The sequence below is a fragment of the Azospirillum lipoferum 4B genome (genome assembly GCF_000283655.1).
GTDB lineage: Bacteria > Pseudomonadota > Alphaproteobacteria > Azospirillales > Azospirillaceae > Azospirillum > Azospirillum lipoferum_C.
Window position 1 is genome coordinate 2453900 of record NC_016622.1, and the last position, 55328, is coordinate 2509227.

The 55328-nt window shown below is 68.0% G+C and carries 56 protein-coding genes and 1 other RNA gene (2 of these 57 running past the window's edge); 33 read left to right on the forward strand and 24 right to left on the reverse strand.

Features of this window, described 5'->3' with window-relative positions:
- The 3 genes from AZOLI_RS11310 to AZOLI_RS11320 form a co-directional block, all read right to left on the reverse strand.
- Positions 1-533, reverse strand: the 5' portion of a protein-coding gene (locus AZOLI_RS11310; protein WP_014248773.1) for a phage capsid protein. Its footprint begins 286 nt before the window's first position; 533 of the gene's 819 nt are visible here — the first part of the coding sequence; it begins with the start codon at positions 531-533; its stop codon lies beyond the left edge, outside the window.
- A 289-nt stretch (positions 534-822) separates the two neighbouring features.
- A complete protein-coding gene (locus AZOLI_RS11315) occupies positions 823-1047 on the reverse strand; it encodes a hypothetical protein (protein WP_014248774.1) in 225 nt (74 codons plus the stop codon).
- Positions 1044-1466, reverse strand: coding sequence for a Fur family transcriptional regulator (locus AZOLI_RS11320; protein WP_044550067.1), 423 nt, complete (start codon positions 1464-1466; stop codon positions 1044-1046). Before AZOLI_RS11320 ends, AZOLI_RS11315 begins: the two co-directional genes overlap by 4 nt.
- A gap of 142 nt (positions 1467-1608) precedes the next feature.
- On the opposite strand from AZOLI_RS11320, the gene AZOLI_RS11325 reads away from it, so the two are divergent.
- Together AZOLI_RS11325 and AZOLI_RS11330 are read left to right on the forward strand one after the other, a co-directional pair.
- Positions 1609-2163 (forward strand): superoxide dismutase family protein, encoded by a 555-nt coding sequence (locus tag AZOLI_RS11325; protein ID WP_014248776.1) that lies wholly within the window; start codon positions 1609-1611, stop codon positions 2161-2163.
- Between the two features lie 297 nt (positions 2164-2460).
- Positions 2461-3981 carry a DEAD/DEAH box helicase gene (locus tag AZOLI_RS11330; protein ID WP_014248778.1) on the forward strand — a complete coding sequence of 507 codons (1521 nt, stop codon included), beginning with the start codon at positions 2461-2463 and terminating at the stop codon, positions 3979-3981.
- A 90-nt stretch (positions 3982-4071) separates the two neighbouring features.
- Here AZOLI_RS11330 and gstA read toward each other — a convergent pair whose 3' ends face one another.
- The 7 genes from gstA to AZOLI_RS11365 form a co-directional block, all read right to left on the reverse strand.
- Entirely contained in the window at positions 4072-4686 is a 615-nt protein-coding gene (gene gstA, locus AZOLI_RS11335) for a glutathione transferase GstA (RefSeq protein WP_014248779.1), read from the reverse strand.
- A 79-nt stretch (positions 4687-4765) separates the two neighbouring features.
- Positions 4766-5590 (reverse strand): acyl-ACP desaturase, encoded by an 825-nt coding sequence (locus AZOLI_RS11340; RefSeq protein ID WP_014248780.1) that lies wholly within the window; start codon positions 5588-5590, stop codon positions 4766-4768.
- Between the two features lie 259 nt (positions 5591-5849).
- Complete coding sequence (locus AZOLI_RS11345) at positions 5850-6266, reverse strand: F0F1 ATP synthase subunit epsilon (protein WP_014248781.1); 417 nt, start codon at positions 6264-6266, stop codon at positions 5850-5852.
- A 133-nt stretch (positions 6267-6399) separates the two neighbouring features.
- Positions 6400-7821, reverse strand: a complete 1422-nt coding sequence (gene atpD, locus AZOLI_RS11350; protein ID WP_014248782.1) for a F0F1 ATP synthase subunit beta — start codon at positions 7819-7821, stop codon at positions 6400-6402.
- Between the two features lie 86 nt (positions 7822-7907).
- Positions 7908-8795 (reverse strand): F0F1 ATP synthase subunit gamma, encoded by an 888-nt coding sequence (locus tag AZOLI_RS11355; protein WP_014248783.1) that lies wholly within the window; start codon positions 8793-8795, stop codon positions 7908-7910.
- Positions 8796-8882: 87 nt separating this feature from the next.
- Positions 8883-10412: a F0F1 ATP synthase subunit alpha gene (atpA, locus tag AZOLI_RS11360; RefSeq protein WP_014248784.1), complete on the reverse strand. Its 1530-nt coding sequence runs from the start codon at positions 10410-10412 to the stop codon at positions 8883-8885.
- Positions 10412-10981 carry a F0F1 ATP synthase subunit delta gene (locus AZOLI_RS11365; protein ID WP_014248785.1) on the reverse strand — a complete coding sequence of 190 codons (570 nt, stop codon included), beginning with the start codon at positions 10979-10981 and terminating at the stop codon, positions 10412-10414. Before AZOLI_RS11365 ends, atpA begins: the two co-directional genes overlap by 1 nt.
- A gap of 382 nt (positions 10982-11363) precedes the next feature.
- Between AZOLI_RS11365 and AZOLI_RS11370 the strand changes: the two genes are divergently transcribed.
- Positions 11364-11759, forward strand: coding sequence for a hypothetical protein (locus AZOLI_RS11370; protein ID WP_014248786.1), 396 nt, complete (start codon positions 11364-11366; stop codon positions 11757-11759).
- Positions 11760-11886: 127 nt separating this feature from the next.
- On the opposite strand, the gene AZOLI_RS30355 is transcribed toward AZOLI_RS11370, so the two are convergent.
- Entirely contained in the window at positions 11887-12402 is a 516-nt protein-coding gene (locus AZOLI_RS30355; protein ID WP_014248787.1) for a cache domain-containing protein, read from the reverse strand.
- 187 nt (positions 12403-12589) lie between these two features.
- Complete coding sequence (locus AZOLI_RS11380) at positions 12590-14806, reverse strand: primosomal protein N' (protein WP_014248788.1); 2217 nt, start codon at positions 14804-14806, stop codon at positions 12590-12592.
- A gap of 195 nt (positions 14807-15001) precedes the next feature.
- Between AZOLI_RS11380 and fsa the strand changes: the two genes are divergently transcribed.
- The 7 genes from fsa (at position 15002) to AZOLI_RS32485 (ending at position 21317) form a co-directional block, all read left to right on the forward strand.
- Positions 15002-15658 (forward strand): fructose-6-phosphate aldolase, encoded by a 657-nt coding sequence (gene fsa / locus AZOLI_RS11385; protein WP_014248789.1) that lies wholly within the window; start codon positions 15002-15004, stop codon positions 15656-15658.
- Positions 15659-15675: 17 nt separating this feature from the next.
- Entirely contained in the window at positions 15676-16398 is a 723-nt protein-coding gene (locus AZOLI_RS11390) for a DUF484 family protein (RefSeq protein ID WP_014248790.1), read from the forward strand.
- Positions 16395-17345: a tyrosine recombinase XerC gene (locus AZOLI_RS11395; RefSeq protein WP_014248791.1), complete on the forward strand. Its 951-nt coding sequence runs from the start codon at positions 16395-16397 to the stop codon at positions 17343-17345. The genes AZOLI_RS11390 and AZOLI_RS11395 overlap by 4 nt, the downstream gene beginning before the upstream one ends.
- A gap of 343 nt (positions 17346-17688) precedes the next feature.
- Positions 17689-19836: a methyl-accepting chemotaxis protein gene (locus AZOLI_RS11400; RefSeq protein WP_014248792.1), complete on the forward strand. Its 2148-nt coding sequence runs from the start codon at positions 17689-17691 to the stop codon at positions 19834-19836.
- 127 nt (positions 19837-19963) lie between these two features.
- On the forward strand, positions 19964-20371 hold the full coding sequence (locus tag AZOLI_RS33060) for a hypothetical protein (protein ID WP_014248793.1): 408 nt from the start codon (positions 19964-19966) through the stop codon (positions 20369-20371).
- On the forward strand, positions 20280-20480 hold the full coding sequence (locus AZOLI_RS33815; protein WP_014248794.1) for a nucleotidyl transferase AbiEii/AbiGii toxin family protein: 201 nt from the start codon (positions 20280-20282) through the stop codon (positions 20478-20480). Before AZOLI_RS33060 ends, AZOLI_RS33815 begins: the two co-directional genes overlap by 92 nt.
- An 84-nt stretch (positions 20481-20564) precedes the next feature.
- The gene (locus AZOLI_RS32485; protein ID WP_014248795.1) at positions 20565-21317 is read left to right on the forward strand and encodes a hypothetical protein; all 753 of its coding nucleotides are present in this window, start codon (positions 20565-20567) and stop codon (positions 21315-21317) included.
- Positions 21318-21407: 90 nt separating this feature from the next.
- Here the strand turns inward: AZOLI_RS32485 and lpdA are convergent, their stop codons facing one another.
- On the reverse strand, positions 21408-22805 hold the full coding sequence (lpdA, locus tag AZOLI_RS11410; RefSeq protein ID WP_014248796.1) for a dihydrolipoyl dehydrogenase: 1398 nt from the start codon (positions 22803-22805) through the stop codon (positions 21408-21410).
- A gap of 263 nt (positions 22806-23068) precedes the next feature.
- Between lpdA and AZOLI_RS11415 the strand changes: the two genes are divergently transcribed.
- Complete coding sequence (locus AZOLI_RS11415; RefSeq protein ID WP_014248797.1) at positions 23069-23227, forward strand: entericidin A/B family lipoprotein; 159 nt, start codon at positions 23069-23071, stop codon at positions 23225-23227.
- 174 nt (positions 23228-23401) lie between these two features.
- Here AZOLI_RS11415 and AZOLI_RS11420 read toward each other — a convergent pair whose 3' ends face one another.
- The 4 genes from AZOLI_RS11420 to AZOLI_RS11435 form a co-directional block, all read right to left on the reverse strand.
- Positions 23402-23770: a DUF6481 family protein gene (locus AZOLI_RS11420; RefSeq protein WP_014248798.1), complete on the reverse strand. Its 369-nt coding sequence runs from the start codon at positions 23768-23770 to the stop codon at positions 23402-23404.
- A 230-nt stretch (positions 23771-24000) separates the two neighbouring features.
- Complete coding sequence (locus AZOLI_RS11425) at positions 24001-24210, reverse strand: cold-shock protein (protein ID WP_014248799.1); 210 nt, start codon at positions 24208-24210, stop codon at positions 24001-24003.
- A 197-nt stretch (positions 24211-24407) separates the two neighbouring features.
- Entirely contained in the window at positions 24408-25853 is a 1446-nt protein-coding gene (gene rfaE1, locus AZOLI_RS11430; RefSeq protein WP_014248800.1) for a D-glycero-beta-D-manno-heptose-7-phosphate kinase, read from the reverse strand.
- A gap of 86 nt (positions 25854-25939) precedes the next feature.
- A complete protein-coding gene (locus AZOLI_RS11435; RefSeq protein ID WP_014248801.1) occupies positions 25940-26254 on the reverse strand; it encodes a hypothetical protein in 315 nt (104 codons plus the stop codon).
- Positions 26255-26413: 159 nt separating this feature from the next.
- Here AZOLI_RS11435 and AZOLI_RS11440 point away from each other — a divergent pair, with 159 nt between their 5' ends.
- From AZOLI_RS11440 to AZOLI_RS11450, 3 genes are all read left to right on the forward strand, one after another.
- A complete protein-coding gene (locus AZOLI_RS11440; RefSeq protein WP_014248802.1) occupies positions 26414-27883 on the forward strand; it encodes a sensor histidine kinase in 1470 nt (489 codons plus the stop codon).
- A 119-nt stretch (positions 27884-28002) separates the two neighbouring features.
- A complete protein-coding gene (locus AZOLI_RS11445) occupies positions 28003-28191 on the forward strand; it encodes a hypothetical protein (protein ID WP_014248803.1) in 189 nt (62 codons plus the stop codon).
- 92 nt (positions 28192-28283) lie between these two features.
- Positions 28284-29066, forward strand: coding sequence for a methyltransferase domain-containing protein (locus tag AZOLI_RS11450; protein ID WP_014248804.1), 783 nt, complete (start codon positions 28284-28286; stop codon positions 29064-29066).
- Between the two features lie 28 nt (positions 29067-29094).
- Here AZOLI_RS11450 and AZOLI_RS11455 read toward each other — a convergent pair whose 3' ends face one another.
- Together AZOLI_RS11455 and AZOLI_RS11460 are read right to left on the reverse strand one after the other, a co-directional pair.
- Positions 29095-29718 (reverse strand): ParA family protein, encoded by a 624-nt coding sequence (locus AZOLI_RS11455; protein ID WP_014248805.1) that lies wholly within the window; start codon positions 29716-29718, stop codon positions 29095-29097.
- Positions 29719-29729: 11 nt separating this feature from the next.
- On the reverse strand, positions 29730-31334 hold the full coding sequence (locus tag AZOLI_RS11460; RefSeq protein ID WP_014248806.1) for a CYTH and CHAD domain-containing protein: 1605 nt from the start codon (positions 31332-31334) through the stop codon (positions 29730-29732).
- A gap of 293 nt (positions 31335-31627) precedes the next feature.
- On the opposite strand from AZOLI_RS11460, the gene AZOLI_RS11465 reads away from it, so the two are divergent.
- The 7 genes from AZOLI_RS11465 to AZOLI_RS11490 all read left to right on the forward strand — a co-directional run bounded on the left by AZOLI_RS11465 (position 31628) and on the right by AZOLI_RS11490 (position 39316).
- The gene (locus AZOLI_RS11465; RefSeq protein ID WP_014248807.1) at positions 31628-32821 is read left to right on the forward strand and encodes a phosphoglycerate kinase; all 1194 of its coding nucleotides are present in this window, start codon (positions 31628-31630) and stop codon (positions 32819-32821) included.
- A 200-nt stretch (positions 32822-33021) separates the two neighbouring features.
- Positions 33022-33408, forward strand: a complete 387-nt coding sequence (locus AZOLI_RS11470; protein ID WP_014248808.1) for a hypothetical protein — start codon at positions 33022-33024, stop codon at positions 33406-33408.
- Positions 33409-33616: 208 nt separating this feature from the next.
- Positions 33617-33714, forward strand: an RNA gene (ffs, locus tag AZOLI_RS30815) — signal recognition particle sRNA small type.
- A 104-nt stretch (positions 33715-33818) separates the two neighbouring features.
- The gene (locus AZOLI_RS11475; protein ID WP_014248809.1) at positions 33819-35690 is read left to right on the forward strand and encodes a DNA polymerase III subunit gamma/tau; all 1872 of its coding nucleotides are present in this window, start codon (positions 33819-33821) and stop codon (positions 35688-35690) included.
- 3 nt (positions 35691-35693) lie between these two features.
- Positions 35694-36017, forward strand: coding sequence for a YbaB/EbfC family nucleoid-associated protein (locus AZOLI_RS11480; protein ID WP_014248810.1), 324 nt, complete (start codon positions 35694-35696; stop codon positions 36015-36017).
- Between the two features lie 182 nt (positions 36018-36199).
- Complete coding sequence (gene recR / locus AZOLI_RS11485) at positions 36200-36793, forward strand: recombination mediator RecR (protein WP_014248812.1); 594 nt, start codon at positions 36200-36202, stop codon at positions 36791-36793.
- A 363-nt stretch (positions 36794-37156) separates the two neighbouring features.
- Positions 37157-39316 (forward strand): phytoene desaturase family protein, encoded by a 2160-nt coding sequence (locus tag AZOLI_RS11490; protein ID WP_014248813.1) that lies wholly within the window; start codon positions 37157-37159, stop codon positions 39314-39316.
- Positions 39317-39319: 3 nt separating this feature from the next.
- On the opposite strand, the gene gluQRS is transcribed toward AZOLI_RS11490, so the two are convergent.
- Positions 39320-40180, reverse strand: a complete 861-nt coding sequence (gene gluQRS, locus AZOLI_RS11495) for a tRNA glutamyl-Q(34) synthetase GluQRS (protein ID WP_014248814.1) — start codon at positions 40178-40180, stop codon at positions 39320-39322.
- 60 nt (positions 40181-40240) lie between these two features.
- On the reverse strand, positions 40241-40408 hold the full coding sequence (locus tag AZOLI_RS32870) for a hypothetical protein (protein ID WP_014248815.1): 168 nt from the start codon (positions 40406-40408) through the stop codon (positions 40241-40243).
- A gap of 426 nt (positions 40409-40834) precedes the next feature.
- On the opposite strand from AZOLI_RS32870, the gene AZOLI_RS11500 reads away from it, so the two are divergent.
- Complete coding sequence (locus tag AZOLI_RS11500) at positions 40835-41398, forward strand: HNH endonuclease (protein ID WP_044550074.1); 564 nt, start codon at positions 40835-40837, stop codon at positions 41396-41398.
- Here AZOLI_RS11500 and AZOLI_RS11505 read toward each other — a convergent pair.
- Positions 41368-41571: a hypothetical protein gene (locus AZOLI_RS11505; protein WP_014248817.1), complete on the reverse strand. Its 204-nt coding sequence runs from the start codon at positions 41569-41571 to the stop codon at positions 41368-41370. The two genes, AZOLI_RS11500 and AZOLI_RS11505, sit on opposite strands and share 31 nt — an antisense overlap.
- A gap of 184 nt (positions 41572-41755) precedes the next feature.
- Here AZOLI_RS11505 and AZOLI_RS11510 point away from each other — a divergent pair, with 184 nt between their 5' ends.
- Positions 41756-42712, forward strand: coding sequence for an acetyl-CoA carboxylase carboxyltransferase subunit alpha (locus AZOLI_RS11510; RefSeq protein WP_014248818.1), 957 nt, complete (start codon positions 41756-41758; stop codon positions 42710-42712).
- A 154-nt stretch (positions 42713-42866) separates the two neighbouring features.
- Here AZOLI_RS11510 and AZOLI_RS11515 read toward each other — a convergent pair whose 3' ends face one another.
- Positions 42867-44390, reverse strand: a complete 1524-nt coding sequence (locus AZOLI_RS11515) for a Y-family DNA polymerase (protein WP_014248819.1) — start codon at positions 44388-44390, stop codon at positions 42867-42869.
- 263 nt (positions 44391-44653) lie between these two features.
- On the opposite strand from AZOLI_RS11515, the gene AZOLI_RS11520 reads away from it, so the two are divergent.
- The 7 genes from AZOLI_RS11520 (at position 44654) to htpG (ending at position 52423) form a co-directional block, all read left to right on the forward strand.
- Positions 44654-45223: a hypothetical protein gene (locus tag AZOLI_RS11520; RefSeq protein ID WP_014248820.1), complete on the forward strand. Its 570-nt coding sequence runs from the start codon at positions 44654-44656 to the stop codon at positions 45221-45223.
- Positions 45224-45331: 108 nt separating this feature from the next.
- Entirely contained in the window at positions 45332-45826 is a 495-nt protein-coding gene (locus AZOLI_RS11525; protein WP_014248821.1) for a HupE/UreJ family protein, read from the forward strand.
- A 95-nt stretch (positions 45827-45921) separates the two neighbouring features.
- The gene (locus tag AZOLI_RS11530) at positions 45922-47166 is read left to right on the forward strand and encodes a TAXI family TRAP transporter solute-binding subunit (RefSeq protein ID WP_014248822.1); all 1245 of its coding nucleotides are present in this window, start codon (positions 45922-45924) and stop codon (positions 47164-47166) included.
- Positions 47167-47284: 118 nt separating this feature from the next.
- Entirely contained in the window at positions 47285-47746 is a 462-nt protein-coding gene (locus tag AZOLI_RS11535) for a GNAT family N-acetyltransferase (protein ID WP_014248823.1), read from the forward strand.
- A 134-nt stretch (positions 47747-47880) separates the two neighbouring features.
- Positions 47881-48549, forward strand: a complete 669-nt coding sequence (locus AZOLI_RS11540) for a glutathione S-transferase family protein (RefSeq protein WP_014248824.1) — start codon at positions 47881-47883, stop codon at positions 48547-48549.
- Positions 48550-48644: 95 nt separating this feature from the next.
- Positions 48645-50276 carry a hypothetical protein gene (locus tag AZOLI_RS11545; protein WP_014248825.1) on the forward strand — a complete coding sequence of 544 codons (1632 nt, stop codon included), beginning with the start codon at positions 48645-48647 and terminating at the stop codon, positions 50274-50276.
- A gap of 266 nt (positions 50277-50542) precedes the next feature.
- Entirely contained in the window at positions 50543-52423 is a 1881-nt protein-coding gene (gene htpG / locus AZOLI_RS11550) for a molecular chaperone HtpG (protein ID WP_014248826.1), read from the forward strand.
- A gap of 69 nt (positions 52424-52492) precedes the next feature.
- Here the strand turns inward: htpG and AZOLI_RS11555 are convergent, their stop codons facing one another.
- Entirely contained in the window at positions 52493-53701 is a 1209-nt protein-coding gene (locus tag AZOLI_RS11555) for an ATP-binding protein (RefSeq protein ID WP_014248827.1), read from the reverse strand.
- Positions 53702-54079: 378 nt separating this feature from the next.
- Here AZOLI_RS11555 and AZOLI_RS11560 point away from each other — a divergent pair, with 378 nt between their 5' ends.
- From AZOLI_RS11560 to AZOLI_RS11570, 3 genes are all read left to right on the forward strand, one after another.
- Positions 54080-54511, forward strand: coding sequence for a Fur family transcriptional regulator (locus tag AZOLI_RS11560; RefSeq protein ID WP_044550826.1), 432 nt, complete (start codon positions 54080-54082; stop codon positions 54509-54511).
- Positions 54512-54706: 195 nt separating this feature from the next.
- Positions 54707-55120: a hypothetical protein gene (locus tag AZOLI_RS11565; RefSeq protein ID WP_014248829.1), complete on the forward strand. Its 414-nt coding sequence runs from the start codon at positions 54707-54709 to the stop codon at positions 55118-55120.
- Positions 55121-55212: 92 nt separating this feature from the next.
- Positions 55213-55328 carry the beginning of an HAD family hydrolase gene (locus AZOLI_RS11570; protein ID WP_014248830.1) on the forward strand. The gene runs 628 nt beyond the window's last position, so only the first 116 of its 744 coding nucleotides appear in the window; the start codon lies at positions 55213-55215; its stop codon lies off the right edge, out of view.

Consider the following 55328-nt stretch of genomic DNA (forward strand, 5'->3'; position numbering starts at 1 on the left):
CTGGCGAATTCCTCGATGCCCAGCAGCTGGCTCCACTGCTTCCAGCCGACGACGGCGAAGCGCTGGCCGTCGTCCGGCACATCGGCCTCGCCCATCATCTCGAAGGCGGCCAGGATCTTGGCCTTGGTCAGCCCATCGGTGGCGCTGCCGGCATAGTTGACGGATTTGTTCAGTTCGGCGATCAGCAGCTCGTCGGTCTTGCGCCCCAGCGCATAGGCGCCGGCATTGGCGATGATCTGCCGCTCGTCGATGTTGGTCTTCAGCTCGTCCAGCCGGTCGACCCAGTCGCCGGCATAGAAATCATACAGCGCGCATTCGACCGGGGTGTGGTCCAGGTTCATCACCGGGACCGCGCCATGGCGCGACTTGGTGGAGGCGGCGCCCTTGCCGACCTTCTGGAAGACGGTGGAGGCGCCCTGCACGTTGTTCTTGCTGCGCACCGTGTTGCGCAGCTTGGAACCCATGCGCTGGTAGGCCTCGTGGACCTCGCGTTCGAACTGCTTGACGAACGCCTGGGCGATGCTGGTCGACATACGGATTTTTCCTTTCGCGTTCCTGCGGATCCCGCGACGGCGTGGCGGGAGGAGTCGTTCCGCCACCCGGTTGTCGGGACCGCGCGCAAGGCGCAGCGCCGGCCGCGGGCGAAACGCGAAAACAAAAAGGGCCGGCCGGACTATCGAGTGTCCAACCGGCCCTTTTCGGACCGAAGCGAGGGGAGAGCTTTGGGTCTGTCGGGCATCGAGGTCCGGGGGCGGACCTGTCGCCTTGACGAGATTGGTTATAGGATTTTATTCAGTAATGATCAAGGACTATTTTCACATATCAATGCCGGACCGGCCCCGCCACCCAATGGCTGACGATGGTCTCCGCCTGTGCCGGCGGGATTTCCGGATGGTGGTAGCGGTAGACGGTGACCGCCGCCTCCAGCGCATAGCGTTCCGGCTGGCCGCAGCGGCACAGGCCGGAATAGCAGCGCTGCACCGCATCTCGGCAGGCGATGGCGCCGGTGATCGGCTGCTCCGCCTCGGGAAAACGGGGATCGGTCATGGACGCTCCTCCTCATCCAGGGGCACGCCGTAGATTTCCAGCCGGTGGCCGACGATCTTGTAGCCGAGTTCGCGGGCGATGCGTTCCTTCAGCGCCTCCAGCTCCGGGCTGGCGAACTCGATGATCCGCCCGGTGCGGGTGTCGATCAGGTGGTGGTGGTGGTCGGCCGTCGCCTCCTCGTACCGCGCACGGCCGTCGCCCAGGTCGACGCGCTCGATCACCTGCGCGTCTTCCAGCAGCCGCATGGTGCGGTACACCGTGGCGATGGAAATGCGCGGGTCGATCAACACGGCCCGGCGGTGCACCTCTTCCACATCGGGATGGTCGTCGGCATCCGACAACACCTGCGAGATGACGCGGCGCTGCCCGGTCATCTTCAGCCCCTTCTCCATACACAATGCTTCCAGACGCGACGTCATCACCCCAACCCTGGTCTTTGCTTCCCGAGACCCCCATCATACTGAAAACCGTTCGCAATCCCAGAGCGGTTTCGCAGCGACGGAAAGTCGCTGAACCCGCCGGCACCCCTCATGGACCGGCCAAGATGGAGGACTGACCCGCATGACCCGTGCCCACCCGCCCCGGATCGCGACGACGCAGGCCCTGCTGATCGCCGGCCTGTCGCTGTTCGCCGCCCCGGCCCTGGCCCAGCAGTCGGCCCCGGCTCCCGCTCCCGCCGCCCAGGCCGCCGTCGCCGATGCACAGGGCAAGCCGCTGGGGACCGTCACCTTCACCCGCTTCCCGCACGGCATCCTGGTCCACGGCCAGCTCGAAGGGCTGCCGCCGGGCTGGCATGGCATCCACATCCACGAGAACGGCGCCTGCACGCCCGACTTCAAGGCGGCCGGCGGCCATTTCGGCGCCCAGGGCTCCAAGCACGGGCTCGAGTCCGAAAAGATGCATTACGGCGAGCTGCCCAACATCTGGGCCAACGAGGCCGGCAAGGCCGGGTTCGAGGCGATCACCCACATGGTCACCCTGACCGACGGGCCGGACGGCCTGTTCAAGCAGGGCGGCACCTCCATCATCGTCCATGCCCAGCCCGACGACTATCTCAGCCAGCCCGCCGGCAACTCCGGCGACCGCATCGCCTGCGGCATCATCAAGAAGCCGTAAGCACCGCCTAAACGGTCCCGGGGCGCGACCATTTGCCGCGGCGTCGCGACGAGGATTCGCGCCCCTTTCCCGCAAGTCCTGACCCGCGCACCCCTGCCGCGCGCCGAGTTTGCTTGCCAAATCAAGCCACCGGCCCTATCTGTCCGGGGTCGGACGGCGCCCGGCGCCGCGCAAGCATGCGCAGGCACCTGATCGCCCGCCGCCCGACGGCTCCGCGCCAACCCGCCGCGGAGCGCGCAAGCCCGGCCGCTCCCTCCTGGCGCGGCCCCCATTCTGGTGACCAGGACCATCGCTTCCATGACCGAATTTTCCGGCCTCGGCCTGATCGAGCCTCTTCTGCGCGCCGTCGCGGAGGAGGGATACTCCACGGCCACGCCGATCCAGGCCGGCGCCATCCCGCTCCTGCTGGCCGGCCGCGACGTTCTGGGCCTCGCCCAGACCGGCACCGGCAAGACCGCGGCCTTCACGCTGCCCATCCTGCAGCGGCTGTTCCAGAACAAGAAGCGCGTGGCCGCCAAGTCGCCGCGCACGCTGATCCTGACCCCGACGCGGGAACTGGCTCTGCAGATCGGTGACAGCTTCACCACCTACGGCCGCCATCTGCCGATCCGCCGCACCGTCATCCATGGCGGCGTCGGCCAAAGCCCGCAGGTCGCCGCCATCGCCCGCGGGACGGAGGTGCTGATCGCCACTCCCGGCCGCCTGCTCGACCTGATGGCGCAGAACCATGTCCGCCTCGACCAGATCGAGGTGTTCGTGCTGGACGAAGCCGACCGCATGCTCGACATGGGCTTCATCCGCGATGTGCGGAAGGTGGTCGCGGTGCTGCCGAAGGAACGGCAGACCCTGCTGTTCTCCGCCACCATGCCGGACGCCGTGGTCGATCTGGCCAACAGCATCCTGACCGATGCCGAACGCATCGAAGTGACGCCGCAATCGACCACGGTGGAGCGCATCAACCAGCGCGTCCTGTTCGTGGAGCGCAGCGACAAGCGCCGCCTGCTGGCCGACCTGCTCGAGGATTCGGCGATGGCCCGCACCATCGTCTTCGCCCGCACCAAGCACGGCGCCGACCGCATCGCCGACCACCTGAAGAAGGCCGGCATCGCCGCCGACGCCATCCATGGCGACAAGTCGCAGTCGGCCCGCGTCCGCGCGCTGGAAAGCTTCCGCGCCGGCGAGTTGCGGGCGCTGGTGGCGACCGACATCGCCGCCCGTGGCATCGACATCGACGGCATCAGCCACGTCATCAACTTCGACCTGCCGAACGAGCCGGAAAGCTACGTCCACCGCATCGGCCGGACCGCCCGTGCCGGCACCGACGGCAGCGCGGTGTCCTTCTGCGACCATGAAGAGGTCGGCTATCTGAAGGACATCGAGAAGACGATCCGTCAGCCCATCCCGGCCGACACCGACCACCCCTACCACGCGGTCGACGTGGCGCAGATCCACGCCTCCAGCAAGCCGCCGCCCCGCCCCAAGGCGCCGGGCAGCAACCGCAATCAGAACAACCGCAACCAGCAGCAGGCCCGCCCCAGAAACGCTGGTACCAACCCCGCGCCGAAGCCGGCGGCCCCCGCCAAGGCTGCACAGCCGAAGCCTGTCGCGCCCGCCGCCAAGGCCCCGCAGAAGGCCGGCAAGCCGACCGGCGCGCCGCGGCCGGACGCCGCCCGCAACGACCAGAACCGGCATGACCGCCGCCCGGCTCCGCACGCCGTTTCGCACGGCAACACCCATGGGGCCAGCAAGCAGACTCCGCGTGCGGCCGGCACTCCCGGCGGCAACACGCCGATGCGCCGCAAGCCCAGCGCCGCCTGATCCGGACAGCGCCCATAAGGAAAAAGGCCCCGTCTCTCGCCGAGACGGGGCCTTTTCCGTTCAGAAACTCAGTTGTCAGCCCCGGAGTCGTCAGCCTTGGGCTTCCGCGGCATGCGCCGCCTGTACCGCCGGACGGGCGCCGACGCGCTCGCTGAAGGCGATCAGACCGGGGAAGGCCGACAGGTCGAAGCCGATGCGCGGCAGCCAACTCAGCACCGTATAGGCATAAGCGTCGGCGACGGTGAAGACGTCACCGGTCAGATAGGCCTTGCCCTCCAGTTGCTGGTTCAGCACCGACAGCTTGCCGCTCAGCACCTTGGCGGCGAAGTCGCGATGGGTGTCGGACACCACGTCCTTCAGCATCGGGAACAGCGGGACGACGCCCTTGTGCAGTTCCGACCCGATGAAGTTCAGCAGTTCCTGGACATGGTAGCGCTCGATCGTGCCGACCGCCGGGATCAGACCGCTGTCCGGCACCTTGTCGGCGATGTACTGCACGATCACGGCGCCTTCGGTCAGGATCCCGCCCTCGTCCAGCGCCAGGGCCGGGACCTGTCCTTTCGGGTTCACCGCACGGAAATCGCTGCCGTCGGGCAGGGTCTTGGCCACCAGATCGACCTTGACCAGATCGAAGGGCAAACCGGCCTCGCGGAGGACGATGTGCGGCGACAGCGAGCAGGCACCCGGCTTGTAATAGAGCTTCATGTCTCCGGAACCCCGTTTGGGTTGTTGGTGCCCTAATGGCTACTCCAAAGCGACCGGCGCCGCCACTTTTCCGGAGTGGTCAGACCGCCTGCGCCGCCAGCTTCCGAGCCTGTCGGTCGATGAACCACCACGCCCCGCGCGAGGCCACGCTGCACAGCCGCGAGTGCGGCTTCAGGCCACAAGCCTTGAACACCATGGCGATGGCACGGTCGACGTGCTTGCGACGATACCGGCCGAATGCGCGGCGCTTGTAGGCGGCATTGTAGAGCTTGTGCTCATACGCCGCGTCGGCCGGGGCGTTGGCGGCGTAATAGGCGTAGGCCAGCTCGTCATCCTCGGACTCGCCGATGCGCGACAGCGCCACCTTCAGGCGCTGGATCTTGTTCAAGCCTTCGCGGTCCAGATACTTCTTGGCATAGGTGTAGAAGATCTTGTAGTGGCGCAACTCGTCGGCGGCGATGTTGCGGCAGATCTCCTTCAGCACCGGCTCGTCGGTCGAATCGCCGATGGCGGCGTAGTAGGAGCTGGTGCCGGTCTCCACCATGCAGCGGGCGATCATCTCGCCGGTGCGCGACCCGCGCACCGAAGCATCCAGATCGATCGGCACGCGGTAGCCGGCGCGGAAACGCTCGACCGCCGCCCGGAAATCGAAGGTTGGGTCGACCAGTTCGGCCCAGCGGCCCAGCGCCTCGCCATGCTGGACTTCCTCGACCGCCCAGCCGCGGGCGACCTCCTGGAATTCCGGATCGTCATTGAAGACGTTGCACAGATAAGCCGTGTAGTCGTCGGCGTTGAATTCCACCAGCGCCGCCGCCTTGATCAGCGGGATCAGATCGGGATCGATCTTGGTGGCGTCGAAACGGTCCCAGGGAAGCTCTTCGATCCGCCAATGCGCACGCGCCATGATCCGCTCTGCCGCCTCGTCTTGGGCCGCCCTGACGGCGGCCGGGTCCAAAATCGTGCAAGGTCCGTTTCCCGCGTCCCCACCAGTGCCGTCGGGGTGCGGCGGGGTTTGCGGTTCCGGCCTTCGAATGTAATTCGTCTTTTCGGCGATGCAACAGAGTCGCAACGGAAACGGGCGGCCTGGAAGTCCAAGCCGCCCGTTCGACCGAAGAAATATATGCCGTCAGCCCTGGAAGCCCCCGGACCGGCGGCCTTTCCGCTCAGTGAGCGGAGGACTGGCTCAGCGCGTCCAGCTTGGCGCGCGCGACGGCCAGCTTGGTCTCCGCGACGGCACGCTCGGCGTCCGACTTGCTGTCGTCCAGATCCTCGGACAGGTCCTTGATCTGCTTCTCGACCGCGGCGCGGTCCAGGTCGGTCAGCGCCACCGCTTCCTCGGCCAGCACGGTGCAGCGGGCCTCGGTGACCTCGGCGAAGCCGCCGGCGACGAAGACGCGGTCGACCACGCGGTCGCCCTCATAGACGTCGATGACACCCGGACGCACGGTCGAGATCATCGGCGAATGGCCGGCGAGCACGCCGAAATCGCCTTCCGAACCCGGCACCACGACCATGTCCACGGGCTGCGACTTCAGCAGCTTTTCCGGCGAGACCAGCTCGAATTCGACTTTATCGGCCATGGGTTTCCTGGTGCCTCTTCATAGGAACCCCCTCCCCCGCTGACGGGGGGAGGGGGTGTGCTGATGTCGATTTCCGCCCGGCCTTCTCGAAACCGATGGGGCCGGGTCGGAATGCCGCGATCCCGGGTTGGGATCAGGCAGCGGCCAGCTTCTTGGCCTTGGCGATCGCCTCGTCGATGGTGCCGACCATGTAGAAGGCGGCCTCCGGCAGGTGATCGTAGTCGCCGTTCACGATGCCCTTGAAGCCCTTGATGGTGTCCTCGAGCGGGACCAGCACGCCCGGGGTGCCGGTGAAGACCTCGGCGACGTGGAACGGCTGCGACAGGAAGCGCTGGATCTTGCGGGCGCGGGCCACGACCAGCTTGTCCTCTTCCGACAGCTCGTCCATGCCCAGGATGGCGATGATGTCCTGCAGCGACTTGTAGGTCTGCAGCACCTTCTGGACCGAGCGGGCGACCGAGTAGTGCTCCTCACCGACGACGCGCGGGTCGAGGATGCGGCTGGTCGAGTCGAGCGGGTCCACGGCCGGGAAGATGGCCATTTCGGCGATCGAGCGCGACAGCACCGTGGTGGCGTCGAGGTGGGCGAAGGAGGCGGCCGGGGCCGGGTCGGTCAGATCGTCGGCGGGCACGTAAATGGCCTGCACCGAGGTGATCGAGCCCTTCTTCGTCGAGGTGATGCGCTCCTGCAGGGCGCCCATGTCGGTGCCCAGCGTCGGCTGGTAACCCACCGCCGACGGGATGCGGCCCAGCAGGGCCGACACTTCCGAACCGGCCTGGGTGAAGCGGAAGATGTTGTCCACGAAGAACAGCACGTCCTGGCCTTCCTCGTCGCGGAAATATTCCGCGAGCGTCAGGCCGCTCAGCGCGACGCGGGCGCGGGCGCCCGGCGGCTCGTTCATCTGGCCGTACACCAGGGCCACCTTGGAACCCGGGCCGTCGAGCTTGATGACGCCCGACTCGATCATCTCGTGGTAGAGGTCGTTGCCCTCGCGGGTACGCTCACCCACGCCGGCGAACACCGACACGCCGCCGTGCGCCTTGGCGACGTTGTTGATCAGCTCCATGATCGTCACGGTCTTGCCAACGCCGGCGCCGCCGAACAGGCCGATCTTGCCGCCCTTGGCGTAGGGAGCCAGCAGGTCGATGACCTTGATGCCGGTGATCAGGACTTCGGCGTCCGTCGACTGGTCGACGAAGTCCGGGGCCTGACGGTGGATCGGCAGCGAGCGGGGGGCGTTGACCGCGCCACGCTCGTCGATCGGCTCGCCGATGACGTTGATGATGCGGCCGAGCGTCTCCGGGCCGACCGGCACGGTGATCGGGTTGCCGGTGTCCGTCACTTCCGAGCCACGCACCAGACCGTCGGTGCTGTCCATGGCGATGGTGCGGACCGTGCTCTCACCCAGGTGCTGCGCCACTTCCAGAACGAGGGTCTTGCCGTCGTTCTGGGTGTGCAGCGCGTTCAGGATCGCCGGCAGGTCGCCGTCGAACTGCACGTCCACGACGGCGCCCGTGACCTGCGTGATCTTGCCGACAGAATTGGTGGTGGCCATGGAGTAAAGCTCCCTAGGAACTCGGTAAGTGTCGGTATGCCGTCGCCGGCGCAAATAGGCTGGGCCCTACGTGTCGGATGCGGCCGTTACAGGGCTTCGGCACCGGAGATGATCTCGATCAGCTCCTTGGTGATGTAGGCCTGGCGCGTCCGGTTGTAGGTGATCGTCAGCTTGTTGATCATGTCGCCGGCGTTGCGCGTCGCGTTGTCCATCGCGGTCATCCGGGCGCCCTGTTCGGACGCGGCGCTCTCCAGGAGGGCGCGGTAGATCTGGATGGACAGGTTGCGCGGCAGCAGTTCGGCGAGGATCTGCTCCTCGTCCGGCTCGAACTCGTACATCGCCTTGGCATCAGCACCGGCGGCCTCGGCGGCCTCGGTGGCGACGGCGAAGGGAATGAGCTGCTGAACCGTGACGATCTGGGAGATCGCCGACTTGAACTTGTTGAAGATGACCGAGCAGACGTCGAACTCGCCGGCATCGAACATCGCCAGCACCTTCGTCGCCACCATGTCGGCGTCGCTGAAGCCGAGCCGGCGGCGGCCGACATCCTCGTAGCTCTCGACGATGAGCGAGGCGAACTCGCGACGCAGCTGGTCGCGGCCCTTGCGGCCGACGGTCAGCAGCTTCACGGTCTTGCCCTCGCCCTGCAGCCGGACGATCTGGCGCTTGGCCTCGCGGACGATGGAGCCGTTGAAGGCGCCGCACAGACCGCGGTCGGAGCTGATCACGACCAGCAGGTGCACCTTGTCGGCGCCCGTCCCGGTCATCAGCTTCGGGCCGTTGCCGCTGTCCTGCACGTTGGCGGCCAGCGACGACAGCATGCGGCCCATACGCTCCGCGTAGGGACCGCTGGCTTCCGCCTGCTCCTGAGCGCGGCGCAGCTTGGAAGCCGCGACCATCTTCATGGCCGAGGTGATCTTGCGCGTCGACTGGACGCTCGAGATCCGGTTCTTTAGGTCCTTGAGGTTAGGCATGCCGGCCCTTCAATTCCGCTCGAGGTCGTTCCGTGCCCGTCTCTACAAGACGGTGGGGGGCGGTTTCCCGCCCCCACGCGCGGTCGGTCAGGCGAAGACCTTGGCGAAGCCGTCGAGGAACGCCTTCAGCTTCTCTTCGGTCGCCGAGGTGATCTGCTTGTCGGTGCGGATCGCCGCCAGGATATCGGCGCCCTTGGCGCGGATTTCCGACAGGAACTTGGCCTCGAAGCGGTTCACGTCCTCGACGCGGATGGCGTCCAGGTAGCCCTTCACGCCGGCGAAGATCGACACGACCTGCTCTTCCACCGGCAGCGGCTGGAACTGGCCCTGCTTCAGCAGCTCGGTCAGGCGGGCGCCGCGGGCCAGCAGGCGCTGGGTCGAGGCGTCGAGGTCCGAGGCGAACTGGGCGAAGGCGGCCATCTCGCGGTACTGCGCGAGTTCCATCTTGATGGTGCCGGCGACCTGCTTCATCGCCTTGATCTGGGCGGCGGAGCCGACGCGGCTCACCGACAGACCGACGTTGATGGCGGGGCGGATGCCCTTATAGAACAGGCCGGTTTCCAGGAAGATCTGACCGTCGGTGATCGAGATCACGTTGGTCGGGATGTAGGCGGACACGTCGCCGGCCTGGGTCTCGATGACCGGCAGGGCGGTCAGCGAGCCGTTGCCGTGGGCGTCGCCCATCTTGGCGGCGCGCTCCAGCAGGCGGCTGTGGAGGTAGAACACGTCGCCGGGGTAGGCTTCGCGGCCCGGCGGACGGCGGAGCAGCAGCGACATCTGGCGGTAGGCGACGGCCTGCTTGGACAGATCGTCGTACACGATCAGGGCGTGCATGCCGTTGTCGCGGAAATACTCGCCCATCGTGCAGCCGGTGTACGGCGCCAGGAACTGCAGCGGAGCCGGCTCCGACGCGGTGGCGGCGACGACGATGGAGTATTCCATGGCGCCGGCGTCTTCCAGGGTCTTGACGATCTGGGCGACGGTCGAACGCTTCTGGCCGACGGCGACGTAGATGCAGTAGAGCTTCTTGCTCTCGTCGTCGCCCTGGTTGATCGGCTTCTGGTTCAGGAAGGTGTCGATGACGACGGCGGTCTTGCCGGTCTGACGGTCACCGATGATCAGCTCGCGCTGGCCGCGCCCGATCGGAACCAGGCTGTCGACGGCCTTCAGGCCGGTCTGCATCGGCTCGTGCACCGACTTGCGCGGGATGATGCCGGGGGCCTTCACCTCGACGCGCTTGCGCTCGACGTTGACCAGCGGACCCTTGCCGTCGATCGGGTTGCCCAGGCCGTCGACCACGCGGCCCAGCAGGCCACGACCGACCGGAACGTCGACGATGGTGCCGGTGCGCTTGACGGTGTCGCCTTCCTTGATGCCGCGGTCGTCGCCGAAGATCACGATACCGACATTGTCGGTCTCGAGGTTCAGCGCCATGCCCTGCAGGCCACCCGGGAACTCGACCATTTCGCCGGCGCGGACGTTGTCCAGACCGTGCACGCGGGCGACGCCGTCACCCACCGACAGGACCTGACCAACCTCGGCGACATCCGCCTCGGTCCCGAAATTCGCGATCTGCTGCTTGAGGATCGCAGAGATTTCTGCGGCGCGGATATCCATCAGACTGATCCCCCTGAGGCCTTCATGGCGAGTTGCAATTTGTTCAGCTTCGTGCGCACCGAGGTATCGACCATGCGCGAGCCGAACTTAACGATCATGCCGCCGATCAGCTCCGGATCGACGGAGGTGTTCACCAGCACCTTGGAACCGATGGACGCCTTGAGCGCGTCGATCACAGCGTCGCGCTGGGCGTCGTTCAGCGGCTGGGCCGTCGTGACCTGTGCCGTGACCTCGCCGCGTCGCCGGGCCAGTTCGGCCAGGAAGCCTTCGATCATCCCGTCGATCGAGAACAGGCGGCGGTTGGCCGCCACCAGCCCGATGAAGCGCTTGGTCAGATCGGACACGCCGGCGCTGTCCAGGACAGCGGCCATGGCCTTGCCCTGGTCGGCGCGGCTGATGACGGGGCTGCGGACGAGGCGACGGAGGTCAGCGCTCTCGGCCAGGATCTGCTTCAGCGTGGTCAGGTCGCTCGCGACCGTGTCCAACGCCTGGTTTTCGTCCGCAAGCTCGAACAGCGCGGTGGAGTAACGCGCGGCGAGTTCGGATACGCCTGTTCCTTCGGATGCCACCTGATCCCTCGAATTGAGTTCGGTAGACGGTGAATTCGGCGGCCTTATAGGGTGTCAACCCGAGGCACAAACACCCCGGCCGCGAAAGCGAGCGGTCCAATATCACAGGAATCGCGCCTACGCAACGGGGTCTGGACAATTTGACTGCGGCGTTTTGAGCAACTGCGGAATCATTGGTCGCAACTGCGTTGGCCAATGACTCGAGTCGGCCTCGACTGGTCATACCGGCTGTGACTTCGATGTGGCCCCAATCTCGGCTTAATTCAAGGTTAACCAATCTGATCCACGGTCGGACCGAACCGCCCAGCCGGCCGATCCGCCACCGTTTCCGGTCGTTTCGCCACGCTCGAGGCCGGTCCGGAGAGACCAGGGGCCTTCCGCCATGACCATCCTGCCGACGTCCGATCCCAGTGCCGATCCCAGTGCCGATGCCGTTGCGGTCGCCGATGCCGGCACCGGATCCCGGCCGCCGAACGTCATCCAGTTCTGCCGCGCCCGCTTCACCCCGGAAGACCTGGAGGACTTCTCCGCGGTCGCCGAACCGAAGCTGAGCCACGGCCATTGGGCCGGCGTGCTGCGCGAGTCGGGCCGCGACCATGACCGCCTGCTGGTGCTTCTGCCCGAGGTCGACCGCCCGGTCTTCCGCTTCGAGCGCGACGCCAAGGGCCGCTACAGCCTGTCCTTCAACGACCGGTCCGGCTGGTACGGCATCGGGGCGGGCGACAGCGCCGCCGAATGCCTGTCGATCTGGCGCCCGCGCCGCCCGCGGAGGCCGTGACCGCCGGACGGCTTCTGCAGACCCGGAAGGTCGGTTCCTGTATTCCACCATGTAAAAAAGTGACGTGCGGCGGGATGCCGCATGGGTTCCATTGTCGAGCCGGACGTCCGGTCCGATCCGTCCCCGCCTACCGATAGACCCCGACAGCCAACATGTAGGGCTTGCCGTTCAGAACCAGACGGCGGGCATGCATCGTCTTGCGCGCGACCTGCCCGGTCAGCGGATCGATCCACTGATAGGTGACGTCGCTGCGCCCGTCGCGCGCCACCCCGGCCAGCGCCTCGCGGATGAAGGGCTTGCCGTCGACGTCGCGCAGATCCCGCAGGTCCGACCCGTTGAGCGTCGCGGTCCAGCCATGGGCGATCATCACGCCCTTGTCGTCCAACAGCATCGGGTAGAGGTCGCGGTCGATGAAAGCGCTATCATGGCCGGCAAAGGCTTCGGCCGCCGCATCCGGGCCGATCCGCTCCAGCAGATGCTGGGCGCGGTCGATCATGGTCAGCGCCTCCGCATCGGTGCCGCGGGTGTGGGCCGGCGCGCCGGCGGCGAAGGCGATGACCACCAGCAGCAGCAGAACCGGCAGCACGGTCAGCAGGGTTTGACGCTGTACGCGCAGACGAAGCTTGGAGATCATGCCGGCCATCAGCCTGAACCTGTCCCTGTGATTTCTGGGTCCGGGAGGGATGCTTCGGTTCGAAACCATCCCGGCTGTGGTAGTACCATGCCCGCTGCCGCGCAATGGACCAAACGTCACAGGTGCCATGTCTTACCGTCGCGGCGAAGGATTCGGGTCAATTCGCCGCAGCTTGGCCGAACGACGCTAAGGACGCCTAAAGGAAGCTGTAGGGGTCGACATCGATCTGCACCCGGATGGCCGGCGGGATTTCCACCCGGTCCAGCCATTCCGCGATCAGCGGCTGCACCTGGGTGCTGCGCGGCGCCTTCAGCAGCAGGCGGCGGCGATGACGTCCGCGCAGCAGGGCCAGCGGCGCCGGGGCGGGTCCGAGCACATGGACGTCGTCGCTGCGCGGGGCGGCGCGGCCCAGCGCCATCGCCACCCGCTCCACCAGCGTCGGGTCCTCGCCCGACACGATCAGCGCCGCCAGCCGGCCAAAGGGCGGCATGCCGGCCTCCAGCCGCATCTCCGCCTCCAGCCGATAGAAGCCGTCGCGGTCGCCGGCGGCCAGAGCCTGCATCACCGGATGTTCGGGCATGAAGGTCTGCAGCATCACCCGTCCCGGCCGCTCGCCGCGCCCGGCGCGCCCGGCCACCTGATGCAGAAGCTGGTAGGTGCGCTCCGCCGCCCGCAGGTCGCCGCCGTTGAGGCCCAGATCGGCATCGACCACCCCCACCAGGGTCAGCATCGGGAAATGGTGGCCCTTCGCCATCACCTGGGTGCCGATGATGATGTCCAGCTCGTGCCGGCCGATGCTTTCCACCATCTCCTGGATGGCGCGCGGGCCGTGCAGGGTGTCGGACGCCATGATGGCGGCGCGGGCCTCGGGGAACAGCTCCGCCACCTCCTCGGCGATGCGCTCCACGCCGGGGCCGCAGGCCGCCATCGTCCCCTCCTCCCCGCATTCCGGGCAGGCATGGGGCAAGGGCTGCTGCAGGCCGCAATGGTGGCATTGCAGCTTGCGGGCGAGCCGGTGCTCCACCAGCCACGCCGTGCAGTTCGGGCATTGCATGCGGTGGCCGCAGGCGCGGCACAGGGTCAGCGGGGCATAGCCGCGGCGGTTCAGGAACAGCATCGCCTGCTCGCCCCCCGCCAGCGTGTCGGTCAGCGCCTTGCGCAGGCTGGGCGCAAGCCAGTGCCGGGCGGGAGGACGGTCGCGCCGCAGGTCGACCAGTTCCACGTCGGGCAGAACGGCGCCGCCATGACGGGCCGGCAGGGCGATGCGGGCATAGCGGTGGCTGTCGGCGTTGACCTTGGTCTCCAGCGACGGCGTGGCGGAGACCAGCGCGATGGGCAAGCCCCCCAGATGGGCCCGCGCCACCGCCATGTCGCGGGCGTGGTAGATCGCCCCCTCCTCCTGCTTGTAGGCGGAGTCGTGCTCCTCGTCGACGATGATGACGCCCAGGTCGGGATAGGGCAGGAACAGGGCCGAGCGCGCGCCGACCACCACCGGCACCTCGCCCTTGGCCACCGCGCGCCAGGTGTCGCGGCGCTGCGCCCCGGTCAGTTCCGAATGCCATTCCGCCGGCGGCGCGCCGAAGCGCCGGGCGAAGCGGTCGAGCCACTGCGCCGACAGCGCGATTTCCGGCAGCAGCACCAGGGCCTGCTTGCCCTGCTCCAGCGCCGCCGAGATCGCCTCGTAATAGACCTCCGTCTTGCCCGACCCGGTGACGCCGTCGAGCAGCACGGTGGAGTAGCGCCCCGACGCGACCCGTTCGCGCAGGTCGTCGGCCGCCGCCCGCTGGTCGGCGGACAGGCTGGGCCCCGGCCGCTGCCAGTCCGGCCGGCCGAGCCGGGTCGGCTGCAGCATCACCGGCTCCAGCAGCCCGGCCTCCGCCAGCCCGCGCACCACGGTGACGCCGCAGCCGGCCTCCTCGGCCAGTTCCGCCGGGGTGCGGGGAGGCCCATCCTCCAGCAGCGCCAGGACACGCTTGCGCGGGTCGGTCATCTTGAAGCCGGGCGGCGGCTCGGCGTCCGGCTTGCGCAGATAGGCCAGCATCGGCTTGGGCGGCTCCAGCGCCGCCGGCACGCTGACCGCCATGCGCAGGACGAAGCCCGGCGGGGTCATGGTGTAGGCGGCGACCCAGTCGACGAAGCGGCGGCCGACCCCGGTCATCGGCGGCACGTCGAACCGGCGCACCACCGCCTTCAGCCGGCCGGACTCCAGCGTCCCGGCGCCCGGTCCCCAGACGACGCCGATCACCCGCCGCGGCCCCAGCGGCACCTCGACGTAATCGCCGGCGACAAGCTCCATCCCGTCCGGCACGCGATAGTCGTAGGCCTCGCGGAGCGGCAACGGCAGCAGAACGGCGACGCGGCGGTCCGGCCCGCGAAGCTGCGGCTTTGCCGGAACTTCGGCGGTTTCACGCACAAAATCGCCTTCGGGCTGCCCGGTTTCGGGCGTGTCCCCAAGAAGATCCCCCTGAATGCCCGGGGCGGAACTGGCGGAAGTCGAACGCATCGGCTAGAGTGGCCTCATGTCCCGGGCACCGGGCGGGACGGCGCGTCGGGCAGCTTTCCGGCGCGGCCGGTTCCGGTCAACATCAGCAAGCATGGACCCTTCGTCATGAAGTTCTTCGTCGACACCGCCGACATCGCCGAGATCCGCGATCTGGCCGATACCGGTCTGCTGGACGGTGTTACCACCAATCCCTCCCTGATCGCCAAGTCCGGCCGTCAATTCCTCGACCTCGTGGCCGAGATTTGCGACGTCGTCAACGGTCCGGTCAGCGCCGAGGTGGCGTCCACCGACTTCGAGACCATGCTCGCCGAGGCCCACAAGATCGCCAGGATCTCCCACCGCGTCGCGGTGAAGGTGCCGCTGACCCCGGCCGGCCTGAAGGTCTGCAAGATCATCTCGTCCGAAGGGACGATGGTCAACGTCACGCTGTGCTTCTCCCCCGCCCAGGCGATCCTGGCGGCCAAGGCCGGCGCCAGCTTCGTGTCGCCCTTCGTCGGCCGGCTGGACGACATCGGCCAGGACGGCATGGGCATCATCAAGGACATCTGCGAGATCTATAACAACTACGACGCCTTCAAGACCGAGGTGCTGGTCGCCTCGATCCGCAACCCGATGCACATCGTCAAGGCTGCCCGCCTGGGCGCCCATGTGGTGACCGCCCCGGCGTCGGTGCTGAAGCAGCTGTTCAACCACCCGCTGACCGACAAGGGTCTCTCCCAGTTCGTCGATGACTGGAAGAAGACCGGCCAGTCGATCCTGTAAGGCGGGCCGGAGCGATCATGGCCGACAGGGGCCGCGAACCGGGCCACAGCCCGCACCGGACGACCACGCTCTCTTCGGAGGAAGTGCGCGCCTATCTGCGGAGCCACCCGGACTTCCTGGCCCAGAACGCCGATCTGGTCCACCACCTGACCCCGCCGTCGGTCGACCGCGGGCGTGGGGTGGTGGACCTCCAGGCCTTCATGGTCGACCGGCTGCGCGCCGAGGTCCGCACCCTCAAGGACCAGCAGCGCGAGCTGATCGGCACCAGCCGGGCCAACCTGAACAGCCAGAACCGCATCCATGCCGCGGTGCTGTTCCTGCTCGACGCCCAGAGTTTCGAGCAGCTGATCCAGACCATCACCACCGACCTCGCGGTCCTTCTCGACCTCGATGTCGCCTGTCTGGTCATCGAATCCAACGGCACCGACATTCCCCATGTCCACCGCTCCGGCGTGCGGGTGGTGGAGCCGGGCGCCATCGCCGACCGGCTGGGCCGCGCCGACGTGGTGCTGAACACCGACATCCAGGGCGATCCCGAGATCTACGGTCCCGGCGCCGGCCTCGTCCGGTCGGAGGCGCTGATCCGCATCCAGGTCTCCAGCGAGACGCCCGACGGCCTGCTCGCCTTCGGCAGCCGCGAGCCAGACACCTTCCACAGCGGCCAGGGCACCGAACTGGTCGGCTTCCTCGCCCGCGTGATCGAGCGGGTGATCCGCGGCTGGCTGGAGCTGCCGGCGTGAGCGAACCTGTTTTGGGGTTTTCCGCCAGGTCGGACGTCCAGGACGTGCTGGCCCACTGGCGGCGCTGGATGGAAAGCGAGAAGGCGGTCTCCCCTCACACCCTGTCGGCCTACACCGCCGACGTTGCCGAGTTCCTGCGCTTCCTCACCGAATTCCACGGCGGCACCCCGCCCTCGCTGAACGACCTGGGCGACCTGAAGGCGGCGGATTTCCGCGCCTGGATGTCCCGGCTGGCGATGGACGGGCTGGTCGGGGCCAGCCGCGCCCGCAAGCTGGCGGCGGTGCGCAACCTGTTCCGCTGGCTGGACCGCAGCGGCTGCCTGCACAATCCCGCCGTCGCCACGCTCGCCACGCCGAAGGTCAAGCGCCCCGCCCCGCGCCCGCTGACCGAGATCGACGCCGACCGCCTGCTGGAGGAGGCCGAGCGCGACCGCGAGGAGCCCTGGATCGGCAAGCGCGACCGCGCGCTGTTCACCCTGCTCTACGGCTGCGGTCTGCGCATTTCGGAGGCGCTGGGACTGGCCCGAAAGGACGCGCCGCTGACCGACACGCTGCGCGTGACCGGCAAGGGCCGCAAGGACCGCATGATCCCCGTCCTGCCGGCCGTGACCGAGGCGGTGCGCGCCTATATCGAGTCCTGCCCCTTCACGCTGGCGCCCGACGGTCCGCTGTTCGTCGGCACCCGCGGCGGCCGGCTGAACGCCAGCGTTGCCCAGCACCAGATGCAGAAGCTGCGCGCTCTGATGGGCATGCCGGACAGCGCCACCCCGCACGCCCTGCGGCATAGTTTCGCGACCCACCTTTTGGCGGATGGCGGCGACCTGCGCGCCATCCAGGACCTGCTCGGCCACGCCTCGCTCTCCACAACCCAGCGTTATACGGACGTGGAGAACGAGCAGCTGATGAACGTATACCGCAACGCCCATCCCCGGGCGCGGAAGGGCTGAGCCCTCTCCTGCTCCCCAACCCCTTGTGCATACTGAGGTATTCAGTTCGCACCCACTCCAGCCGCAGTCCGCTCCCTTCCGGGGGAGCGATCCAAGGGCGCAACAAAGAACCTCTGCAGGGTTACTGTATTTCGATTGCAGATGCTTTCAATAGTTCGCAGATCACACAAAACAAAATTGCCGCTCATCACCGAACTAATACTTAAGCATTGTAGGGGTGGGCGTATCCCTCATTTCTTGTTAAACTTTCATTAACTTCAAAAATCGAGAGTCATATCCAGTCGCGCAGCGAAAGACTGGGGGGACTCCTATGCAAACAAAATCTATCCAAACGAAGATAGCCATGCTGTCGGGCATGTGTCTGGCGGGCACCGTCGCCGTGCTCGTCGGCTTCGGCATCCTGTCGACACGTTCGAGCAACGAGTTCGTAACCGGGAATGTCGAGCGGATCCTCGAAAGCAAGACGACCGAATCCCTGCAGAATCTCGCCGCCACCCAAGCTGGCCTGCTGCGGTCGGAGTTCGACACCGCGCTGAACGCCGCCCGCACCATGGCCGGCAGTTTCGCCAGCCTCGCCGACGACGCGGCGCCCGGACATGTCGAGCGGGAGCGGCGGCGCGACGCCTTCAACGGCGTGCTTCTGTCGGTCCTCAAGCAGAACCCGCTGTTCAACGGCACCTATTCGGCATGGGAGCCCAACGCTCTCGATGGCCGGGACGAGGAGTTCCGCAACCGCCGCGATACCGGAACCGACGCCACCGGCCGCTTCATTCCCTATTGGAACCGCGACCAGAAGGGCCACGTCGCCATGCAGCCCCTGGTCGAGTATGACAGCCGCGAGCGCCATCCCAACGGCGTCATGAAGGGCGGCTGGTACATCGGCCCGCAGGAGCATGGGCGCGAAAGCGTTCTCGATCCGCTGCCCTACATCGTGCAGGGCAAGCAGGTCTTCCTGGCGACCCTGTCTGTGCCGATCGTCATCAACGGCAAGTTCCGCGGCGTGGCCGGCGCCGACTTCAACCTCGATTTCGTCCAGCAACTGTCGACCAAGGTCAGCGCCGCCGTGTTCAACGGCCGCAGCCAGGTGGTCATCATCAGCAACATGGGCCTGATCGTCGCCCACAGCGCGCGGCCCGACCTGATCGGGCAGCCGATCTCCACCTTCGACACCTCCTGGCAGGCCGATCTGGCGAATGTCCAGTCCGGCAAGGCCCATGTCGACGTCGAAGCTTCCACCAACATGCTGCGCAGCTTCGCCCCCATCACCTTGGGCAACACCGAGAAGCCGTGGGCGGTGCTGGTCCAGGTGCCGAAGGACATCGTGCTGGCCGACGGCATGGCGCTGTCCTCCGCGCTCGGCGAGCGCGCCAACTCCAACATCCTGTGGCAGGTCGCCGTCGGCGCCCTGGTCGCGCTTGGCGCCGTCGCGGTGATGTGGATTGTCGCCGGCGGCGTCGCCCGGCCGATCCGCGCCAGCGTCGCCTTCGCCGAGGGCATCGCCGCCGGCCGCTTCGACCAGACGCTCGACATCCGCCAGTCCGACGAGGTCGGCGCCCTGGCCGACGCCCTGCGCAAGATGCTGGCCGACCTGAAGCGGATGATCGACCAGCGGGCGGAGGATCAGGCCAAGGCCGACGCCGAACGCCGTGCCGCCATGCTGCAACTGGCCGACACCCTGGAAGCCCAGGTGATGAATGTGGTGGACGGCGTCGACCGGGCGGCCCGGTCGATGAACGGCACCGCCCAGACCATGACCGCCACCGCGACCCAGACCAGCCAGCAGGCCGGCGTGGTCGCCAACGCCTCCCAGGATGCCAGCAGCAACGTCCAGACGGTCGCCAGCGCCACCGAAGAACTGTCGGCCTCGATCCAGGAGATCGGCGAACGCGTCAACCGCTCCGCCCAGATCGCCCGCGAGGCGGTGGAGGCGGCCCAGCAGGCCAACGGGCAGGTGTTGAGCCTGACCGAGGCGGCGGAGAAGATCGGCACGGTGGTGCAGCTGATCCAGGACATCGCCAGCCAGACCAACCTGCTGGCGCTGAACGCCACCATCGAGGCCGCCCGCGCGGGCGAGGCCGGCAAGGGCTTCGCCGTGGTGGCGCAGGAGGTGAAGAGCCTCGCCAGCCAGACCGCCCGCGCGACGGAGGACATCGCCGGCCATGTCAGCGGCATGCAGCGCGTCACCGACGAGACCGCCAGCGCCATCAAGGGGATCGGCGGCATCATCGCCCAGATCGACGAGATCTCCACCGCCATCGCCGCCGCGGTGGAGGAACAGGGCTCCGCCACCGCCGAGATCGCCCGCAACGTCCAGCAGGCCGCCAGCGGCACCCAGGAGGTGACCAGGACCATCGCCGACGTCCGCAGCGCCGCCGTCGAGGCCGGCCATTCCGCCGAGAACGTCCTGTCGGTCTCCGGCCAGCTCGCCGGCGACGCCGGGCGCCTGCGCAGCGTGGTGAACGGCTTCCTGTCGACCATCCGCGCCGCCTGACCGGGCTGAACCGCAGAAGGGCTCCCCTGCCGGCCGGCGGGGGAGCCCTTTGCCGTCCACGGCTTCTCCGGATGTTGACGCTCCTCCCCCGTCTCCCCACACTGGATGCCGGAAACCGGAGGCGGAAATGTCGGATCTGACGCTGTCGGAGCGGGCGATGCGGGCCATCGCCCTCGTGCTGGGCACGATCAACGCCCCCCGCCCGGTTGCCATGGATGAGGCGACGCTGCTCGACTGCCTCGGCGCCGACCGCCCCGATCCCCGCTGGCGCCCGCACATCGAAGCCCTGTTCGACGAGGTGTCCATCGAAGCGCTGCACGATCTGGTGCTGGCCGGGGTGGTGGATTTCGACCAGCTGGACCGGGCCGCGCGCATATGGGGCATGACCGATGGACGAAACCACCCCTGGATCGAAGAAATGGCCGCCCTCACGCTGGCCTGCATTGCTCGCGGACGCCCTCCGTCTGCTTCGGTCGCTCCCGGACAAACCGCGCTGGAGCTTCGGCGGCGGCACGGCGCTGGCCGCGCAGTATGACCAGCGCGTCAGCTACGACATCGACATCTTCGTCCGTGACTCGGAGGTGCTGCGTGACCTGACCCCGGCACGCAATGCGGCGACCCGCGCGCTGCTGGCGGGACAGTAATGTAGTAGTGATTCCTTCGAATCTCCGCATGTAAGGCGCGGATACGCTGAGATCATATCAGATCCAATTTGAGAGGATAATAAAATGGTCGACAGATATGAGCTTATGTCTCCGGAGGATTATGAATCACTTCCGCTAGATGCAGAGGAAGCTTTTGCCGAAGCAGATAGAATATGCCTAAACAAAATGGCGCTGTTGATTGACCAAAATTCAAGTCAGGACTTTGATGAACTAGTTAGAACTAACTATGTATCAACCATGATAGGGCTCGCAAATGTATGTGGTCTATCTTCCATTATAGCAGCCGAGCCGGATCATCATGGATATGATACTTTTCAAAGATTTTCTATAGCTGTCAAGAAAGAGACAGCCAGGATAAGGTTCAAAAATCGAGGTCGTGCAAAAGAAAAATCTGTACTGCTCACGGATAACGCGAAATTCAAGATAAAGCACTACATCGATCGACTCCGATCATCAATCGAAGATTCCGATTTTTCGGATGAAAAGAAAAAATCCCTGTTAACTTCCCTATCTGACTTTGAAGAAGAGTTAAATAAGCCCCGCTTCAGCTATGCCGTTGGATTTATAATTTTAGTGACATTGGCCCAGACTGTAGGGGCAATGACAACAATTTTTGCCGATGGGGGAACAGCAATCACGAATATACTCAAAATAATTGGAAAAGATATTGAAACAGAGACTCATGCAGCACTGAGGCTTAGCTCTCAAACTAAAGCACTTCCTCCACCAATACGACAGAATAACGAGACTCCTTCAAGAGGCGCGACCGAGGAGAATCCAATAAGAGATAAAATTGATGAGGAGATACCATTCTAATACTTAAAGGTAACATCAGATAAAGAAACGCCCCCTCCCGCGCATGCGGGAGAGGGCGCTCGGCACCTGCATTCCGGGCGGACAGCCCAATCAGATGTGCAGCGGACGCCCGTCCACCGCCAGGGCCGCTTCCTTGACCGCCTCCGACAGAGTCGGATGGGCGTGGCAGGTGCGGGCGACGTCTTCGGCGGACGCGCTGAACTCCATGGCCAGGACCAGCTCGCCGATCATCTCCGACACGTTCGGGCCGATCATGTGGACGCCCAGCACCTGATCGGTGGAGGCATCCGACAGGATCTTCACGAAGCCGTCGGTGTTGCCACCGGCACGCGCGCGGCCGTTGGCGGTGAACGGGAACTTGCCGGTCTTGTAGGCGACGCCCGCGGCCTTCAGCTGCTCCTCGGTCTTGCCGACGGCGGCGACTTCCGGCCAGGTGTAGACGACGCCGGGGACGAGGTCGTGGTTGACGTGGCTCTTCTGGCCGGCCAGCTGCTCGGCCAGCGCCACGCCCTCTTCCTCGGCCTTGTGGGCCAGCATCGGGCCTTCCACCACGTCGCCGATGGCGTAGATGCCCGGCACGTTGGTCTGGAAATGGTGGTCGATCTTGACGCGCCCGCGCTCCAGCTCGACACCCACCGCCTCCAGGCCGAGGCCCTCGGTGTAGGGACGGCGGCCGATGGCGACCAGCACGGTGTCGGCCTCGATGGTCTGCGCCTCGCCGCCGGCGGCGGGCTCGACCGTCAGGGCCACGCCGGTCTCGGTCATCGACGCGCCGGTCACCTTGGTGCTCAGCTTGAAGTCCATGCCCTGCTTGGCGAAGATGCGCTGGGCCTGCTTCGACAGCTCGTTGTCCATGGTCGGCAAGACGCGGTCGAGATACTCGACCACCGTCACCTTGGCGCCCAGCCGGCCCCAGACGGAGCCCAGCTCCAGCCCGATCACGCCGCCGCCGATGACGACCAGATGCTTCGGCACCTCCGGCAGCGACAGGGCGCCGGTGGAGGACACCACGCGCTTCTCGTCGATGGCGATGCCCGGCAGCGGGGTCACGTCCGAACCGGTGGCGATGACGATCGCCTTCGACGCGGTGATTGTGCCGACGCCATCGACCTCGACGGTGTTCGGGGCGGTGATCTTGCCCGCACCCTTCAGCCAGGCGACCTTGTTCTTCTTGAACAGGAACTCGATGCCGCCGACGTTGTCCTTAACGACCTTGTCCTTGTGGGCCAGCATGCCCGGCAGGTCCAGCTCGACGCCGCCGACCTTGATGCCGAACTTGGCGAGGCCGTGGGCCGCTTCCTCGAACTTCTCCGACGCCGCCAGCAGAGCCTTGGACGGGATGCAGCCGACATTCAGGCAGGTGCCGCCCAGCGTCCCCCGCTTCTCGACGCAGGCGACCTTGAAGCCGAGCTGCGCCGCGCGGATCGCGCAGACATACCCGCCGGGGCCGCCGCCGATCACAACGACGTCAAAAGTGCTTTCAGCCATGAGAGGCTTTCCTTTCGCCATTCTTGCTCGTTGCCAAAAGCCGTCCCATCCAGCGGGGAGGGCGCGCGGGATCTTCCGCGGGGCGATTTATGCCCGCGCTTACGCCCGGTGGCAACGGGACACTTCGTCTCTGGGGCTGCGGACGATGCCCAAGCGAAGGGCACCCCTTTTGCGCAAGCCCCCTCCCCCAACGGATCGGGAAACCTTTACGGCTCCGCTTGCGTTCCAGTGGACATCACACAGCCACCGCAACGGAGACCGCCATGACCACCGTCAAGAAGTTCGCCCTGCTCGCCGTGCTGGGCACGCTGCTGGGCACCACGCTCGCCGCCTGCAACACCATGGAAGGCGCCGGCCAGGACGTGCAGGCCGGCGGCCGCGCCATCGAGCGGGGCGCCGACAACGTCCAGAAGAAGATGTGAGTCGGTAGCCGGCACGGCTCCGGCAACCGATCCACCCGGAGCCGACAATGAAAAAGCCATGGCCCCCATGCGTTCGATCCGAACCGCATGGAAGCCATGGCTTTGTTCAACGACCGCTTTGTTCAACGGTCGGATTCGCGGTTCAGTCCGATTTCCGACTTTCCGCGATCCGATTCAGCGGCTCCTGGCCTTGCGGGCGGCATAGCGGGCGTCACGGGCGGCTTTCGCCTCCGCTGCCATCGCCACCTGACGCTTGGCCTGCTCGGCCAGTTCCTGAACCGCCAGCGCCTCGCGGGCGGCAAGTTCGGCCTGTTCGGCCTGCAACACTTCCTGTTCGGCAGCCTTGCGGGCTTCGCGCGCCGCATTGCGTTCGGCCTCGCGGGCCTCACGGGCGACGCGGATGGCCCGCCGCGCCTCTTCGCGCTCGGCGAAGACCGGATCGTTCACACCGGGTTGCGCCTTGAACTTTTCCAGCAGAGCCTTTTTCGCGCCGGCGGCAGCACTCAGACGCTCCGAAAGCCCTGCATTCTTAAAGCCGTTCATATCCATCCATCTCGTGATTTCGGTCGTGATTTGGCCGCGCCCGCAGGCAGGCCATCAAGCAAGTCCCGTATCGGGCAGGGCCACCGAAGGCGGCGAAGCGGCGCCAGGGATAAGCGATCCCGGCTGCGGCGCTCCCGATTTCCGGCCCGATTTCCGGCCCGATTTCCGGCCCGATTTCCGGTACGAAAAAGGGCGGCCTGAGCCGCCCTTCCTCTTCAAACCCGTTGCGCTCAGAGCGCGCGCAGGTTCTCGGCCGCAACCTTGCCGCGGCGCGGATCGCGAATAGCATCGAAGGACAGCTTCTGGCCTTCACCGAGGTTGGCGATCCCGGCGCGCTCGACCGCGGAGATGTGGACGAACACGTCGGCCGTGCCGTCTTCCGGCTGAATGAAGCCAAAGCCCTTGGTCGAATTGAAAAACTTGACGGTTCCGATAGCCATGGGTCAGTTCCCTTCCTGGCGTTGCCCTGCGCGAGGGTGCGCAGGTGCATCAATTCACTTCGGGAAAGAGACCCAGATCCGTGTGACGGATCGGAATAGCAAAGCCCAGAGCAACGTCGACCGCTCACAGGTAGGGTGCGCGGCGGCCGCTTACAAGTGACAATCGGCGTCGGACCGTGACGCCCGCCCCGATTGTCTCAGCCCTTCATGCGCTTGATGGTGTTGGTCGTGCTCTGGCCCTGGACCAGATCGGCCAGCACCACTTTTCCGCCATAGCTCTGGACGAAATCCGCCCCCACCACGGTCGCGATGGTGTAATCGGCCCCCTTGACCAGCACGTCCGGGCGCAGGGTGCGGATCAGGGTTTCCGGCGTGTCCTCGCCGAAGATCACCACCAGATCGACGCAGCCCAGCGAGGCCAGCACCGTGGCGCGGGCCGTCTCGTTCTGCACCGGCCGGCTTTCGCCCTTCAGCCGCTTCACCGAGTCGTCGCTGTTCAGCCCGACCACCAGAACGTCGCAGGCCGCCCGCGCCTGTTTCAGCAGCGCGATATGGCCGGGGTGCAGCAGGTCGAAGCAGCCGTTGGTGAAGCCCACGCGCTTGCCGCGCAGCCGCCAGCGCTCCGCCCGTTCGGCCGCGGTGTCGCGGGTCGCCACCTTCTCCTCTCCCTGACGCCATTCCTGCTCGTGCAGGCCGGCCAGCAGCTCGGCCGAGCGCACCACCGCGGTGCCGACCTTGCCGACCACGATGCCGGCCGCCAGATTGGCCAGCCGCGCCGAGTCCACCAGATCGATCCCCACCGACAGCGCGGCGGTCAGCGTCGCCACCACGGTGTCGCCGGCACCCGAGACGTCGAACACCTCGCGCGCCTCGGCCGGCAGATGCACCGCGTCCCCGGCCGTGACCACCGACATGCCCTGTTCGCTGCGGGTGGCGACGACGGCGCCGATGCCGCAGGTGGCGATCAGGTGGCGGGCGGCGGCGATCACCTCCTCGTCCGTCCGCGCCGGCAGGCCGGTGGCCTCCATCAGCTCCTTGCGGTTGGGTGTCACGATGTCGGCGCCGCGATAGCGGCGGTAGTCGCGCCCCTTGGGGTCGACCACCACCGTGCGCCCGGCGTCCCGCGCGGCGGCGATCACCGCCGTCACCAGATCGTCGGTCAGCACGCCCTTGCCGTAGTCGGACAGGATGACGCCTCCCACGTCGGGCAACAGCTCGCGCACCCGCTCCAGAACGCGGTCGGCGACGGTGATCGGCACCACCGTCTCGATGTCCGTGCGGAGAAGCTGCTGCTGGCCGGCGATGAAGCGGGTCTTCACCGTGGTCTGGCGTCCGTCCTCGATGACGATTGCGCCGTCGCTGACGCCCTCGCGCCGCAGCAGGGCCAGCAGGTCGGTGCCGATGCCGTCGCGCCCGACCACCGAGACGAAGCGGCAGGCCGCCTCCAGCGCCACGAGGTTGGCGGCGACATTGCCGGCGCCACCCAGCTTGGGCACATCGCGGTCCACGCGCAGGACAGGGATCGGCGCCTCCGGCGAAACCCGGTCCACCGAACCATAGACGAAACGGTCGAGCATCACGTCGCCAAGGCACAGCACGTTGGCGCGCGACAGGGAGTCGATGTGACGGGCAAGGTCGCTCATGGCGCCTGTCTTACCAACGCCAAAGCGGTAACGCCAGTGGACAAAGTTGGCCCGCGGCCCCTCGGCCGGACTCCGGCAGCAGCCAATCAGGAAAAAGCCGGGACATCGCGGCGCAGATCGCCGGTCCCGCGGGAGAAGATCAGGGTGATCATCCCCTTCAGCTCCGCTGTCGCGCTCTCCACGGACGCCGGCTCGACCGCCAATCCGGCGGCGGCGAGCGAGCGCTCGAAGGCGGCGACCCGGTCGCCCGGCAGCTCGAAGCGGACGGTCGCCATGGCATCCGAGAACAGCGTGTGATCGACGATCCAGCCGCCGGCCGCCGCCAGCGCATCGGCGACCGCGGTCAAGGCCGCGTTGCGGTCGATGGCGACCACCGCCTCGTACTTCAAGAACGCCTGCATCGTCGGGTCCCACCGTTCCATCGCCCTGCGATATCCACACCGCGGACGGCATCCTGGTGTACTAGAGAACGGCCATCCCGCGGAAGCCCCGCTCAACCGCGCAGGGACAAACCGGCACAAGCAAACCGGCATTCGCAAACCGGCATAAGGCGAGCCACCATGCCCCGTTCCAGCGTCGCGTCCAGCCTGTCGGCCAAGCTGCTGCTGCTCACCATCCTGTTCGTGCTGCTGGCGGAGGTGCTGATCTACACCCCCTCCATCGCCCGCTTCCGCATGAGCTACCTGGAGGAGCGGCTGGCCGCCGCCCACATCGCGGCATTGTCGGTGGAGGCCGCCCCGGACCTGATGGTGACGAAGGAGTTGCAGGCCAAGCTGCTGGCCTACACCGGCACCCATGTCATCGACCTGATCCAGCCGGGCGCGCGGGTCTACATGCTGTCGCGCCCGATGCCGCCGCAGGTCGATGCCGTGTACGACCTGCGCAACACCGGCATGGGCATGCAGATCGTCGATGCCGGCCACGCCCTGCGTCTTGCCTTCGAAGGCGCCTTCGGCTCGCCGGGCAACCGGGTGATCCGGGTGATCGACCGCTCGCCCAACGACCCCGCCCAGCGTGTCGAGGTGACGATGGACGAGCGGCCGCTGATCGATGCGATGGTGGAGTTCTCCCGCCGCATCCTGGCGGTGTCGGTCGCCATCTCGCTGATCGCGGCGATCCTGGTCTATTTCACGCTCCATGCCCTGCTGGTGCGGCCGATGCGGCGGCTGACCGCCGAGGTCGTCGCCTTCCGCCGCGACCCCGACGGCGCCCCGCCGCTGGTGCCGGGCCGCCGCCGCGACGAGATCGGGGTGGCGGAACGCGAGCTCGCCGCCATGCAGGGCACGGTGCGCGCCGCCCTGCGCCAGCGCGAACGGCTGGCCACGCTGGGCACCGCGGTGGCGAAGATCAACCACGATTTGCGCGGCATCCTGTCCACCGCCTCCCTCCTGTCCGAACGGCTGACGGAGAGCGCGGATCCGGAGGTGCGGCGGGTGACGCCGCGGCTGCTCGCCTCGCTCGACCGGGCGGTGGAGCTGTGCGGCCAGACGCTGTCCTTCACCCGCGACGGCGTCCTGCCGCTGTCGCCTGAGCCGGCCGACCTGCAGCATGTGGCGGAGGAGGCCGGCGCGGAGGTGCTCGCCACCGTCCACCCCGACGGCGGACGGGTCGAAGCGGAATGGATCAACGACATCCCCGCCGGCACGCTGGCGCCGGTGGATGCGGGACAGCTTGGCCGCGCGCTCGTCAATCTCGGCCGCAACGCGGTGCAGGCCGGCGCCGGCCGGGTGCGGATCGCCGCCCGGACGGGGCCCGCGGGCCTGCTGACCCTGACGGTCGCCGACGACGGGCCGGGCCTTGCCCCGCGGGCGCGGGAGAACCTGTTCCAGCCCTTCGCCGGTTCCGCCCGGGCCGGCGGTATCGGCCTCGGCCTCGCCATCGCGCGGGAGGTGCTGCGCGCCCATGGCGGGGAACTGCGGCTGGTGCGCAGCGATGCGGCCGGAACGGTCTTCGCGCTTGACATACCGCAAGGCAACACGGAAACCGATCCGGTAGATGGTGCAGGGCACAAGTCGTTTGTGTCGCATTGATTCCGCGGGGTCCGTCCCGCAGAATCCCTTCAATGACGAAGCGTTCGCGGGAAGCCCGGCGGGGCGGGAGGCGGGCGCTTTCCCTCTGACAACGCCTTGTTCTGAAAGGACTTCGGGACGTGAAAGCCTTCTCTTACTGGGTCAATTCCATCCTCGCCGGCATCATGGCGTTCGTCGGTCTGCTCGCCTCTTCGCGCGCGGCGGACGATGCGTTCGCCATCGGTGGCCTGATCGTCTTCCTCGGCTGCGTGCTTTTCATCTTCGCGTCGATCGGCCGTTATTTCGACCGTATGGGCTCCGCCCACTGACCTGAAGGGGCTTCCATCTGCGGAGTCCCGACGGTCGACGCGAAGGCTTGAGGGCATGAGCCCAACAAAGCGGGTGCCACATGACACACAGCATGGCATGGGACCCTGACGCCTTCGCGACGCTCGATGTCCTGCGCCGCCGTCCCGTCATCGATCTGACGGCGGCGCTTCCCTCCTCTCTCTCACCGCGCTCGGTCGTCGATCTCGGCTGCGGTGCCGGGCAACTGTCCCGGCTGCTGGCCGCGCGCTGGCCCCAGGCCGACGTGCTGGCGGTCGACCAGTCGCGGGCGATGCTGCGCTGGGCCGGCGACACGCCGTCGCCCGTGCGCTATCTCCACGCCGACCTGGCGGTCTGGCGCCCGCACTGGCCGACGGATCTCGTCATCTCGGCCGGCGGGCTTCAGCATGTGGCCGGGCATGACCGGCTGTTTCCGGAATTGTTGCAATCGCTCGGCCCCGGCGGCGTGCTGGCCGTCGCCCTGCCCCGCCCGCAGAACCAGACCACCCACAGCCTGCTTCTGGAAACCGCCGCCGACGGCCCCTGGGCGGACCGGTTGCATGGCGCCTGGCCCGCGGCTCCGCTGACCGAGGGCAGGGGTTACGATGTCCAGGACTATTACGACTGGCTCGGCCGGGAAGGAGCCTCCATCGAGCTGTGGGAGACCGAGTATTTCCACGTCCTCGACGGCGACGTACCGCTTGTGCAATGGCTGCATCAGGCGGCACTGGCGCCGGTGATGGATCGGCTGACCGGCCCCGAACTCGACCGCTTCCTCGCCGCCTACCGCCGCCGTCTGGAGGCCGCCTATCCGGAGCATTCCAGCGGCAACACGCTGATCCCGACCAAATGGCTGTTCGTGGTGGTGCGGGTGTAGGGGAGGCCGCACTGCAGCCCCCCCGCCATCAAACCCCGTCGATGTAGCTCAGCAGCGGCTGCCAGTCGCCGCGATGCTCGGCGGCGCGCTTGCCCGGCATGTCGAACAGGCTGAGGCCGCTTTCGGCCGCGTCGGCGTAAATCTGGCTGTCACGCAGGCGGGTCACCACCTGATGGCCGATACCGCCGAGAAAGCGGTCCAGCCGGTCGGCAGCCCTGGTGCGGGCGCGCATGCGGTTGCCGACCACCGCCACCGTGGTCTTCTTCTTCGCGATGCGTTTCAGTTCGTCGAGCTTGGTGAGGAAGCGTTGCGTCGCCTGCTCGTCGAACGCGCCGGGCAGAACCGGCAGCACGACAATGTCGGCCATCTTCACCAGATCCTCGATCTGCTTGGTCTTCAGCGCGGCGGGCGCGTCGATCACCAGCCGCTTGGTGCCGCGCGGCGCATCGGAGAAGTCCTTGGCCCAGTCGAGCCCGACCAGCGCCGGCGCCTGTCCCGGCCGGCGCTCCAGCCAGCCGAGCGAGGAGTGCTGACGGTCCACGTCGGCCAGCACGGTGGGCAGGCCCGCTGCGGCGGACGCGGCGGCGAGATGGGTGGCGACGGTCGTCTTGCCGCAGCCGCCCTTGATGTTGGCGACGAGGATCGTGAGCATGGCTGCGGACTCTACACCGCAGTATCCGGCTTCGACCAGAAATGCTTGGTGTCGATGAAATCATGCCACAGGGCGACCAGCGCCGCTTCGGTGTCGGCGACGCCGCGGGCATGCCAACCGATGACGATGCCGGCCGCGCGCGGCTCGCCGGGGGCGGAGCGGCTGCCGTCGTCGTGCAGTTCGTGCAAAAGCCGCGTCGCCGTTGCCACGTCGTTCAGATGCCCCAGCGCGTCCTGGAAGGCGGCGAGCTGCTGGATATAGCGGCGCACCGGCTTGTCGTCATACAGGCTGCGGAAGAACTCCACGGCATAGCGCAGCTTCTTCAAGGCGATTCGCAGCTGGTGGCGCTGGGCCACCGGCAGATGGGCGAAGCCGTGGCCGGCCCGCTTGGCCTTCTTGTGGCGCTTGTTCAGCAGATGGTCGGCCAGCCCGATCACCGGCTGGAACAGCCGCACCGATTCCTCGCTGACCGGCTGGTCGCGCCAGCCGCGCTTCTCCACCCAGCTGCCGACGCCGAGCAGGAAGGCGGTGTAGCGGTCCGACCGGATCGCCTCGCGCACGCCCTCATAGGCGCGCAGCCGCTTGGCCTCGGCCGCGGCGGCCAGCGTGTCGAGATCCTCGACCGCCGAGCGGCCATGCCCGTCGGCCTTGTGGAAGGCATCGCGCACCGGGGCCAGCAGCTCCTCGCCGAACACGTCCCAGTCGCGCGCCGGCCCCAGGCTGCCGGCCAGCCATTTGATTTCGCCGACCAGCCACAGATACTGCACGGCCGGAATGAAGGGCCGGAACAGCGCGATGGCCGAGCGGAGCCGGCGCAGCGCGACGCGCATCTGGTGCACGCCCTCCGGATCCTCGCCGGCCAGCGTCACCGCCTCGTTCGCGACCATGTGGGCGAGGCAGGCGCGCACGATGCGGGCAACCGCCCCTTCCACCGTCGTCTCGGGGTCGAGCAGCAGCTTTTCCGCCTTCAGCGCCTTGTCGGCGGCGCCATTCGCCAGCGCGTGGCCACGCTCCGCCTTGCTGCGCATCTCCAGCCGCAGCGGCGCCGCCTTCGTCAATTCCTGCGCCAGATCGTAGAGCGCGGCGGGCGGGCCGCTCTTCAGCTCCAGCTCCACCTCGCAGAGGTCGCTCGACCGGCCGTCGGGCAGCTGGATGCGGCCGCGGTCGAAGGCGACCTCGATGGAGGCTGCACCATCCCCTTCGCCCAGCGTCACATCCTGGATCGTGCGTTCGACGACCGAGGTGAAGACCGGCTGCAGCTCCGATTCGCCGAGCGTGCCCAGCAGCTCGATTGCGGCGGCGTCGGTGATCAGCGTCAGGTCGGGTGCGGCGGAGGTCACCGCGCATTCCCATTCCCCGCGCCCCAGCCCGTCCTCGTCCGGTGCGGACTTGACCGTCTGGACATAGCCGTCGCCGGTCTTGCGCACCCGCAACGTCACCTTGCGCGCGGCGAGCCGGCGGTCTTCGGTGTCGTAATAGGTGCTTTCCAGGGTCTTCGCCGTTGCCGGTCCGGTCGTCCGGTCCGCAATGGCGGGAGAGGCACGCAGCGTGTCGAAGTCTTCAGGCTTCGCCGCCAGCTTCAATTCCGTCTCGCGGTTGATGTCCGCCTCAGCCATCGCCTGCGCTTCAACCCCCGTTTTGCGGCCCACTGGCCTACAGTTGGGTGTTTGCACAGGCAATGGACAGGGTCAAGTTACGGAAATGTTGCAGAAACCCGAGGTTGCAACACCCTCCGCCCCCGCCTGTTTCTTTCGCTCGCAGCGCTTTGACAGGGTTTGCAGGGTCAATATGCCCCATTTCACCCACCCTTGGGGCGTTGCAATGCGGTCGGCGCTGTGATTGGGTTCCGGCAAATCGACCGAGGGCCGATCCCGGACGGGAAACGGCCATTATAAGGGGAAGTGTGAAGATGACCGATTTCAACACGATCGACGACCTCGAGGTCAGCGGCAAGACGGTGCTGGTGCGCGCCGACCTGAACGTCCCGATGCAGGACGGCAAGGTGTCCGACACCACCCGCATCGACCGCCTCGCCCCGACCCTGAAGGAACTGTCCTCCAAGGGCGCCAAGGTCGTCGTCCTGTCGCATTTCGGTCGCCCGAAGAACGGCCCGGACGCCAAGAACTCCTTGCGCAACGTGCTGGACGCGCTCAGCGCCGCCGTCGGCCAGAAGGTCGCCTTCGCCGAGGATTGCGTCGGCGACAAGGCGAAGGAGGCCATCGCCAAGGTGCATGACGGCGCCATCGTGCTGCTGGAGAACACCCGCTTCCACGCCGAAGAGGAAAAGAACGACCCGGCTTTCGCCAGGCAGATGGCCGATCTGGGCGACATCTACGTCAACGACGCCTTCTCCGCCGCCCACCGCGCCCATGCCTCGACCGAGGGCGTCGCCCGCCTGCTGCCGAACGCCGCCGGCCGCCTGATGGAGGCCGAGTTGAAGGCGCTGACGCTCGCGCTGGAGAAGCCGGAGCGCCCGGTCGCCGCCGTCGTCGGCGGTGCGAAGATCTCGACCAAGCTGGAACTGCTCGGCAACATGGTCCGCAAGGTGGATCTGCTGGTGCTGGGCGGCGGCATGGCCAACACCTTCCTGTTCGCCCAGGGCACCGACGTCGGCGCCTCGCTGTGCGAGAAGGACATGGCCGACCAGGCCCGCGCCATCATGGCGACCGCCAAGGAAGCCAACTGCGAGATCCTGCTGCCGAAGGACTTCGTCGTCGCCAAGGAGTTCAAGGCCGGCGCCGCCAACCGCGTGGTGGCCTTCGACGCCATCGGCCCGGACGAGATGGCTCTCGACATCGGCCCGGCGACGGTGGAGTTCCTGGGCGTGAAGCTGCAGGGCGCCAAGACCGTCGTGTGGAACGGCCCGCTCGGCGCCTTCGAGATTCAGCCCTTCGACGCCGGCACCAACGCGGTTGCCGGTCTGGTCGCCGCCCGCACCGAGGCCGGCGGCCTGCTGTCGGTCGCCGGCGGCGGCGACACCGTCGCGGCGATGGCCCATGCCGGGGTCGAGGACAAGTTCACCTACGTCTCCGCCGCCGGCGGCGCCTTCCTGGAATGGCTGGAAGGCAAGGAACTGCCGGGTGTCGCGGCACTGAAGAAGTAAATTTCGCCCGGTCCAATGGGTTCGCAAAGGGGGCGTCAAGGCGCCCCCTTTTTCGTTGATCCCGGACCTGGAGCCCAAAAGCCTCTGTGGCGGATTTCCGTGATCGGTCAATGGCTTTCCGGACTTTTTTCCTATTATTCCCCCAAACCGTTCGGCTTGCGGTAACCGAAAGACGTCAAACCTAACCGGAGACGTCATCCATGAAGACCGCTTTTGCCGCTTTCCTCGCTGCGCTGACCCTCGCCGCCACCGCCAATGCCGCGGAGCCGATCGGCGGGTCCTTCCTCTCGGCAGTCGATACCGTGGCCAACAAGACCCTGATCGCCGGTTCGACCAACACGAATGGACTCTACCTGCGCACCATCGCTGCCGAATGCGCCATGAATCTGACCGTGAATGTGGTTCCTCCCGGCACGAGTGCCGCTCCGCGGGCAATCGTCGCCTGTTCACCCAATTCCAGCACCATCAAGGGGGCAGCGACGCTTCCCAACCCGCTGTATGTGCCGGCAGGGTGGGCGGTTACGATCAACAGCTCGGCGGGCTATCAGTACAACCTTCACATGACCTACGACCTTGCCGGCCAATGATCCGGCAGAAATGCTCGGCGGACGGGGGAGGTGCCACGGCACCTCCTTTGCCAACATCCGGCCGAACGTGCCCAGCCCCCTTTAGGACCAATTATGGGCGGGACCATAAATTATAGTCCCAAAAATAATTGCCCATAGTCCGCTGCCGTCCCCGCACACGAACCGTTTCCCCTTGCATCCGCCCGTGCAAATGCCCATAACAGCGGCGGGAGACTGGCGTCGGACGAGTCCCTCGCCAACCCGGTCAGGTCCGGAAGGAAGCAGCCGCAACGAGTTACGGCTCGGGTCGTTCGTCCAGTCTCCCACCCTCTGCAAAAATTGCCAGCACGAAACAGACGGCGACAGCGCGGCGCCGGGACGCTATCCTGCGGCCCGAAATTCCCCTCCCGTCGTTTCGACAGGCCAGCCGCGTGACCGATACCACTGCCGACATCACCGCCGCTTCCGCCCCCGCCGCGGCTCCCGCCACCGGGCTGGCCTATCGGGTGCTGGCGCGCAAATACCGGCCGAAGACCTTCGACGAGCTGATCGGGCAGGACGCGCTGGTCCGCACCCTGACCAACGCCATCCAGTCCGGCCGCATCGCCCAGGCCTTCATGCTGACCGGCGTGCGCGGTGTCGGCAAGACCACCACCGCACGCATCATCGCCCGCGCGCTGAACTGCACCGGCCCCGACGGCAAGGGCGGGCCGACGGTCAGCCCCTGCGGCGTCTGCGACAATTGCCGCGCCATCGCCGAGGACCGCCACGTCGACGTGATGGAGATGGACGCCGCCAGCCACACCGGTGTCGACGACATCCGCGAGATCATCGACGGCGTGCGCTACTCGCCCGTCTCGGCCCGCTACAAGCTCTACATCATCGACGAGGTCCACATGCTGTCGAAGAGCGCGTTCAACGCGCTCCTGAAGACGCTTGAGGAACCGCCGAGCCATGTGAAGTTCGTCTTCGCCACCACCGAGATCCGCAAGGTCCCGGTCACGGTGCTGTCGCGCTGCCAGCGCTTCGACCTGCGCCGCGTCGACGCCCAGGTGCTGAAGGAGCATTTCACCCGCGTCACCGCCCAGGAAGGCGCCGACATCGAGGGGGATGCCGCCGCCCTGATCGCGCGCGCCGCCGATGGGTCGGTGCGCGACGGGCTGTCGCTGCTCGATCAGGCCATTGCGCTGGCTGCCGGCACCGTCACGGCGCAGCAGGTGCGCGACATGCTGGGTCTGGCCGACCGCACCCGCGTGATCGACCTGTTCGAGGCCGCGGTTTCCGCCCGTCCGGCCGAGGCGATGGACATCCTGGCCGACCTGCACCGCGTCGGCGCCGATCCCGTGGTGATCCTGCAGGACCTGCTGGACCTCGTCCACAATCTGACCCGTCTGAAGGTGGTGCCCGACAGCGCCAACGATCCCTCCCTGCCGGAGGCGGAGCGCACGCGCGGCTCCACCCTGTCGGCCAGACTCGGCATGCCGGCGCTGACCCGCGCCTGGCAATTGCTGCTGAAGGGGCTGAACGAGGTGCAGGCCGCCCCGGTGCCGCAGCAGGCGCTGGAGATGGTGATCGTCCGCCTGTCCTACGCCGCCGATTTGCCGACGCCGGGCGATCTGATCCGGCAGTTCCAGGCCCAGCAGGCCAACGGCGGAGGCAGCGCGCCGATGGGCCGCGGTCCCGGCGGTGGCGGCGGACCGGTTGCCGTTGCCAGTCAGCAAGCCCATGCGGTCGCCCGCCCGATGGGCTCGGCCCAGCCGCAGAGCGCTCCCATGGCGCAAGCCGCCCCTGCCCCCGCCGCCGCCCCGGCCGGCGAGGAGCTGTCGCCGATGCCGCCGGATTTCCGTGCGCTGGTGCAACTGTTCTCCGACCGGCGCGAGGGCGCGCTTTACGGCTATCTGATGGAGACGGTGCAGCTGGTCCGCATGGAGCCGGGTCGGCTGGAGCTGAAGCTCCGCCCCGCCGCCCCGCCGACGCTACCGGCCAAGGTCGGGCAGTTCCTGACCGAATGGACCGGCCATCGCTGGATCGTCGCCCTGTCCGAAGGCCACGCCCAGCCGACGCTTGCCGAACAGGAGCAGGCCGAAAAACGCCGTTCGCTATCGGAGGCGGAGGCCAATCCGGTGGTGCGCGCCGTACTCGACGCCTTTACCGGTGCGAAGATCATCGACATCCGCGACCTCGCCGAAGTTGCCGCGGCGGAGAGTGCGGCGGTTGCGGATGACGGCGAGACACCCGATTTCATGGTTCAGCAGCAGGACGACGGGGTCTATTACCCCCTCGACGACGAAGGAGAGTACTGACCGATGAAGAATATCGGCAACATGATGAAGCAGGCCCAGCAGATGCAGGCCAAGATGCAGGAAATGCAGGCGAGCCTGGAGCAGGTCGAAGTGACCGGCCAGAGCGCCGCCGGCATGGTCGTCGTGACCGTCAACGGCAAGAGCGAGATGAAGAAGGTCAAGCTCGACAAGTCCGTCGTCGATCCCGAGGACGTCGAGGTGCTGGAGGACCTGATCGTCGCCGCCTTCAACGACGCCAAGAAGAAGGTCGAGCAGCACGTCGCCGAGGAGACCTCGAAGCTGATGGGCGGCCTGAAGCTGCCGCCGGGCATGAAGCTGCCGTTCTGATTTCTTGCCCTCTCCCGCCCCGGGAGAGGGAGGGGACCCGCCGAAGGCGGGGAGGGTGAGGGGCGATCCGCACATGGATCCCCTGATCCTCGCATCACCCCTCACCCTTCCCATGGCTGACGCCATGGGCCCCTTCCCTCTCCCGGGGCGGGAGAGGGAGACGTGTGTCGACCGCCAAGTGAATGATCGGACCTGAAATCGAACGCCTGATCCAGTTGCTGTCCAAGCTGCCGGGGCTCGGTCCCCGGTCGGCGCGGCGGGCGGCGCTGCATCTGATGAAGCGGCGGGACAGCCTGCTGGTGCCCCTGTCGGAAGCGATGGCGGCGGCCGGCGAATCGATCCGCGCCTGCTCCGTCTGCGGCAACCTGGACAGCCGCGATCCCTGCACCGTCTGCTCCGACCCCACCCGCGACCGCTCGGTCATCTGCGTGGTGGAGGATGCCGGCGATTTGTGGGCGCTGGAACGCACCCGCGCCTTCCGCGGCACCTACCATGTGCTGGGCGGCCTGCTGTCGGCCCTGCAGGGTGTCGGCCCCGACGACCTGAACATCGCCGGCCTCGCCGAACGCGCCAGGGATCCGGCGGTTCGCGAGATCATCCTGGCGCTCAACGCCACCGTCGACGGCCAGACCACCGCCCATGTGGTGACCGACCGCCTGACCGACTCCGATGTGTCCGTCTCACGTCTGGCGCATGGCGTCCCCGTCGGCGGTGAGCTGGACTATCTCGACGACGGCACGCTGACGGCGGCGCTGAAGGCACGGCGGCCGTTGTAGGTGGCTGCTTCGGTGCCCCCCACCCCAACCCTCCCCCGCTGGGCGGGGGAGGGGGTAAGTGCTGATGTGGGAGAGTGGCAGTCCCTCCCCCGCCCAGCTCTCGCACAAAGCTATGCTTTGTGCTGACGCGACAGGCGGACCGAAGGTCCGCTGAGAGCGGGGGAGGATAGGTGGGGGTTTAACGTTCCCCCATACGTACACCCCGCTCTCACCCGTACGCCCCCGCACTTCACGCATCGCCAACCGCCGTACGCCGCAGTTCACGAAGCCAAGCCGGCTCCTTACGCACCCTCGCTGGCACGTACACCCGCCTCCCGCCGATGGTCCTTCACAACACCCAACACCCGCGAAGGCACCATCCCGATGCGCAAGCTCCCCATCGCGTTCCGTATCCTGCTGGGCTTCTCTCCCTGGCTGCTGTTCGGCGCCGTCCTGCCGTTCGCCGGGTTGCTGCCGGCCTCCCTGACCGCGCTGGCGGCAAGCCTCGCCCTCTGCGCCCTCGACAGGCTGCGCGGCTCCCTCAAGGCGCCGGAGCTGGTGGCCGCCGCCTTCTTCGCCGCCCTGCCCGTCTGCGGTCCGCTGGGTTGGGACTGGCCGGTCCACAATATCGGCCTCGCCATCCATCTGGCGCTGTCGGCCATGGCCTTCGGCAGCATTGCCGCCGGCAGCCCCTTCACCCTGCAATATGCGCGCGACGACTGGCCGCGCGAGTACTGGCACCTGCCGCAGTTCGTCGCCGTCAACCGGCTGATGACGGCTATCTGGGGCGTGCTGTTCCTGGTCGGCGGTGTGGGCTTCGCCGCCCTGCCCGGCTGGGAAGCCCCGGTCTCCATCGGCGCCAGTGCGCTGGGCGTGCTCGCCAACCGGCTGCTTCCGGATTGGATCGTCGGGCGGGCGATGCGCATCCGGCTGGCGGAGGCCGATCCGCACCCCTGGCCGGCTCCGGCGATCCTGAACCGGACGCGCACCGCCGCGGATGAGCGCGACGTGGTGGTGGTCGGTTCCGGCATCGGCGGCCTGACGGCGGCGGCGCTGCTGGCGCGGGCCGGGGCGCGGGTGACCGTGCTGGAGGCGCATGACCGTCCCGGCGGCTTCTGCACCTCCTGGACGGTCAAGGCACGCAACCGCAGCGAACCGGGCGCCGAGCCCTTCCGCTACGTCTTCGATGCCGGCGTCCACGACATCAGCGGCGCCCAGCCCGGCGGTCCGGTCGACCATCTGCTGCGCTCGCTGGGGGTCGAGGACCGGGTGGAGTGGCAACCGGTGAACCGCGGCGTCGCGCTGGACGGCCGGTTGCGCATCCTGGCCGACGATGCCGATGGGCTGGCAACCCAGATCGCTGCCGACCACCCGCCAAGCGCCGCCGGAGCCGCCGCCTTCCTGGCGGAGATGCGGGCGGTCTATGACGACATGTATCGCGGCTGCGCCGACAGCGGCCTGCCCAACATCCCGCAATCGGTGGCGGCGATGCGGTGCTATGTGACCGACAGCCCGCACGCCTTGCGCTGGATGACCCGGCCGTTCCAGGAGATGCTGGACCATTACATCCCCGACCGCGCCGGCCAGCGCCTGCTGACCGTGCTGACCGGCTATCTCAGCGACCGGGCGGAGTGGCTGACCGTCGGCCAGATGGCGCCGATCTTCGGTTACTGGTTCTCCGGCGGCTTTTATCCGGCCGGCGGGTCGCAGGCGCTGGCGGATGCGCTGGCCCAGTCGATCCGCGCCGACGGCGGTGAAATCCGGCTGCGCACTCCCGTCACCCGCATCCTGATCGAGGACGGCCGCGCCGCCGGGGTGGAGACCGCAGATGGCCGCATCATCCGCGCTCCCGCCGTCATCTCCAACGCCGACGTACGGCGGACCATGTTGGAACTGGTCGGGCCGGAGCATCTGCCGGCCGCCTATGCCGCCCGCTGCGCGGCGATGCGTCCGTCCACCTCGGCCTTCATGGTCACGCTTGGGCTGGACATCGTCCCCGACCTGCCGGCGATGACCTTCCTGCCGCAAGACGGGGCGGGCTTCGGCATGGCCATCGCCGTTCCCTCCACCCACGACCGCAGCCTCGCCCCCAAAGGGCATGCCGCGGTGGCTCTGCTGCGGCTGGCCCCGGCCGATGCCGGCTGGAACCGCGCCGATCCGTCCTACAAGGCGCGCAAGCGCGCGGAGGGCGACGCGATGATCGCCGCCGCTTCCCGCCTGATCCCCGATCTGGAACGGCACATCACCACCCGACAGGAGGCCAGCGCCGCCACCTTCGCCCGCTATGCCCACACCAGCGCCGGCAGCATCTACGGCATCGCTCCCGACCAGCAACGCCTGACCCGCCGCAGCCCGATCCCCGGCCTGTGCCTGACCGGCGCCGGCGTCTTCCCCGGTCCCGGCGTGGAGGCCTGCGCCATCTCCGGCCGGCTGGCCGCCGAAGCCCTGCTGGGCAAGGAAAGCCTGACGCCCGAGTCCCTACGCAACGCCACCGGGCGGAGCGCCGCCTGCGCGTCTACCCTGCCGGTGGCGCAGATGGGGTGAGCCCTATCCCGCAAACCCGGCCCCGGCAAACCCCGCCAGCGCCCGGACCTCCGCCGGGCTGCGGCCTTCGTCGCGGAGCGAGCGCAGGGTCTGGGCGCGATCGCGCTTGGCCAGCCGCTCGCCCGACGCGTTCCGCAGCAGGCCGTGATGGTGGTAATCGGGCGGGTCGTAGCCCAGCAGGGCCTGCAGCAGCCGGTGCAGATGGGTGGCAAAGAACAGATCCTCGCCACGGGTGACCAGCGTCACGCCCTGCAGATGGTCGTCGACGGTGACGCTGAGGTGATAGCTGGTCGGCGTGTCCTTGCGGGCCAGCACCACGTCGCCCAGCAGTTCCGGAGTCGCCTCCTGCCAGCCCTGCGCCCGGTCGTGCCAGCGCAGCGGCCCGGTCAGCCGGCAGGCGGCGGCCACGTCGAGCCGCAGCGCCCAGGGATCGCCACGGGCGATCCGCTCAGCCCGCTCCTCGGGCGAGCGGTGGCGGCAGGTACCGGGATAGAGCGGGCCGTCCGGACCGTGCGGCGCGGCGCCGGCCCGCGCGATCTCCGCGGCGATGTCCTTGCGGGTGCAGAAACAGGGATAGAGCACGCCCAGCGACTCGAGCCGGGCCAGCGCCGCGCGGAAATCGTCGAAATGGTCGGACTGGCGCCGGACCGGGCCATCCCAGTCGAGGCCGAGCCAGGCCAGATCCTCGATCAGGTCGCGCTCATAGTCCGGGCGGCAACGGTTGGGATCGATGTCCTCGATCCGCAGCAGGAAGCGGCCGGCGGCGCTGCGGGCTGTGGTCCAGCCGAACAGCGCGGAATGGGCATGGCCCAGATGCAGGTGGCCGGTCGGGCTGGGGGCGAAGCGGGTGACGAGGTCGCTCATTCCCGCTTTATAGCGGATCGCGCGCCGGACAGGGCGCGGGATGTGACGATCCGGTTGGTCTCAGATGTAGGGATTGTCGCGGATCGGCTCGACCGGGATCTCTTCGCCCTCCAGATAGAGCGCCAGACGACGGCGCAGCTCGCGGTCGAAAGCGTCGATGCGGATCTGGCGTTCACGCTCCTCCCGTTCGCGGCGCTTCTGGGCGAGGTCGATGATGACTGCGGTCATGGCGGACTTTCCTCGGGGTCGCGTCCGGCCGGCTCGGGCCGGCGGGATCGTGTTCGATCTGATCGTCTTGGATCAACGAGGTCCACCTTGGCGCCGTTATGGTTAACGAGGGGTAACTGCACAAGGCAGGCGCGAGTCTTTTTTCCCGATGTCACAGCCGCCGCGCGTGGTGCCGGAGAACCGCTCCCCCGCCCCTGCCGGCAATGCCCTCAGCGCAAAAAAGGTTACACAACGGTGAAGAAATTCGGCCCCACCGGGTCAAGATGTTGAGTCCGGGCCGCCGATCCACTATGTATCTGGTTGTCCCGGAAGACGATCCCGCAGTTGGGCCGGCCGCCGGGGCGGAGTAGACACGCCCCCGCGCACAAAGCCGCCTCAGTGTCGCGTGCCGGGATCCAGACACGGTTCCAGACAAGGGAGTGGCCATTGGCTCCACCACCCGATCACTGTCCGGCTCTGGTGCTGAACGCGGATTTCCGCCCGCTCAGTTACTTCCCCTTGTCGCTATGGTCCTGGCAGGAAGCGGTCAAGGCGGTCTTTCTCGAACGGGTCAACATCGTATCGCACTATGACCGGGTCGTCAGATCCCCAAGTTTCGAAGTCCGGTTGCCCAGCGTCATCTCTCTGAAAGAGTTCATTCCGGCAACGCGCCGCCCGGCCTTCACCCGCTTCAACGTCTTCCTGCGCGACCGCTTCACCTGCCAATATTGCGGCCGCCCCTTCCCCACCCACGACCTGACTTTCGACCATGTGATTCCGCGGTCCCGCGGCGGTCGGACGACGTGGGAAAACGTCATCACCTCCTGTTCGGCCTGCAATCTGGCGAAGGGCGACCGACTTCCCCATGTCTGCGGCATGATCCCGCTCAGTCCGCCCTTCCAGCCCACCGCCTACGAGCTGCAAGAGAATGGACGTGCCTTCCCGCCAAACTTCCTTCACGAGAGTTGGCGGGATTTTCTTTATTGGGATTCGGAACTGGACCCGATGTAGGACCGCGATACGGACGCGGGTGGGAGCGGGGCGATCTGCTCCGCGCCGGCGTCGGTGGCGTGGACCGTCGTGAAGCGGGCGGCCAGTACGGCCGCCAGCCCATCCGGGTATGTCGGCCGGAAAGCGCGGCAATCGCCGGCATGGCCGGAGAAATGGTCCTTGAAGGAGGTCATCGGCCAGGAGTCGCCCCGGAACGATTAGGGTTGGAATTCCCCGGCGGATGAGGATAAACCCTGTGGGTTCGTCGCGGAACCCTTCCCAGGCCGTCCCGCACCTTTCCGCTGTGGCGCAGGCGCGCCGGGCGTGCTAACCAAGCGCGCGTTTTTCCGTGCGCCCCGCCAACCACCCGTGTCCGGCATGCAGACCTTCCTGGAATTCGAAAAGCCGATCGCCGAGCTTGAAGGCAAGATCGAGGAGTTGCGGCACCTGACCAACGCCGGCGACATCAACATCGCCGACGAGGTTGCAAAGCTGCAGGCCAAGGTCGACAAGCTCCTGCGGCAGACCTACGCCAAGCTCACGCCCGCGCAGAAGGTTCAGGTGGCCCGCCACCCCAATCGGCCGCACTGCCTGGACTATGTGCGTGGCCTGATCGAGGACTTCACGCCGCTGGCCGGCGACCGCCATTTCGCCGAGGACCGCGCGGTCATCGGCGGGCTGGGTCGCTTCCGCGGCCGCTCGGTGGTGGTGATCGGCCAGGAAAAGGGCAACGACACCGAATCGCGCGTCCGCCACAATTTCGGCATGGCGAAGCCCGAAGGCTACCGCAAGGCCCAGCGCCTGATGGATCTGGCCGACCGCTTCAAGCTGCCGGTCGTCTCGCTGGTCGACACCGCCGGCGCCTTCCCCGGCGTCCAGGCGGAGGAGCGCGGCCAGGCCGAGGCCATCGCCAAGAGCATCGAGCGCTGCCTGCGGCTGAACGTGCCGATGATCGCCTCGGTCATCGGCGAAGGCGGGTCGGGCGGCGCCATCGCCATCGCCACCGCCGACCGCGTGCTGATGCTGGAACACGCCATCTATTCGGTGATCTCGCCGGAAGGCTGCGCGTCGATCCTGTGGCGCAGCTCCGACATGGCGGGCGAGGCGGCCATCGCGCTGCGCCTGATCAGCCAGGACCTGAAGGAACTGGGCGTCATCGACCGCGTGGTGAGCGAGCCCATCGGCGGCGCCCACCGCGACCCGGCCGAGATCATCAAGAAGCTCGGCGACTGCATCGAGGAATCGCTGGGCGAACTGGACGGCCTCGACGGCGTCACGCTGCGCGCCAAGCGTCGCGAGAAGTTCCTGGAGATGGGGCAGAAGGGGCTGGGGTAAGTTCCCTGGCCCATGTGCCCCCTCATGCCTGATGCCCCCTCCCCATCCCTCCCCCGCCCTCGGCGGTGGAGGGGGCAGGAGCTTTGCAAAAGTACAGCGGCAGTCCCCTCTCCCACCGCAGGTGGGGGAGGGTTAGGGAGGGGTCACAAGCACCTCACCCCAAGAACCCGTGCAGGAACCAGCGCGGCCATTCCCCCGGCCGGTACAATCCGGCGCGGAACAGCCAGAAGCGGCGGCCGGCGCCATCCTCCACGCGGTAGTAATCGCGCACGGCCAGCCCCAGCGATCCCTCCGGACGCCACCATTCGCATTCGATCCGTTCCGGCCCCTCAGCCCGGTTCACGCGGTGGCGCAGGCCGCGCCAGACGAACTGCAGCGGCGGGTCGTCGGGCAGCGGGGCGGTGGCCTCGATCGGTTCGGGCGGGGTCAGCAGGCGCAAGGGCCGCGGCCGGCCGGCCGGCCAGGGCTTCGGCACCGGCAAGGTGTCCACCGGCGGCAGAGGCGCCACGCAGCGTTCCGGCAACCAGCTTTCCCGCGGCACCAGCCGCAGCACCGCCCGCTCCCCCAGCCGTAGAGCCAGCCGGTCGACCAGTTCGGCCAGTCCGCCGTCAATCCCCTCGCCGTCGATGCCGGTCTGGACAGCGATGAGCGGCCCCGTCTCCGTCGCCGACAGCACCAGCGTCTCCAGCCCCGGACCGGGGTCGATCCGCTCCAGCAGCGGGGCGGCCAGCCGGGCCAGGGCCGCCGGGTCGCGGGTCGGGCGGCTGGTGCCGAGCGTCAGGCTCTGCGGTTCGTCGTCCACCCGCTGGTCGGTGCGGTGGGCGTCCAGCCGCAGCCGGCGCGCCCCCTGCCCCGCCGCCTCCAGCCCCTTGCACAGCCGGCCCAGCAGATGGCGGAGCGCCCCGGCAATCGATTCGGGCGTGGCGATCGGCTCGGCGAAGGTCAGGCGCTCGCGATGCTCCGGCACCGGCCGGCGCGGGGAGATCGGCTCGTCCAGCCGGCCGAAGGCCTGATCGTAGCGTTGCAGCAACCTGGCCCCGAACCGCGCCGCCAGCCCGGCCCGCGGCATGGCGTGCAGGTCGCCGATCCGGCGCAATCCCAGCGCATGCAGCCCCTCCACCGTCTCCGCGGGCAGCCGCAGGGCGGCCAGCGGCAGACCGTCCAGCCGCTCCTGCCGCCGGTCCTCCGGGCTGCCGAACCGCACCAGCCCCCAGGCGGCGGCCGGGGTGCCGGCGATGGCGGCACGGGCACTGAAGCCGGCGGCGCGCAGCCGTCCGGTCAGGTCGGCGGCCAGCGCCGGCTCGCCCCCAAACAGGTGGGCGCAGCCGGTGATGTCGATCACCACCCCGTCCGGCTCGTCCGCCGCGGTCCAGGGGCTGTAGCGCCGCGCCCAATCGGCGATGCGGCCGAGCAGGATCGCATCGGTCTCGGGCGTCGCCTCCGCCACCTCCAGCGCCGGCTCCAATGCGCGGGCGTCGCTGAGGGTATGACCGGGAGAGATGCCGACCGATGCCGCCACCCGGTTGACCGCGACCACCATCCGCCGCTGGCGCTCCGTCCGCAGCAGGGCGAAGGGGCGCGCCCGCGACCCGGGCGGCATGGTCCGCTCCCGCGCATCGGTGGGCAGGCGCGGCAGCCACAGGGCGAGGATGCGGCGCCTTCCTCCCCAATGACCCAATCCCCTCTCCCCCCCGGGGAGAGGGTTAGGGTGAGGGGGACGCGCTGCGGGACCTTTGCCAGCATCCTGCAGCGGCTCCCCCTCACCCCGACCCTCTCCCCAGGGGGGAGAGGGAGACAGGTCCGGGTGTGGGAGGAAGCGCGTCATACGGGAACCAACAATCGGAACAAAGAAAGAACACTCTAGCGCCAGCTTGGCTGCGAGGGGAGTCCCTCCTTTAGGGTCATCTTGCCGAACCGTTCGGCAGTGCCGACATTCCGTTCATGACCCCACATCTCCCGACCCTCGCCCGCCGACTGGCTCCACTGGCTTTTCTGCTGGCCGCAGGCGCCTGCGCACCGTCGGATTTGCGCGACGACACCCCCGGCCGCGCCCAGGCCTTCCCGCCGGTCTACAACCAGACATTCGTCCCGGGAGGCGGGGAACGGCGGACCTGGAGCCAGATCCAGGCGGAGCAGTCGCGCGCCGGCCAGCGCACCGACCAGCGCACCGACTCAGGCTCCGGCACCGCCGCCCGGCCGCCGCAGGCCGAGGACCCGCAAACACGCCGCGACTCGGGAGACACCGACCGGCCGCCACCCAAACGCCCCCGCGGCAGTTCGTCGCCCCCGCCCGACCCGGCGGCCCTGCCGCAGCCGCCGCGCCCGATCCCGGTGCCGCCCCCGCCCTCGTCGCAGAGCGCCACCGACGCCTTCAAGCGCGACCTGATCCGGCCGGAGGTGGACCGCATGCGCACCGACGACGCCATGGGGCGGCTCGACCCGCTGGGCCAGCGCGACCTGATGCGGCGCGAGAACGACCTGCGCCAATGGGGCGACCCGCTGGCGCGCTGATCTCCTGGCAGCACCCGTCCGGCAAGCTCCGCCTCGGCGGCTTGACCCCACACCCGCTCTGCCGCCATACCGGCCCCGTGATTCGGAACGGACGGAGGATGCGGGCGCATGACGACGGTGACGGGGGCCTTCGGCAACGGACTGACCACGCCGGTGTGGGTGCTGCAGCATCTGCTGGGCATCCTCGGCATCGGCCTATGGGCGGGACAGGCCGGCGGCACCGCGGTCTGGCAGGTGCCGGCCGCCGCCGTGACCGCGGCGCTGGCGGCGGGCTTCGCCGCGCAGATGGGGCTGCGGCTGCCCTATGCCGGGTCGGGGCTGGCGGCTTCGCTGATCGTGATCGGAGCGCTGGTGGCGCTGGGGGTGCGGGCGCCGGCCGTGCTGGCGGTTCTGGTCGCCGCGGTCGCCGCGGTGTTCCACGGCCACGCCCACCAGGGGCCGCCGCTCTACTGGGCCGGCTTCGCCGCCGGGCTGATGCTGGTGGCCTGCGGCGGGCTCGGCCTGTCGATCGCGGTGACGCAGGCCGAGTCGGAGCGGGCGGTGCGCGTGTGTGGCGGTGCGGTAGCAGTAGCGGGCGTTCTCGACCTCGTCGGCGTGATTTGACCGGTTGCGCCTTGAAATGAGGGGGTTGCGCGGAAATCTTTGAAGGCACCCCCTTACCAGCCCGGATCACCGGGCCAGACGAACGGAACGCCCCGGTGCCCCGCGCAGCCGCCAAAGCCTGCCTTACCCCGCCGGGGCTCCCATCGCCGGGGCTTCGGACGCATTCCGATGCCGCCCAATCGGCCTGCCGACTGACCCGCCGGCACCTGCTGGGCCGCCTGCTGGGCGGGCTGGCGCTGCCGCCGCTGCTGGCCTCCGCCGGCGGTCTGGCGTTGGGAGGCGGACAGCCGGCGGCGGCGCAGGACCTGCGCTATTTCCGCATCGGCACCGGCACCACCGCCGGCACCTATTTCCCGATCGGCGGGCTGATCGCCAACGCCATCTCCAACCCGCCGGGGTCCCGGCCCTGCGCCAAGGGCGGAAGCTGCGGCATCCCCGGTCTGATCGTGGTGGCACAGGCCAGCAACGGTTCGGTCGACAATGTCGAGATGCTGCGCGCCGGCACGGTGGAGGCCGGCTTCGCCCAGGCCGACGTCGCCTTCTGGGCCTACAGCGGCACCGGCAGCTTCACCGGCAAGCGCCCCTTCGCGGAGCTGCGCTCGCTCGGCATGCTCTATGCGGAAGCGATCCAGATCGTCGTCCGCTCCGACGGCTTCATCGACCGCATGGCCGACCTGAAGGGCCGCAGCATCTCATTGGGCGAGGAAGGGTCGGGCACGCTGGTGGAGGCGCGACTGATCCTGGATGCCTACGGCCTGTCGGAAACGACGATCACCCCCCACTACCTCAAGCCCGGCATGGCGGCCGACCGGCTGGCGAAGGGGGAACTGGACGGCTTCTTCATGGTCGGCGGCTATCCGGTGTCGGCGGTCGCGGACGTGGCGGCGCGCGTGCCGATCCGGCTGGTGCCGCTGGATGGCGAGCCGGCCGCCCGGCTGCTGCGGACCCAGCGCTTCTATATCGAAGACGAAATCCCCGCCAACGCCTATCCCGGCAGCGCCCCCACCCCGACGCTGAGCCTGGGGGCGGAGCTGCTGACCCGCGCCGACCGCGACCCGGACCTGATCCATGGCATCGTCCGCGCGCTGTGGCACGAGAACACCCGCCGCGTTCTTGCCGACGGGCATCCGCAGGGCCGCAATTTCGACCCCGCCCGCGCGGTCGCCAACGTCTCGGTCCCCCTGCATCCGGGGGCGGAGCGCTATTACCGGGAGGTCGGCCTGCTGGGCAATGCCGCCAACGAGGAGAACCGCGCCCCCGCACCCCCGCCCGAGACCGGCGCCGGTACCGGCGACAAAGCCGCCAGAGACAAGCCGGCCGGGGAGAAGACGGCACGCTGAGGCGTCCGCTCCCGGGACGAGACGAAAGGAGCGTTCCCGGACCACCCGCCGCCGGAATATCCTGTTTCCCATCCGGTCGATCCAGGCGGTCGACTGCAACGGGCAGAGGGGAGGAGGCATGCCGGCCGGCCAAGGGAGGGGCATCGCGATCCGTTCCGTCCGCAGCGCCGACGCGCCGCGCTGCGCCGAGATCTTCCTGGATGGCCGCCGCCAAGCCTTTTCCTGGCAGCCCGCCGACCGCTTCAGGCTGGACGATTATTACGACTGCGTGCGCGAGGATGCGGTGCTGGTCGCGGAAGCGGAGGGGACGGTGGTCGGCTTCGTCTCCCTCGATCCGCAGGCCCGCATTATCCACAACCTGTTCATCGACCCCGGATGGCACAAGCGCGGCATCGGTTCCGCCCTGCTGCGCGAAGCTCTGGGCCTGCTGCACGGCGGCCAGCGCCCGGCCGAACTGGCCTGCGCCGCCCGCAACGCCGCCGCCCGCGCCTTCTACGAACGCAACGGCTGGACGCCGGTGGACGCGCCGCCCGACGAAGGGGACGCGCTGGTGCTCTACCGCCTGTCGCGGGCGGGGTGAGAAGCCCGCTCTTCCGCCACCGTCCGTTGCCGCCTCTCTTGCCGGAAGCCCCGTCAACCCTCCCCCAACGAGACGCGCAAGCGCCGATGCGCGGGCTGTTTTCGCGTGCCGCATTGCGGTAAAGTCCCGCCGCCATGCGAACCCTGTACCACCACCCGATCCACCCCCAGTCGCGCGTCGCGCGCGTGATGCTCGCCGAGAAGGGCCTTCCCTTCGAGCCCGTGGTCGAGAAGCCATGGGAAAGGCGCACCGATTTCCTGAAGATGAACCCCGCCGGCGAGGTGCCGGTGCTGGTGGAGGAGGATGGGACCGTCGTCGCCGGCGGCCTCGCCGTGATCGAATATCTGGAGGAGGCCTATCCCGACACGCCCCTGCTGCCGCGGGAAGTTGCGGCGCGGGCGGAGGTGCGGCGGATCGCCGACTGGTTCCTGCATAAGTTCGAACGCGAGGTGGGCGAGAATCTGGTGGGCGAAAAGCTGATCAAGCGGCTGTCCGGCCAGGGCCATCCCTTCGCGCCGGCGATTCGCGCCGGGCTGGCCAACATCACCTATCACCTCGACTACATCGCCTTCCTGTCCGAACGCCGGCCCTGGCTGGCCGGAACCACCTTCACGCTGGCCGACATCGCCGCCGCGGCCCAACTGTCCTGCCTGGACTATATCGACAACGTGCCGTGGGACCGCAGCCCGGAAGCCAAGGACTGGTACGCCCGGATCAAGTCCCGCCCCAGCTTCCGCGCCCTGCTGGCGGACAACATCACCGGTTGCCCGCCACCCCGGCACTACGCCGATCTGGATTTTTGACGCCATCTTGGGAACCGACGCATCAGAAGCATGGACCGGCCTCGCGTATCGGGCTTAACGTGCTCCCAAAATCGTATGTTGGGAGTTGTTCCTCGATGCGCCTGCGCCGTCTTTCGTCCGTCCCGGCCCTGCCGGTCCGTTCCCTGCGGCCCGCCCTGATCGCCGGCGGCATGCTGGCGCTGGTGGCCGGCTGGCCACTCTCCCAGGCCGCCCACGCCGCCCCTGCGGTCGACGATGCCGGCGCCAAGGCGCTCGCCGCGTCGCTGAAGAAGGATCTGCCGCGCTGGTTCCCGCCGCCCACCGAGGATGGCGAGGGCATCGGTTTCGAATGGCAGGGCGAACCGACCGTCAAGCCGGCCGGCGACCATTACGACGTCGCCCTGCCGCGCCTGTCGGCTGAGGATGCCGAAGGCACCCTGTTCGACATCGGCACCGTCCTCTTGTCGGTGACGCCGAAGGACGACGGCCAGTATGGCGTCTCGATCACGCTGCCCAGCGCGATCAAGGTGCAGAACCTGGACGACAAAGACGAGTATGTCGACGCGGCCACCATCTCCATCGGCAAGCAGTCCTTCACCAGCACCTGGTCGGGCACGCTGGAGACCCTGCTGACGGTCGACGGCGCCTTCAACGACATCGCCGTCAACGCCGCCGACGGCAAGGGCAAGATCTCCATCGCCTCCATGACCATGGTCCAGGACCTGAAGCCGGAGGCCGGTGTCGGCGGCGCCACGCTGTGGAGCGGCCCGGCCGCCTTCGCCTTCGGCGGTCTGTCGGTGCTGGACGAGAAGAACAAGGAGCTGATGAGGATCGGCGGAGTCACCGCCGAGGCCGCCTACAGCCGCGTCGACCTGACCAAGGTCAGCGCGCTGCAGAAGCTGTCGGAGCAGGCCGCCGCCCGCGGCGTGCCGCCGACGCCGTCGGAGCTGCTGCCGAAGATGCAGGGCATGTTCGGCGGCATCACCGGCGCGATGCGCATGTCCAACCTGTCGGTCGTCAATCCCGAGGACGGCATGACGATCACGCTGGGCCAGCTCGCCTTCCGCAGCGGCCTGACCGATCTGGACCAGGCGCAGTCGACCGTCAGCATGGGCATCGAGGCCCGCGACTTCGTCATGACGCCGTCGCCGACCCCCGCCGCCTTCACCCCGCGTGCCTTCGAGATGAAGCTTTCGGTCGCCAAGCTGCCGAACGGCGCCCTGTGGAAGGCCTTCACCGAGCTCGCCAAGACCGCCGAGGCGGAAGAGGCCCCGCCGCCGAAGAAGGGCGCCAAGGCCCCGCCGCCGGCGCCGTCGTCCGACGTCATCATGCAGCAGGCGATGGCCGCGATGGGCGAGGCCGGGACCGAGCTGCGCATCGACGCGCTGAACCTCGACACCCCCGCCACCGCCGGCACCGCCACCGGCGCCCTGAAGGTCGCCACCCCGGCCGCCTTCGGCGTCGCCGGCGGCGCCACCGTCCTGCTGCGCGGCATCGACGCCGCCGTGAAGGCGATGCAGCCGGCGCCGGGTGCCAAGCCCGACAAGGAGACGCAGGATCTGCTGGCCGGTCTGGCGATGATCCAGGCCCTGGGCCAGGCCGGCAAGGACGACAGCGGCGCCGACATCCGCACCTACAAGATCGACGTGACGGAGGCCGGCCAGCTGCTGCTGAACGGCGCCGACATGACCCCGCTGCTGGCCGGCGGCGCCGAACCGGCTCCGGCGCCTGCACCGAAGAAGAAGTAAGGGGCACGTCGGAGCCCCCTCCCTAACCCTCCCCCGCTAACGCGGGAGAGGGGACTGCCGCCGCTCTGCGACTGACTCCCTCTCCCGCGTTAGCGGGGGAGGGTCGGGGAGGGGGCAACCGAAGTCTACGCTTCCCCCCCACCGCGACACCTCACCGCACACCTCCCGCGGTTGCACGGCACAAGCCTCTTGAACGGCCGGGACGCTTTCACATATCTCCGCCGTCTTGACGCCACCACCCGTACAAAACCAACGAAGGTGCCCCCATGACCGAGGAACGGCTCAGTTTTCAAGCCGAGGTCAGCCGTCTGCTCGACATCGTCGCCCACTCGCTCTACAGCGAGAAGGAAGTGTTCCTGCGCGAACTGGTCTCCAACGCGTCGGATGCCTGCGACCGCCTGCGCTATGCGGCGCTGACCCAGCCGGAACTCTCGGCCGACGATCCGACCCTCAAGGTCCGCCTGCTGGTCGACAAGGACGCGCGGACCCTGACCGTCGCCGACAACGGCATCGGCATGAACCGCGAGGATCTGGTCGAGAATCTCGGCACCATCGCCCGCTCCGGCACCGCAGCCTTCATGAAGTCGCTGGAAGGTGCGGAGAAAGGTGACGGCAAGAAGGACGTCAACCTGATCGGTCAGTTCGGCGTCGGCTTCTATTCCGCCTTCATGGCCGCCGACAAGGTCACCGTGCTGACCCGCAAGGCCGGCGAGGCCCATGGCTGGCGCTGGGAATCCGACGGCAAGGGCGAGTTCACCATCGCCGAGGCCGATGGCCTGTCGCGCGGCACGCGGATCGTCCTGCATCTGCGCGACGGCGACGACGAGTATCTCGACGAGACGCGACTCGGCGGCATCGTCCGCAAATACTCCGACCACATCGCCATCCCGATCCTGTTCGGCGAGGGCGAGGACGCCAAGGCGCTGAACAGCGCGTCGGCCCTGTGGACCCGGTCGAAGTCGGAGATCACCGCCGACCAGTACAAGGAATTCTACCACCATGTCGGCCACGCCTTCGACGATCCGTGGCTGACCCTGCACTGGCGGGCCGAAGGGGCGCTGGAATACACCAACCTGCTCTATGTGCCCTCGACCAAGCCCTTCGACCTGTTCGACCCCAAGCGCGCCCACCGGGTGAAGCTGTACGTCAAGCGTGTCTTCATCACCGACGCGGCGGAAGGGCTGATCCCGCCCTATCTGCGCTTCCTGCGCGGCGTGGTCGACAGCGAGGATCTGCCGCTGAACATCAGCCGCGAGATGCTGCAGCACAACCCGATGCTGGCCAAGATCAAGGCCGGCATCACCCGCCGTGTCCTGTCGGAGCTGTCGAAGAAGGCCAAGGACAGCGAGAACGCCGCCGAATACGACAAGTTCTGGGAGAATTTCGGCGCGGTGCTGAAGGAAGGCCTCTATGAGGACTACGAGCACCGGGACGAACTGCTGAAGCTGCTGCGCTTCCGCACCACCGCCGGCGAGGAACTGGTGTCGCTGGAGCAGTATGTCGCCCGCATGAAGGAGGGCCAGGACGCCATCTACACCATCAGCGGCGACGACATCGACACCCTGCTGCGCAGCCCGCAGCTGGAAGGCTTCAAGGCCAAGGGCGTCGAGGTGCTGCTGCTGACCGACCCGGTGGACGAGTTCTGGATGCCGTCGGTCGGCGTCTATGACGGCAAGCCCTTCAAGTCGGTGACCCGCGGCGGCGCCGATCTCGGCAAGATCAAGGGCGAGGAGCCCGAGAAGCCGGAGGAGAAGGCCCCGGAGGGCGAGCTGACCGACCTGCTGGCCCTGCTGAAGCTGACCCTGTCCGATGCGGTGAAGGATGTCCGCAAGTCCGAACGCCTGACCGACAGCGCCGTCTGTCTGGTGGCCGACGACAACGACATGGACATGCACCTGGAACGCCTGCTGAAGCAGCACAAGCAGCTGAACGGCGAGGTCGGCAAGCGCATCCTGGAGATCAATCCGTCGCACGCCCTGATCAAGCGGCTGGCCGAACGGGCCAAGGGCAGCGGCGCCACCGACGCGCTGGAGGATGCGGCCTGGCTGCTGCTGGATCAGGCCCGCATCGTCGAGGGCGAGCCCCTGCCCGACCCCGCCGCCTTCGCCCGCCGCCTGGCGAGCGCGATGGAGAAGGGGCTGGCATAAGGATCGTCATCCACCGGAAAGCCTGAAGGAAAGGCCCTCTCCTCCCCCGGAGGAGGGGGCTTTTCCATTCTACCCCCGCCCGACCCGCTCGGCCGGGAAGACCAGCGACATGGTGGTGCCCTCGTCGCGGCGGCTGACGACGTCCAGGCGGCCGCCATGCAGTTCGATCAGGCGCTTGGTCAGCGGCAGGCCCAGCCCGGTGCCGATCTGGCTGCGGGCCAGCGCACTGTCGATCTGGCCCCAGGGCTCCAGCGCCTTCGCCAATTCCTCCCCGGTCATGCCGATGCCGGTGTCGTGCACCGACAGCCACAGCGCGCCGCCGGCCGCCACGCGGGCGCCCAGCGTCACCACGCCATCGGCCGGCGTGAACTTCACCGCGTTCGACAGCAGGTTCAGCAGCATCTGGCGCAGCTTGCGTTCATCCGCGCGCAAGGGCGGCAGGTCGGTGGGCACGGCGGTGACGATGCGCACGCCATGGCGCGCCGCCCGCTCGGTCAGCAGCCGCGCCGTCCCGATCGCCACCCGCACCACGTCCACCGTCCCGTCCGCCAGCTCCAGCCGGTCGGCATCGGCCTTGGACAGGTCGAGCAGGTCGTTGATCAGCTCCATCAGGTGCCGGCCGCTCTCGGCGATGTCGCGGGCATAGTCGCGATAGAGCGGGATGGCGTGCGGCCCCAGCACCTCCTGCTCCAGCAGCTCGGCAAAGCCCATCATCGCGGTCAGCGGCGTGCGGATCTCGTGGCTCATGTTGGCGAGGAAGGCGGTCTTGGCCCGGATCGCCCGTTCGGCCTGCCGGCGCGCCTCCTCCAGCTGGCGGGCGCGCAGATCCGTCTGTTCGGCGGAGCGCGCCATCAGCCCGGTCACCGTGCCGACGCCGAGATAGCGGCCCTGGTCCACCACCAGGAAGCCGGTCACCAGCGCCGCCGGCTTCAGCCGGGCCAGCCGCCGCCCGATCTCCGCCAGCGGAGTCGTCCCCTCCACCAGCAGCGGATTCGGGTCCATGAGCGCGGACACCTCCACCGTCGAGGCATCCTTTCCCCCGTCCGGCGGAAGATGGCTGCGCTCCAGCAGGCCGACGACGCAGCCCTCGCCATCGACCACCGGAAGGGCGGGCAAATCAGGCTGGCGGTTGAAGCGGGCCATCGCTGCCGACAAATCCTGTCCGGCTGCCAGCGGCGGCACCGGAACCGCCAGCCCGGCGGCGGTGAAGGCGGGTTCGTCCATCTGCGCCTCCGGCGCGGCGGCCGGGACGGGAAGCGGCGGATCGAATGGCGTCACTGCTCACCCCCTCCCTATCCGGCGTACTCCTGTCCGGTCGGCACCGGTCGCGGGATGCGCGGCGCTCGTTCGGGAAAACCTAGCAGTGGATTATGAGCAATTGGTTTCCGAGCCGGCCATCCATTCCGCCGCGGTCCTATACAAAAGTCCTATAACCATGAAAGACGCAGCTTCTGCACGCTCGGCCGTCCGGCTGTGACCTGGGCATTTGAGAATGGCTCCGAAACACAGTATGATGGTCGGGTATTCGGGGTGCCGCGTTTGGCCGACCGGGCTTTTCCGCCCGGCCGGCCGCCGCTGCCGGCATCCCGGGCATCAGGGAGACCCGGAGGGGCGATCCGCCGCCCGTCACACAGAACAGGATTACAGGGGATGTCCATGCCCTCGCGCCTCGAAGAATTGTGCGTGAAGAAGGGATTGAAGATGACCGACCAGCGCCGCGTGATCTCGCGCGTGCTGTCGGAGGCGACGGACCATCCCGACGTGGAGGAGGTGCACCGCCGTGCATCGGCCATCGACCCGCGCATTTCCATCGCCACCGTCTACCGGACGATGCGGCTGTTCGAGGAAGCGCATGTGATCGACCGCCTCGATTTCGGCGATGGGCGCGCGCGCTATGAGGAAGCAAGAACCGATCACCATCATCATCTGATCGATGTCGATTCCGGTGAAGTCATCGAGTTCACCAATGATGAAATGGAACGGCTGAAGGAAAGCATTGCCCGTGAACTGGGCTATGACCTGATCGGCCATCGGCTGGAACTGTACGGCGTTCCGCGCAAGCGGCGTGCCGATAAATCTGAGTCTTAACTGTATACCGGCCTCCGCGGCGTTGCGCACAAGAGGTGCGGCTGATTTCGCTCCCATCCGGAATCGCCACACGCGCAACGGGCGGGTCAGGCGGCCATCGCTTGCGGGGTGCATCGGGTGCCGGTCTGGACCTTGCGGGGCGACGGGCCAAGGTTAGGCGAGGAGCAAACCTCACTGACCGGAACCGGCCGCACCATGGATGACCGCCACGACGACCGCCCCGACACCCGGCCCGAAAGCCCGCCGATCCCGTCCGGGGCTGAACCGATCGAAGCCCGAAGCACCGCCTCGGCCCTTGTCGGCCCGCCCCCTGTTGGCCCCACCCCTGTTGGCCCGGATCCCGTTCTCGAACGGCTGGACCGCCTGTCGGACCTGCTGCTGCGCCGCCTCGACCGATTGGAGGAGCGGGTCCGCAGCCTGGAGCAGGACAATGGCGAGATCATCAACCTGCTGATCGCCGTCAAGGCCGGTCTGGAGGAAGCCTCCGGCGACCTGATCGCACAGCTTGAGGACGCCGAGGATGCCGCAGAGGGCGAGGACAGGGGCGAGGAGGGGGCAGAGGACGGCCCGCTGTTCGAGGCTCCCTGCGGCCCGACGATGCTGCATTGACGGTTCCACGGCTCGCGGCAGACCGGGAACCGTCCCCAGGGTTGCCGTAAAAGACCTTGCCCGCCGCACAGCGGCGGCCGGATAAACGGCGCATGGAGACCTCCCCCCTTTCCGATCCTGCACCCCGGACCCGCCTCACGCCGCCGCTCCTGCCGACGCTGTCCCCCGATTCGCCGGTTTCGGGACCGGCGGCGGCAGCGCCCCCGGT

What these genes read in the sequence shown, in the direction of transcription:
- AZOLI_RS11415 (WP_014248797.1), top strand. Translation starts at nt 23,069, where the DNA reads ATGACCACCGTCAAGAAGTTCGCCCTGCTCGCCGTGCTGGGCACGCTG.
- AZOLI_RS11535 (WP_014248823.1), top strand. Translation starts at nt 47,285, where the DNA reads ATGCCGGCCGGCCAAGGGAGGGGCATCGCGATCCGTTCCGTCCGCAGC.
- AZOLI_RS11505 (WP_014248817.1), bottom strand. Translation starts at nt 41,571, where the DNA reads ATGACCTCCTTCAAGGACCATTTCTCCGGCCATGCCGGCGATTGCCGC.
- AZOLI_RS11460 (WP_014248806.1), bottom strand. Translation starts at nt 31,334, where the DNA reads ATGGCTGAGGCGGACATCAACCGCGAGACGGAATTGAAGCTGGCGGCG.
- AZOLI_RS11490 (WP_014248813.1), top strand. Translation starts at nt 37,157, where the DNA reads ATGCGCAAGCTCCCCATCGCGTTCCGTATCCTGCTGGGCTTCTCTCCC.
- AZOLI_RS11420 (WP_014248798.1), bottom strand. Translation starts at nt 23,770, where the DNA reads ATGAACGGCTTTAAGAATGCAGGGCTTTCGGAGCGTCTGAGTGCTGCC.
- AZOLI_RS11465 (WP_014248807.1), top strand. Translation starts at nt 31,628, where the DNA reads ATGACCGATTTCAACACGATCGACGACCTCGAGGTCAGCGGCAAGACG.
- gluQRS (WP_014248814.1), bottom strand. Translation starts at nt 40,180, where the DNA reads ATGAGCGACCTCGTCACCCGCTTCGCCCCCAGCCCGACCGGCCACCTG.
- AZOLI_RS11340 (WP_014248780.1), bottom strand. Translation starts at nt 5,590, where the DNA reads ATGGCGCGTGCGCATTGGCGGATCGAAGAGCTTCCCTGGGACCGTTTC.
- AZOLI_RS11560 (WP_044550826.1), top strand. Translation starts at nt 54,080, where the DNA reads ATGCCCTCGCGCCTCGAAGAATTGTGCGTGAAGAAGGGATTGAAGATG.
- AZOLI_RS11470 (WP_014248808.1), top strand. Translation starts at nt 33,022, where the DNA reads ATGAAGACCGCTTTTGCCGCTTTCCTCGCTGCGCTGACCCTCGCCGCC.
- AZOLI_RS33060 (WP_014248793.1), top strand. Translation starts at nt 19,964, where the DNA reads ATGTCGGATCTGACGCTGTCGGAGCGGGCGATGCGGGCCATCGCCCTC.
- AZOLI_RS11315 (WP_014248774.1), bottom strand. Translation starts at nt 1,047, where the DNA reads ATGACCGATCCCCGTTTTCCCGAGGCGGAGCAGCCGATCACCGGCGCC.
- AZOLI_RS11400 (WP_014248792.1), top strand. Translation starts at nt 17,689, where the DNA reads ATGCTGTCGGGCATGTGTCTGGCGGGCACCGTCGCCGTGCTCGTCGGC.
- AZOLI_RS11390 (WP_014248790.1), top strand. Translation starts at nt 15,676, where the DNA reads ATGGCCGACAGGGGCCGCGAACCGGGCCACAGCCCGCACCGGACGACC.
- AZOLI_RS11425 (WP_014248799.1), bottom strand. Translation starts at nt 24,210, where the DNA reads ATGGCTATCGGAACCGTCAAGTTTTTCAATTCGACCAAGGGCTTTGGC.
- AZOLI_RS11455 (WP_014248805.1), bottom strand. Translation starts at nt 29,718, where the DNA reads ATGCTCACGATCCTCGTCGCCAACATCAAGGGCGGCTGCGGCAAGACG.
- AZOLI_RS32485 (WP_014248795.1), top strand. Translation starts at nt 20,565, where the DNA reads ATGGTCGACAGATATGAGCTTATGTCTCCGGAGGATTATGAATCACTT.
- AZOLI_RS11320 (WP_044550067.1), bottom strand. Translation starts at nt 1,466, where the DNA reads ATGACGTCGCGTCTGGAAGCATTGTGTATGGAGAAGGGGCTGAAGATG.
- AZOLI_RS30355 (WP_014248787.1), bottom strand. Translation starts at nt 12,402, where the DNA reads ATGGCCGGCATGATCTCCAAGCTTCGTCTGCGCGTACAGCGTCAAACC.
- AZOLI_RS11355 (WP_014248783.1), bottom strand. Translation starts at nt 8,795, where the DNA reads ATGCCTAACCTCAAGGACCTAAAGAACCGGATCTCGAGCGTCCAGTCG.
- recR (WP_014248812.1), top strand. Translation starts at nt 36,200, where the DNA reads ATGATCGGACCTGAAATCGAACGCCTGATCCAGTTGCTGTCCAAGCTG.
- atpA (WP_014248784.1), bottom strand. Translation starts at nt 10,412, where the DNA reads ATGGATATCCGCGCCGCAGAAATCTCTGCGATCCTCAAGCAGCAGATC.
- AZOLI_RS32870 (WP_014248815.1), bottom strand. Translation starts at nt 40,408, where the DNA reads ATGACCGCAGTCATCATCGACCTCGCCCAGAAGCGCCGCGAACGGGAG.
- lpdA (WP_014248796.1), bottom strand. Translation starts at nt 22,805, where the DNA reads ATGGCTGAAAGCACTTTTGACGTCGTTGTGATCGGCGGCGGCCCCGGC.
- AZOLI_RS11440 (WP_014248802.1), top strand. Translation starts at nt 26,414, where the DNA reads ATGCCCCGTTCCAGCGTCGCGTCCAGCCTGTCGGCCAAGCTGCTGCTG.
- rfaE1 (WP_014248800.1), bottom strand. Translation starts at nt 25,853, where the DNA reads ATGAGCGACCTTGCCCGTCACATCGACTCCCTGTCGCGCGCCAACGTG.
- htpG (WP_014248826.1), top strand. Translation starts at nt 50,543, where the DNA reads ATGACCGAGGAACGGCTCAGTTTTCAAGCCGAGGTCAGCCGTCTGCTC.
- fsa (WP_014248789.1), top strand. Translation starts at nt 15,002, where the DNA reads ATGAAGTTCTTCGTCGACACCGCCGACATCGCCGAGATCCGCGATCTG.
- AZOLI_RS11370 (WP_014248786.1), top strand. Translation starts at nt 11,364, where the DNA reads ATGACCATCCTGCCGACGTCCGATCCCAGTGCCGATCCCAGTGCCGAT.
- AZOLI_RS11450 (WP_014248804.1), top strand. Translation starts at nt 28,284, where the DNA reads ATGGCATGGGACCCTGACGCCTTCGCGACGCTCGATGTCCTGCGCCGC.
- AZOLI_RS11510 (WP_014248818.1), top strand. Translation starts at nt 41,756, where the DNA reads ATGCAGACCTTCCTGGAATTCGAAAAGCCGATCGCCGAGCTTGAAGGC.
- AZOLI_RS11330 (WP_014248778.1), top strand. Translation starts at nt 2,461, where the DNA reads ATGACCGAATTTTCCGGCCTCGGCCTGATCGAGCCTCTTCTGCGCGCC.
- AZOLI_RS11565 (WP_014248829.1), top strand. Translation starts at nt 54,707, where the DNA reads ATGGATGACCGCCACGACGACCGCCCCGACACCCGGCCCGAAAGCCCG.
- gstA (WP_014248779.1), bottom strand. Translation starts at nt 4,686, where the DNA reads ATGAAGCTCTATTACAAGCCGGGTGCCTGCTCGCTGTCGCCGCACATC.
- AZOLI_RS11435 (WP_014248801.1), bottom strand. Translation starts at nt 26,254, where the DNA reads ATGCAGGCGTTCTTGAAGTACGAGGCGGTGGTCGCCATCGACCGCAAC.
- AZOLI_RS11480 (WP_014248810.1), top strand. Translation starts at nt 35,694, where the DNA reads ATGAAGAATATCGGCAACATGATGAAGCAGGCCCAGCAGATGCAGGCC.
- AZOLI_RS11520 (WP_014248820.1), top strand. Translation starts at nt 44,654, where the DNA reads ATGACCCCACATCTCCCGACCCTCGCCCGCCGACTGGCTCCACTGGCT.
- AZOLI_RS11540 (WP_014248824.1), top strand. Translation starts at nt 47,881, where the DNA reads ATGCGAACCCTGTACCACCACCCGATCCACCCCCAGTCGCGCGTCGCG.
- atpD (WP_014248782.1), bottom strand. Translation starts at nt 7,821, where the DNA reads ATGGCCACCACCAATTCTGTCGGCAAGATCACGCAGGTCACGGGCGCC.
- AZOLI_RS11345 (WP_014248781.1), bottom strand. Translation starts at nt 6,266, where the DNA reads ATGGCCGATAAAGTCGAATTCGAGCTGGTCTCGCCGGAAAAGCTGCTG.
- AZOLI_RS11545 (WP_014248825.1), top strand. Translation starts at nt 48,645, where the DNA reads ATGCGCCTGCGCCGTCTTTCGTCCGTCCCGGCCCTGCCGGTCCGTTCC.
- AZOLI_RS11325 (WP_014248776.1), top strand. Translation starts at nt 1,609, where the DNA reads ATGACCCGTGCCCACCCGCCCCGGATCGCGACGACGCAGGCCCTGCTG.
- AZOLI_RS11525 (WP_014248821.1), top strand. Translation starts at nt 45,332, where the DNA reads ATGACGACGGTGACGGGGGCCTTCGGCAACGGACTGACCACGCCGGTG.